The 57,671-nt window shown below is 62.2% G+C and carries 54 protein-coding genes and 1 pseudogene (2 of these 55 running past the window's edge); 19 read left to right on the forward strand and 36 right to left on the reverse strand.

Annotation, left to right across the window (positions count from 1 at the left end):
* The 4 genes from CH251_RS12910 to CH251_RS12925 all read right to left on the reverse strand — a co-directional run.
* On the reverse strand, positions 1-48 hold the 5' portion of the coding sequence (locus CH251_RS12910; protein WP_256979040.1) for an NADPH-dependent F420 reductase. The gene continues 858 nt to the left of window position 1, outside the view; 48 of the gene's 906 nt are visible here — the first part of the coding sequence; it begins with the start codon at positions 46-48; its stop codon lies off the left edge, out of view.
* Positions 11-1,351 carry an NtaA/DmoA family FMN-dependent monooxygenase gene (locus tag CH251_RS12915; protein ID WP_032391815.1) on the reverse strand — a complete coding sequence of 447 codons (1,341 nt, stop codon included), beginning with the start codon at positions 1,349-1,351 and terminating at the stop codon, positions 11-13. Before CH251_RS12915 ends, CH251_RS12910 begins: the two co-directional genes overlap by 38 nt.
* The gene (locus CH251_RS12920) at positions 1,348-2,961 is read right to left on the reverse strand and encodes a DHA2 family efflux MFS transporter permease subunit (RefSeq protein ID WP_080735656.1); all 1,614 of its coding nucleotides are present in this window, start codon (positions 2,959-2,961) and stop codon (positions 1,348-1,350) included. Before CH251_RS12920 ends, CH251_RS12915 begins: the two co-directional genes overlap by 4 nt.
* Before the next feature lie 85 nt (positions 2,962-3,046).
* Positions 3,047-3,871, reverse strand: coding sequence for an NADPH-dependent F420 reductase (locus CH251_RS12925; RefSeq protein ID WP_371828543.1), 825 nt, complete (start codon positions 3,869-3,871; stop codon positions 3,047-3,049).
* Between CH251_RS12925 and CH251_RS12930 the strand changes: the two genes are divergently transcribed.
* On the forward strand, positions 3,858-4,289 hold the full coding sequence (locus tag CH251_RS12930) for a MerR family DNA-binding transcriptional regulator (RefSeq protein WP_230598277.1): 432 nt from the start codon (positions 3,858-3,860) through the stop codon (positions 4,287-4,289). The two genes, CH251_RS12925 and CH251_RS12930, sit on opposite strands and share 14 nt — an antisense overlap.
* Positions 4,290-4,582: 293 nt before the next feature.
* Here the strand turns inward: CH251_RS12930 and CH251_RS12935 are convergent, their stop codons facing one another.
* From CH251_RS12935 to CH251_RS12945, 3 genes are read right to left on the reverse strand one after another with little or no spacing between them, the layout of a single operon-like run.
* Complete coding sequence (locus CH251_RS12935) at positions 4,583-5,341, reverse strand: SDR family NAD(P)-dependent oxidoreductase (protein WP_032391817.1); 759 nt, start codon at positions 5,339-5,341, stop codon at positions 4,583-4,585.
* Positions 5,338-6,147: an enoyl-CoA hydratase/isomerase family protein gene (locus tag CH251_RS12940; RefSeq protein WP_230598280.1), complete on the reverse strand. Its 810-nt coding sequence runs from the start codon at positions 6,145-6,147 to the stop codon at positions 5,338-5,340. Before CH251_RS12940 ends, CH251_RS12935 begins: the two co-directional genes overlap by 4 nt.
* Entirely contained in the window at positions 6,144-7,754 is a 1,611-nt protein-coding gene (locus CH251_RS12945; RefSeq protein WP_032391818.1) for an AMP-binding protein, read from the reverse strand. Before CH251_RS12945 ends, CH251_RS12940 begins: the two co-directional genes overlap by 4 nt.
* A gap of 122 nt (positions 7,755-7,876) precedes the next feature.
* Here CH251_RS12945 and CH251_RS12950 point away from each other — a divergent pair, with 122 nt between their 5' ends.
* The 5 genes from CH251_RS12950 to CH251_RS12970 all read left to right on the forward strand — a co-directional run bounded on the left by CH251_RS12950 (position 7,877) and on the right by CH251_RS12970 (position 12,911).
* On the forward strand, positions 7,877-8,497 hold the full coding sequence (locus CH251_RS12950; protein ID WP_032391819.1) for a TetR/AcrR family transcriptional regulator: 621 nt from the start codon (positions 7,877-7,879) through the stop codon (positions 8,495-8,497).
* Positions 8,498-8,745: 248 nt separating this feature from the next.
* Positions 8,746-10,395, forward strand: coding sequence for a CocE/NonD family hydrolase (locus tag CH251_RS12955; RefSeq protein ID WP_256979041.1), 1,650 nt, complete (start codon positions 8,746-8,748; stop codon positions 10,393-10,395).
* Positions 10,396-10,863: 468 nt separating this feature from the next.
* Positions 10,864-11,367, forward strand: coding sequence for a PaaI family thioesterase (locus CH251_RS12960; protein ID WP_032391820.1), 504 nt, complete (start codon positions 10,864-10,866; stop codon positions 11,365-11,367).
* A 3-nt stretch (positions 11,368-11,370) separates the two neighbouring features.
* Positions 11,371-11,943 carry a helix-turn-helix domain-containing protein gene (locus CH251_RS12965; RefSeq protein WP_032391821.1) on the forward strand — a complete coding sequence of 191 codons (573 nt, stop codon included), beginning with the start codon at positions 11,371-11,373 and terminating at the stop codon, positions 11,941-11,943.
* A 17-nt stretch (positions 11,944-11,960) separates the two neighbouring features.
* A complete protein-coding gene (locus CH251_RS12970; RefSeq protein ID WP_032391822.1) occupies positions 11,961-12,911 on the forward strand; it encodes an aldo/keto reductase in 951 nt (316 codons plus the stop codon).
* Between the two features lie 137 nt (positions 12,912-13,048).
* Here the strand turns inward: CH251_RS12970 and CH251_RS12975 are convergent.
* Positions 13,049-13,740, reverse strand: a pseudogene (locus CH251_RS12975) (Crp/Fnr family transcriptional regulator).
* Between the two features lie 784 nt (positions 13,741-14,524).
* Here CH251_RS12975 and CH251_RS12980 point away from each other — a divergent pair.
* The 3 genes from CH251_RS12980 to CH251_RS12990 are packed head-to-tail and all read left to right on the forward strand — an operon-like array spanning position 14,525 to position 17,920.
* Entirely contained in the window at positions 14,525-15,616 is a 1,092-nt protein-coding gene (locus CH251_RS12980) for an ABC-three component system protein (RefSeq protein WP_052053429.1), read from the forward strand.
* A complete protein-coding gene (locus CH251_RS12985; RefSeq protein WP_032391931.1) occupies positions 15,613-16,086 on the forward strand; it encodes an ABC-three component system middle component 2 in 474 nt (157 codons plus the stop codon). The genes CH251_RS12980 and CH251_RS12985 overlap by 4 nt, the downstream gene beginning before the upstream one ends.
* A gap of 1 nt (position 16,087) precedes the next feature.
* Complete coding sequence (locus CH251_RS12990; protein ID WP_032391823.1) at positions 16,088-17,920, forward strand: hypothetical protein; 1,833 nt, start codon at positions 16,088-16,090, stop codon at positions 17,918-17,920.
* Positions 17,921-18,374: 454 nt separating this feature from the next.
* On the opposite strand, the gene CH251_RS12995 is transcribed toward CH251_RS12990, so the two are convergent.
* The 11 genes from CH251_RS12995 to CH251_RS13045 all read right to left on the reverse strand — a co-directional run bounded on the left by CH251_RS12995 (position 18,375) and on the right by CH251_RS13045 (position 29,798).
* Positions 18,375-19,697 carry a hypothetical protein gene (locus tag CH251_RS12995; protein ID WP_032391824.1) on the reverse strand — a complete coding sequence of 441 codons (1,323 nt, stop codon included), beginning with the start codon at positions 19,695-19,697 and terminating at the stop codon, positions 18,375-18,377.
* 111 nt (positions 19,698-19,808) lie between these two features.
* A complete protein-coding gene (locus CH251_RS13000) occupies positions 19,809-20,006 on the reverse strand; it encodes a hypothetical protein (RefSeq protein WP_032391825.1) in 198 nt (65 codons plus the stop codon).
* Positions 20,007-20,395: 389 nt separating this feature from the next.
* Positions 20,396-21,589, reverse strand: coding sequence for a hypothetical protein (locus tag CH251_RS13005; RefSeq protein ID WP_143537842.1), 1,194 nt, complete (start codon positions 21,587-21,589; stop codon positions 20,396-20,398).
* Between the two features lie 19 nt (positions 21,590-21,608).
* Positions 21,609-22,199 (reverse strand): 3-isopropylmalate dehydratase small subunit, encoded by a 591-nt coding sequence (gene leuD, locus CH251_RS13010; protein WP_032391826.1) that lies wholly within the window; start codon positions 22,197-22,199, stop codon positions 21,609-21,611.
* A 124-nt stretch (positions 22,200-22,323) separates the two neighbouring features.
* A complete protein-coding gene (locus CH251_RS13015; protein WP_032391827.1) occupies positions 22,324-22,689 on the reverse strand; it encodes a hypothetical protein in 366 nt (121 codons plus the stop codon).
* Positions 22,686-23,546 (reverse strand): extradiol ring-cleavage dioxygenase, encoded by an 861-nt coding sequence (locus tag CH251_RS13020; protein WP_032391828.1) that lies wholly within the window; start codon positions 23,544-23,546, stop codon positions 22,686-22,688. Before CH251_RS13020 ends, CH251_RS13015 begins: the two co-directional genes overlap by 4 nt.
* Before the next feature lie 48 nt (positions 23,547-23,594).
* Positions 23,595-24,431, reverse strand: coding sequence for a citryl-CoA lyase (locus CH251_RS13025; protein ID WP_032391829.1), 837 nt, complete (start codon positions 24,429-24,431; stop codon positions 23,595-23,597).
* A complete protein-coding gene (locus tag CH251_RS13030) occupies positions 24,428-25,630 on the reverse strand; it encodes a CaiB/BaiF CoA-transferase family protein (RefSeq protein WP_032391830.1) in 1,203 nt (400 codons plus the stop codon). Before CH251_RS13030 ends, CH251_RS13025 begins: the two co-directional genes overlap by 4 nt.
* Positions 25,631-25,679: 49 nt before the next feature.
* On the reverse strand, positions 25,680-27,047 hold the full coding sequence (locus CH251_RS13035; RefSeq protein WP_032391831.1) for an amidohydrolase family protein: 1,368 nt from the start codon (positions 27,045-27,047) through the stop codon (positions 25,680-25,682).
* On the reverse strand, positions 27,044-28,174 hold the full coding sequence (locus CH251_RS13040) for a S9 family peptidase (RefSeq protein ID WP_052053432.1): 1,131 nt from the start codon (positions 28,172-28,174) through the stop codon (positions 27,044-27,046). Before CH251_RS13040 ends, CH251_RS13035 begins: the two co-directional genes overlap by 4 nt.
* Position 28,175: 1 nt before the next feature.
* Positions 28,176-29,798 (reverse strand): bifunctional 3-(3-hydroxy-phenyl)propionate/3-hydroxycinnamic acid hydroxylase, encoded by a 1,623-nt coding sequence (locus CH251_RS13045; RefSeq protein WP_032391832.1) that lies wholly within the window; start codon positions 29,796-29,798, stop codon positions 28,176-28,178.
* 368 nt (positions 29,799-30,166) lie between these two features.
* Here CH251_RS13045 and CH251_RS13050 point away from each other — a divergent pair, with 368 nt between their 5' ends.
* The 3 genes from CH251_RS13050 (at position 30,167) to CH251_RS13060 (ending at position 31,706) form a co-directional block, all read left to right on the forward strand.
* Positions 30,167-30,997 (forward strand): IclR family transcriptional regulator C-terminal domain-containing protein, encoded by an 831-nt coding sequence (locus CH251_RS13050; RefSeq protein WP_032391833.1) that lies wholly within the window; start codon positions 30,167-30,169, stop codon positions 30,995-30,997.
* A gap of 146 nt (positions 30,998-31,143) precedes the next feature.
* The gene (locus CH251_RS13055) at positions 31,144-31,392 is read left to right on the forward strand and encodes a type IV toxin-antitoxin system AbiEi family antitoxin (protein ID WP_230598307.1); all 249 of its coding nucleotides are present in this window, start codon (positions 31,144-31,146) and stop codon (positions 31,390-31,392) included.
* Between the two features lie 128 nt (positions 31,393-31,520).
* The gene (locus CH251_RS13060) at positions 31,521-31,706 is read left to right on the forward strand and encodes a hypothetical protein (RefSeq protein ID WP_032391834.1); all 186 of its coding nucleotides are present in this window, start codon (positions 31,521-31,523) and stop codon (positions 31,704-31,706) included.
* A 421-nt stretch (positions 31,707-32,127) separates the two neighbouring features.
* On the opposite strand, the gene CH251_RS27230 is transcribed toward CH251_RS13060, so the two are convergent.
* From CH251_RS27230 to CH251_RS13070, 3 genes are all read right to left on the reverse strand, one after another.
* On the reverse strand, positions 32,128-32,421 hold the full coding sequence (locus CH251_RS27230; protein WP_143537844.1) for a hypothetical protein: 294 nt from the start codon (positions 32,419-32,421) through the stop codon (positions 32,128-32,130).
* 178 nt (positions 32,422-32,599) lie between these two features.
* Entirely contained in the window at positions 32,600-36,154 is a 3,555-nt protein-coding gene (locus tag CH251_RS13065) for a DEAD/DEAH box helicase (RefSeq protein WP_080735658.1), read from the reverse strand.
* 318 nt (positions 36,155-36,472) lie between these two features.
* The gene (locus tag CH251_RS13070) at positions 36,473-37,669 is read right to left on the reverse strand and encodes a DUF4209 domain-containing protein (RefSeq protein ID WP_143537845.1); all 1,197 of its coding nucleotides are present in this window, start codon (positions 37,667-37,669) and stop codon (positions 36,473-36,475) included.
* A gap of 453 nt (positions 37,670-38,122) precedes the next feature.
* Between CH251_RS13070 and CH251_RS27500 the strand changes: the two genes are divergently transcribed.
* Both CH251_RS27500 and CH251_RS13075 read left to right on the forward strand, forming a co-directional pair.
* Positions 38,123-38,284: a hypothetical protein gene (locus CH251_RS27500; protein ID WP_155290900.1), complete on the forward strand. Its 162-nt coding sequence runs from the start codon at positions 38,123-38,125 to the stop codon at positions 38,282-38,284.
* 669 nt (positions 38,285-38,953) lie between these two features.
* Entirely contained in the window at positions 38,954-39,553 is a 600-nt protein-coding gene (locus CH251_RS13075; protein ID WP_306436821.1) for a type IV toxin-antitoxin system AbiEi family antitoxin, read from the forward strand.
* Positions 39,554-39,883: 330 nt separating this feature from the next.
* Here CH251_RS13075 and CH251_RS13080 read toward each other — a convergent pair whose 3' ends face one another.
* The 4 genes from CH251_RS13080 to CH251_RS27505 form a co-directional block, all read right to left on the reverse strand.
* Positions 39,884-40,210 carry a helix-turn-helix transcriptional regulator gene (locus CH251_RS13080; protein WP_032391935.1) on the reverse strand — a complete coding sequence of 109 codons (327 nt, stop codon included), beginning with the start codon at positions 40,208-40,210 and terminating at the stop codon, positions 39,884-39,886.
* A 304-nt stretch (positions 40,211-40,514) separates the two neighbouring features.
* Positions 40,515-42,137 carry a cholesterol oxidase substrate-binding domain-containing protein gene (locus CH251_RS13085; RefSeq protein ID WP_052053435.1) on the reverse strand — a complete coding sequence of 541 codons (1,623 nt, stop codon included), beginning with the start codon at positions 42,135-42,137 and terminating at the stop codon, positions 40,515-40,517.
* 71 nt (positions 42,138-42,208) lie between these two features.
* The gene (locus CH251_RS13090) at positions 42,209-42,649 is read right to left on the reverse strand and encodes a hypothetical protein (protein WP_032376229.1); all 441 of its coding nucleotides are present in this window, start codon (positions 42,647-42,649) and stop codon (positions 42,209-42,211) included.
* A gap of 841 nt (positions 42,650-43,490) precedes the next feature.
* On the reverse strand, positions 43,491-43,934 hold the full coding sequence (locus CH251_RS27505) for a hypothetical protein (RefSeq protein ID WP_032391838.1): 444 nt from the start codon (positions 43,932-43,934) through the stop codon (positions 43,491-43,493).
* Between the two features lie 276 nt (positions 43,935-44,210).
* Between CH251_RS27505 and CH251_RS13100 the strand changes: the two genes are divergently transcribed.
* Entirely contained in the window at positions 44,211-44,702 is a 492-nt protein-coding gene (locus CH251_RS13100; RefSeq protein WP_032376232.1) for an ImmA/IrrE family metallo-endopeptidase, read from the forward strand.
* 1 nt (position 44,703) lies between these two features.
* The gene (locus tag CH251_RS13105) at positions 44,704-45,621 is read left to right on the forward strand and encodes a hypothetical protein (RefSeq protein WP_052053436.1); all 918 of its coding nucleotides are present in this window, start codon (positions 44,704-44,706) and stop codon (positions 45,619-45,621) included.
* Positions 45,622-45,644: 23 nt separating this feature from the next.
* Here the strand turns inward: CH251_RS13105 and CH251_RS13110 are convergent, their stop codons facing one another.
* The 3 genes from CH251_RS13110 to CH251_RS13120 form a co-directional block, all read right to left on the reverse strand.
* On the reverse strand, positions 45,645-46,070 hold the full coding sequence (locus CH251_RS13110) for a helix-turn-helix domain-containing protein (RefSeq protein WP_032376233.1): 426 nt from the start codon (positions 46,068-46,070) through the stop codon (positions 45,645-45,647).
* A 183-nt stretch (positions 46,071-46,253) separates the two neighbouring features.
* Positions 46,254-46,475: a hypothetical protein gene (locus CH251_RS13115; RefSeq protein ID WP_032376234.1), complete on the reverse strand. Its 222-nt coding sequence runs from the start codon at positions 46,473-46,475 to the stop codon at positions 46,254-46,256.
* A 27-nt stretch (positions 46,476-46,502) separates the two neighbouring features.
* On the reverse strand, positions 46,503-47,468 hold the full coding sequence (locus CH251_RS13120; RefSeq protein WP_052053437.1) for a GGDEF domain-containing protein: 966 nt from the start codon (positions 47,466-47,468) through the stop codon (positions 46,503-46,505).
* A gap of 624 nt (positions 47,469-48,092) precedes the next feature.
* On the opposite strand from CH251_RS13120, the gene CH251_RS13125 reads away from it, so the two are divergent.
* Both CH251_RS13125 and CH251_RS13130 read left to right on the forward strand, forming a co-directional pair.
* Positions 48,093-48,308, forward strand: coding sequence for a DUF3263 domain-containing protein (locus CH251_RS13125; RefSeq protein WP_032376235.1), 216 nt, complete (start codon positions 48,093-48,095; stop codon positions 48,306-48,308).
* 189 nt (positions 48,309-48,497) lie between these two features.
* Positions 48,498-48,740, forward strand: a complete 243-nt coding sequence (locus CH251_RS13130) for a hypothetical protein (protein WP_032376236.1) — start codon at positions 48,498-48,500, stop codon at positions 48,738-48,740.
* Between the two features lie 1,130 nt (positions 48,741-49,870).
* Here CH251_RS13130 and CH251_RS13135 read toward each other — a convergent pair.
* On the reverse strand, positions 49,871-50,851 hold the full coding sequence (locus CH251_RS13135; RefSeq protein ID WP_094613509.1) for a DUF368 domain-containing protein: 981 nt from the start codon (positions 50,849-50,851) through the stop codon (positions 49,871-49,873).
* A 273-nt stretch (positions 50,852-51,124) separates the two neighbouring features.
* Positions 51,125-52,039, reverse strand: a complete 915-nt coding sequence (locus CH251_RS13145; RefSeq protein WP_094613511.1) for an aldo/keto reductase — start codon at positions 52,037-52,039, stop codon at positions 51,125-51,127.
* Between the two features lie 166 nt (positions 52,040-52,205).
* Here CH251_RS13145 and cynS point away from each other — a divergent pair, with 166 nt between their 5' ends.
* Positions 52,206-52,658, forward strand: a complete 453-nt coding sequence (gene cynS, locus CH251_RS13150; RefSeq protein ID WP_373454947.1) for a cyanase — start codon at positions 52,206-52,208, stop codon at positions 52,656-52,658.
* Between the two features lie 14 nt (positions 52,659-52,672).
* Here the strand turns inward: cynS and CH251_RS13155 are convergent, their stop codons facing one another.
* From CH251_RS13155 to clpB, 5 genes are all read right to left on the reverse strand, one after another.
* Positions 52,673-53,950, reverse strand: a complete 1,278-nt coding sequence (locus CH251_RS13155) for a triacylglycerol lipase (protein WP_143537847.1) — start codon at positions 53,948-53,950, stop codon at positions 52,673-52,675.
* A 62-nt stretch (positions 53,951-54,012) separates the two neighbouring features.
* Positions 54,013-55,713, reverse strand: coding sequence for an FAD-dependent oxidoreductase (locus tag CH251_RS13160; protein WP_094613514.1), 1,701 nt, complete (start codon positions 55,711-55,713; stop codon positions 54,013-54,015).
* The gene (locus tag CH251_RS13165) at positions 55,691-55,957 is read right to left on the reverse strand and encodes a ubiquitin carboxyl-terminal hydrolase 14 (protein ID WP_094613515.1); all 267 of its coding nucleotides are present in this window, start codon (positions 55,955-55,957) and stop codon (positions 55,691-55,693) included. The genes CH251_RS13160 and CH251_RS13165 overlap by 23 nt, the downstream gene beginning before the upstream one ends.
* Complete coding sequence (trxA, locus tag CH251_RS13170; protein WP_094613516.1) at positions 55,954-56,406, reverse strand: thioredoxin; 453 nt, start codon at positions 56,404-56,406, stop codon at positions 55,954-55,956. Before trxA ends, CH251_RS13165 begins: the two co-directional genes overlap by 4 nt.
* A gap of 14 nt (positions 56,407-56,420) precedes the next feature.
* Positions 56,421-57,671, reverse strand: partial view of an ATP-dependent chaperone ClpB gene (gene clpB / locus CH251_RS13175; RefSeq protein WP_094613517.1) — the 3' end only. The gene runs 1,383 nt beyond the window's last position; 1,251 of the gene's 2,634 nt are visible here — the last part of the coding sequence; its start codon lies off the right edge, out of view — the gene reads right to left on this strand; its stop codon occupies positions 56,421-56,423.

A 57,671-nucleotide genomic window follows, 5' to 3' on the forward strand; every position in this document is an offset into this window, starting at 1 on the left:
GGCGAATCGATCAGTCCTCGGCTCCAGTGATGCGCGGGTCGAGCCCATATTGCTCTGGGACGCAGAGGTTCTCGCGCAGGGTGGAGCCCGCGTAGTCGGTGGGATAGATACCGCGTTCCTGGAGGATCGGTACCACTTCGTCGACAAAGTCGTCGATGCCGTCCTCGTAGATGTCGGGTGTCATCCAGAAGCCGTCGGCAGCTCCCGCCTCGAACCATTCCTGCAGGTGGTCCGCGTGAAGCTTGCCCGGACCCACGACGGTGGGGTGAAAGTCGATGACGCCATGAGCGATGACGTCGCGCGGGGACCACCCCTGTCGCGCCACAGCAAGAGCATTGGCCGAGCGTGGGTCCCTCGGTGACGCGTGTGCGGAGGCCAGCTGCTGCGGTGTGAGTGGCTCGTCGAAACGATCCGGATGGATCTCGATCCCGAGCATCGGGCCGAGGTGTGGCAGGCGGGCGTCGATGACGTCGCCCGAATACTTCAGACGACGGTCGAGGCCCTCGCGCACGGTCGGCGCGACGGTGGTCATGATGCCAGGGATGTACTTGACCTCGTCGGGGTCGCGGCCGGCGTCGCGTGCCGCGTTCCGAACGAGCTCTCGTTGCGCGCGGGCCTCCTCGATGGTCCACACCTCGGCGATGAAACCGCTGGCGTAGCGGCCTGCGATCGAGAGAAGGTGCGGGCTGGGTCCACCGGAGGTGAAGACGACAGGCTGGCCCTGTTCCGATGGTGGAATCCCCAGGGGGCCACGGGAGGCGACGTACTGGCCCTGCATGTTGATGGGCTGCAGTTTGGCCGGGTCGATGAAGCGGTTCGCTGCCTGGTCTTTGATCCATGCGTCTTTCTGCCAGCTGCCCCACAGTCCCTGGACGATCTGAATTACCTCGTGTGCTCGCTGATAACGCTCGCCGCGGTCGGCGATCTGCCGTCCGTAGTTCGCGGCGACGATAGGACTACTGGTGGTCACCGCGTTCCAACCAGCACGTCCGTGGCTGAGCACGTCCAGGGCCTTGAACTGACGTGCGGTGTTGAACGGTTCCTGAAACGTCGTCGATCCGGTCGCGACGAAGCCGATGTTCGTCGTCCCGCGGGCGACGGCGGTCAGTTCGATCAGCGGGTCCATGAGGTTGCTGATCGGGTTTTGCTCGACGTCGCCGCGGACGGCGGGGAAGTCGGGGGTGAACAGGAACGCGAACTTGCCGCGCTCGGCGGCCCTCGCATGACGGACGGTGGCGTCGACGTCGGTGTAGATCGCCGGGTCCACGTGCGGAGCGCGCCACGCGCCGTGCAGGCCGCCGTAGCCGTCGATCATCCCCATCCCGAGGATCAGTTTCTTGTTCGCGGTCATCGTGTTGCTGCCTCGCAGACTGCAGTGTCGGTGGGTGACGAGCCGTCGGCTGTGTCGATGTCGGCCGGGGTGGCACACGTCGATGCGACGGGGACCGTCTCGTCGGCGGTTGCGTCACCGGTGTCCGTGTCCTCGGTGGTCGAACTGGGCGTCTTTCGGATGAAGAACGCGCCCACCAACACGACCAGACCCAGCCACCACGCGGCCATGACGGCGGTGTGTCCGGCGGACTCGGCTTGGTCGGTACTGAGCACACCGGCATTCTGTGCACCGGACCCAATGGTGTACGCCGAGACGAAGATTGCCCCGAAGGCGGCACCGGCGAGTTGTTGGACGGTGGCGAACGCCGCCGAGCCGTGCGGGAAGAGCTCGGTCGAAAGCGCCCCCATCGCACTGGTGGTGAGCGGCGCCCACATCGCGGCCTGGGTACTGGTGAACACCAGCCACGCAAATACCAACGACATCACGCTCGTGCTCTCGTCGACCTGGCTGAGGAACCACAGTGCGCCCAACCAGGCGATCGCGGCCGGGATCACCAGCGGGCGCGCTCCGACGCGGTCGTACATCCTTCCGCTCAGGAAAGCCATGATCGGGATCGCTACCCCACCCGGGATCAGGAAAAGGCCGAGTTGCAGGGTACCCAGGCCGGTGACGGTGGTCAGTATCAGCGGGAGCACGATGAGTAGGCCGATCCCGTTGCCTGCGACGAAGACCATCAACAGCAGCGAGATGGTGAACGACTTGCGGAGGAAAATCCGCATGTCCAGGAACGCGCTGTCGCGTTTCTGCAGTGGGATTTGCCGTATGACGAACGCCGTGACGCCGACCAGCCCCACGGCGATCGGTAGGTACGGCGAAATCGGGGCGTGTCCGCCGGAGGCTTCGCCGAGCAGGGACAGTCCGTAGACGAGGCCACCGAATCCGACGGCGGACAGTGCGAGCGACCATGGGTCCAGGGTCACCGGCTCCGGGGTGGTGATGTTACGTAGCTTCCATGCGCCCAGGGCCAGTGCAACGATCGCGATCGGCAGCATCAGGATGAACAGCCAGCGCCAGGTCAAAACTGAGAGAACGAAACCGGCCAGCGCCGGCCCGAGCGCGGGTGCCACGGCGGGGACGGCGGTGGTGAGCGCCATCATTCTGCCGCGCCGACCGACGGGGACCAGGCGCATCGTGGTGGTCATCAATAGTGGCAGGAAGACGGCGGTGCCGGATGCTTGAACGATTCGGCCTGCCACCAGGACGCCGAACGTCGGAGCGATCGCGGCGAGCGTCGTTCCGACGATGAACAGCGACAACGCGACCAGGAAAATCGTCCGTAGGTGGAATCGCCGCATCACGAAACTACTGGCTGGAATCAGCACGGCCATGGTGAGCAGGAAGCCGGTGGTGACCCACTGCCCCGTGCCCGGGGTGACCCCGAAGTCTTCGATCAGCGTGGGCAGGGCGACGCCGAGGAGCATTTCGTTGAGGAAGACGATGAACGTCGACGCCATCAGGACGCCGATGACGAGGGCAACGCCAGGTGGGAGCCGGTCTGCGGGGTGGTTCGTCGATGTCGCAGCTGTGACGTTCGGTGCGGGAGGGGTGTCCATAAGCGTGCTCGTCATTTCTCGAGGTGAGGAAACGGGTCCGTCGCCGACGGTGCGTCGGACGGAGCGGACTGCGTCGATAAGTTAGTAAAGAGTGGGGGTGTCAGCTGTAGCAGGCGCGGTTGATGGCGACGAGGAATTTCCCGTCGATGGTGCCGCCTTCGTCGATGTATTCGCCGATGCTTCTCATCACGAGGTCGCGGCGCTGCGGGACGCGAGCCTTCTCGGCTGCGGCGAGCCAGCGGGGCATGGCCAACTTCGTGCGATCCGTGCAGTAGACGGGGGCTCCTGGCTGCTGACGCCAGGAGTCTGCGAGGACTCCGGCATCGACAGCGTCGAAACCGGTTTCCTCGACGAGCGACATCGCCAGCGCTCGATGGGTGCCTGAGTCCGCGGCGACTGGGATGGCCACACGGTTCGGGTCGCCGGCCTCGGTGGCCTTGTTGTCGAAGGACTGCGAGGTGATCGCGTTCCACACTTTCGCCACCGGACGACCGAAAAGCTGGGAGAGCCATACGCTTTCGACTTGTCCGTCGTCGAAGGCGGGCATTGCGCCGTCCCGCATGGGGTAGTAGTTGGACGTGTCGATAACCACAGCATCTTCAGGCGCCGTCCTCACGAAGGCGGCGATATCGGCGTTGCGGTTCATCGGCACCGACACGATGAGCACCTCGACATCTCGCACGGCCTCGGCGGCGGTCACGGCGCGCGCCCCGGTAGTCAGAGCCGCAGCCGAGATCGTCTCGGGGCCGCGCGAATTCGCGATGGCTACCTCGTGTCCCCGGCGGGCGAGCCGCCGGGCGATGGTCGAGCCGATCGAGCCCGCTCCGATGATGCCGATCTTCATGAAGTCCTCCTGGTGCCTCCGGTTTCCTCTATCATCAACCTTGCCATTAGTGTGAAGGTCAAATCGTGTGAGGGGAGTCACTGTGCGGATCGGTGAATTGGCGGAAAAGACCGGGGTCGCGGCGCGGATGCTCCGTTACTACGAGGAGCAGGGTCTCATCAGCCCACGCCGTCTCGACAACGGGTACCGGGTGTACGACGACTACCTGATCGACCGGGTCAAGAAGATCCGTGGTCTGGTCGATACCGGGATCCCTACACGGATCGTGGCCAACATCTTGCCGTGCCTCGGTAAGCCGCAAGAGCTCGTGGTGGAAAACGCCGACCCCGCGCTGTATGCGTTACTGGTCGACGAGCGTGACCGGATGAACGACAAGATCGACTTTCTTACTCATAACCGCGACTCCATCACCAGTTACCTCGACGCGATGGCGCGGGCTGCGCCTCAGATCCTGTCGACGGCACGGGACGGGCAACGGTCGACTGAGCAGGCATCCTGACGGATGACGCCGTGACTTCACCGAGGGCACCTAGTCGGGTCGATGCTGTGCGGACCCGCACACTTACGGAGATGACGGTGTCGTCGGGGTCGGTAGTTTTCACTCGGACTTCGCGGCCGGTGGAGTCGACGATTGGCGACGGTCCTGTTCTCTCCTACAGATAGTTTTCGCCGCATGCCATCAGTGCGATTTACGATCGTCAACAAGCCCTCGCTCGTCGTTGGCGGGTCTATCCATACCGCGGAGATCGAACCCAAGTGTCGCTACATCGTACCGAACGTCTGCGACAGGGCTCAGCGGATGGAGGATCCGATGCCGAGTCCGCCGTCGACGTCGAGGACGATGCCGCTGACGTAGCCGGCAGCGGGGGAGCAGAGGTAGGCGGCGGCTTCGGCGATGTCCTCGGGGTTTCCTGTCTTGCGTTGGGGCACTTTGGAGATGAGCTTGTCGCGTGCGGGGGCATTCATCGATGCGAGCATCGGTGTTTCGATCAGGCCGGGTGCGATGGCGTTGGCGGTGATTCCGTGCCGGGCGGTTTCGAGTGCGATGGTGCGGGTGAGTCCGACGATGCCGGCCTTGGCGGCGACGTAGTTGGCTTGTCCGTAGTTGCCGCGCCAGCTCATCGACGAGAAGGAGACGATGCGCCCGTATTGGCGAGAGCGCATGTGTGGCAACACTGCTCGGGTGCAGTAGAACGAACCGGTCAACGATGCATTGAGGACGGTGTGCCAGTCGACATCGTCGATGTCGTCGATCTTGTTGTCGCGGATGATGCCTGCGTTGTTGACGAGTACGTCGATCCGCTCCTGCTCTCCCGCTACGATATTCACCCATTCGTTCACGCTGGCGGAGTCGGTGACGTCGACTCGCCGGGCGGTGCAGACGGTGCCGTACTGCCTCTGGATGGACTCTGCCAGCGTAGTGGCCGCATCGATGTTGACGTCACCGATGGCAACGGTTGCGCCTTCGGCAGCGAAGCGGGTGGCCATAGCGGCACCGAGGCCCTGAGCTCCGCCGGTGACGAGCACGACCTGGTCGTTGTATCGGTTCATGTGCGGCCTTTGTTCTCGAGTGTGGATGCGGATGTAGCTTTGTCGTTGAGGAATGCGCGGAGGCTGGACGGCACGTCGTTCGATTCCCAGTGGCCGTCGAAGGCTGTGAGTTCTGCTTCCAGGCCATCGGTGGCGTTCATGGTGGTGAGCTCGAACAGCAGTGTCTTCAATCGTGATTGAGCTGGGCCGCTGACCACAGCGAGTTGCTCGGCCACCGTAAGAGCTGCCGTCGCAAGGTCAGTGGGGTTGGCAATGGTGTGAATCCACCCGGCCTGCGCGAGGCGGTCGGGTGTGACCAGCTCACCGGTGAGGGAAAGCCACCGAGCCATCGCGTCGCCGACCTTGCGGGGTAGCCGCACACTCGACCCGCCTGCCGGTACGAGGTTGTTGCGAATGTGTCCGTCGCCGATGAGCGCGTCTTCTGCTGCGACGACGACATCACATCCCAGTGCCAATTCCAGACCTCCTGCCACGGCATGACCGTGTACTGCCGCGACGATCGGGAGCGGGCTCGTCTCGAATCGGGTGATCATTGCCGAGACACGGCGGAGAAACGAAATGGGACTACCGAGTTCGTCCTGGAGAGCGAGGAAGTACTGCAGGTCGGCACCTGCGCAAAAGCTTCGTCCGCTACCCGCCAGAAGGACACAGCGAGTTTCTTCGTCGTTTTCGGCGCCAGTCAATGCGATCTCGAGTGCGTCGACGAGAGTGTTGTCCAACGCATTTCGTCGGTGCGGTCGGTTCATCGTCAGCGTGCGCACGGGCCCGTTCTGCGTCACGAGAACGACCGGCGCATCGGTAATCACGATGCATCCGTATCGAGAGCCCGCCGCTGACGCCGAAGTTCTGCACGTTGAATTTTGCCGCTGGGCGTCTTGGGGAGACGATCTACGAGGTGGACGCGGCGGGGGTAGGCGTGTGCGGCGTAGTGCGTCTTCACCCAGGTCTGGAATTCGGCGATGACAGCGTCGGTGCCCGAAACTCCCTCGGCAAGGACGATGTAGGCCTCGACGACTTCACCTCGGACTTCGTCTGGCGCGGCGATGACCGCGCATTCGGTGACGTTCGGGTGACGCAGCAGGGTCGATTCGACGTCGAAAGGTCCGATGCGGTAGCCGGCCATGATGATGACGTCGTCGTCTCGGGACGAAAAACGAACGATACCGTTGGAGTCGATGCCGGCGGTGTCGCCGGTGGTGAAATAGATTCCGCCGCAACAGAATCGGTCACTCGGTGCCGTGGCACCGGCGTAACCGGTGAAGGTCATGAACGCACTGTCGGGGACGACGACGGCGAGCCTGCCCATGGTGCCCGGGGTTGCGGGTTCGTCGGTGTCGGCCTCGAGTACGGTCACGGTCCATCCGGGTAGGGCGGGTCCCATTGTGCCGTCGGTGATCTCGCGTTGCAGCTGAGGGTGGTGGGGGTAGCCGATGGGCATACCCAACTCGGTCTGACCGTAGTGGTCGTGTACCCGCAACCCGAGGGTCGAGGAGGCCCATTCGTTGACTTCGGGCGTGAGCGGTTCACCGGCACTGGACAACCGCTGCAGGGCGAGACCATCCGGTGGTGTGACCCCGGAAGCACGCAGGCCGCGGTATACGGTCGGGGCGGCGGCGAAGTCGGTGATCTTCAGATCGGCAAGGGTCGACCACGTGGACGCGGGAGAGAAGCCGCCCTGCAGAAGAACCGTTGGGATGCCTGCTGCGAGTGGTGCGACGACCGCGGTGTAGAGACCGTAGGCCCAGCCCGGGTCGGCACCGCACCAGAAGGAGCTGTCGGTGTCCGCACCGAGCCCGAACTCGAGATAGCTGACCCAGCCGGCTGCGTAGCGCACGGGATGGACGACGCCCTTGGGGGTTCCGGTAGTGCCGGAGGTGAACATATGCACCAACGGGGCGTCGCCCCCGACCGGGGTCGAGAAGACGGGTGAACTGGGCAGTAGATCGAGATGCGCGCGGATTCCGTCGGGACCGTCGTCGAGAACGACTGCGGTCCAGGGACCTTCGGGGACTTTGTGTCGTTGATCTCGGTCGGTGAAGACCAGTGCCGCGGATGCTTCCGAGATCCTGGACCCGACAGCAGCTTCGGCGAATGCGGTGAACAGTGGCACGTACACCGCGCCGACCCGCCAGATCCCCAGGATCACGCTGACCAGGTCGATGCTCTTACCCATCACGGTCGCGACACGATCGCCGGGGCCGATGCCCTGCTCACGGAGGTAGGACGCCACGCGCATCGACGATGCGGTCAGATCACCGTACGAATACATCACGTTCCCGTGCTCTTCCGTCACGATCGTCAGCGCGGTGCGGTCCTGGGAATGCCTGTCGCAGAGAAGATGTGCGATGTCTGCAGCGGGATCGGCATAGGTATCGAGGATCTCGCTGATGCGCAGATCGACGTCGAGTGGCATGACAACCTCCTGGGTACTAATGGCTATCTGCGCGTACCCAGCAAAGTACCCGACGGATAGCGAATTGACAACGACACGATTCGGCTGATGCCCGAGGCGAAGGCCTGTGGGACACTTCGGTCATGCCTGCCACCCCTGCTTCGCGCAGTGCCGCGACGGCTCGCACGCCGCGACGTCGGAGAGTGGACGTTGCGCGGCGCGAACTTCTCGTGCAGCAGATCGAGGACATTTTCCTGTCCGAGGGGTTCATGTCGGTCACGATGGCGGAGCTCACCGAGCGGTTGCACTGCTCGAAGGCGACCCTGTACAGCGTGGCGACCACCAAAGAGCAGCTCGTGGTTCTGGCCACGAAAAAGTTCTTCGGATCCTCGGCCGAGGCCATCGAGATCGCCGTGGCGGCGCAGGATGATCCGAGGGAACAGATTACGACGTACCTCGGGGGCGTGGCGGATGCGATGCGCCGCAACTCGCGCGCGTTCTACGCCGACATGATCGGTTTCGAGCCGACGGCAGAGATCTATCGGCGCAACACCGAGAAAGCCGCGGAGCGGGTGCGTGAGCTGATCGACGGCGGTATTGCCGACGGCGTGTTCTCCGCGCGCGACGGCGTCTTCGCCTCTCAGTTGGTTGCTTTGGCCATCGAGGGTGTGCAGTCGGGGGTTCTCCTCGATCGAACCGGCCTGTCCGCCGCCGACGCCTTCGCTGAACTCGGCCATCTGCTCCTCAATGGACTCCTACGCTGACGGCAGAAGTTCGCGTCGAGAACGGGTCCAGAATTCTTACAGTCGAAAAGGTCCACGCGACCCCTCGAGAGGGTACGTTTCATATCGTCTGAGTACCCGATAGAGTTTCGCGACGCGGTGCGACGACAGAACGGTCCGGACAGTACGTTTTTCGGATCGAACCCACTGGGTGGTGTCCGCCACCGTTGACTGCAATGGTCGAGACTGCGAAAGAGGATCGAATGAGCCCAGCGACAATAGAATTCGACGTGTCTGTCCCCATGCGAGACGGTGTCGTCTTGCGGGCCGACATCTACCGCCCCGCCGGCGACGGGCCATGGCCCGTGCTGCTCCAGCGCACCCCGTACGACAAGCAGATGCCGTTACTGGTTTCGAGTTTGCTCGATACGCTCAAAGCGGTACAACGCGGCTATATCGTCATCCACCAAGACACTCGGGGCCGTTACAAGTCGGACGGGGAGTGGCTTCCCTGGGCGTTCGAGCGTACAGATGGATACGACACCGTCGAATGGGCCGCGACGATCCCCGGCAGCAACGGCCGGGTGGGAATGTTCGGCGCCAGCTACACAGGCAACACACAGTGGGCCGCTGCCGTCGCCAATCCGCCGCATCTCGCCGTGATTGCACCGCAGTTGACATGGAGCGAACCCACTGACGGCATCTTCTATCGAGGTGGCGCACTCGAAATTGGACTCAACCTGTACTGGTCGCTGGCGCAGTCTCTTTCGCACTATCCCAAGTCCAGCACAAGCGTCGACGATCTTCTTGCCAAGGTCGGCACCACAATCTATGACCTGGACCACCTCGCCGACGAGACCTACTGGGAACTTCCCTCCGGCGCTTCTCCTGCCCTCGCGCGAACGGGCCTGCCGGACATCGGAACCCAACGCGGTCTCCGTGATGAAGCCAGCATCGACGAAGCACGCGTCGCCGGGCGCCACGGGGACGTGACTGTGCCGTCGTTGAACGTTTCCGGATGGTTCGATGTCTTCCAGCAAGGGTCTCTGGACAACTTCGTCGACGCCAGACAGCAGGGTCTGACCAGTAGGTTGATCGTCGGCCCGTGGGCACATACCAGCCACTTGAGTACCGTCCCAGGACATCTCGGCGACGTCTACTACGGCCTCGGGTCCCTCCCACCCAGCCCCGACGGAACTATGACCGGGATCGAGCTCGACTGGTTCGACCATTTCCTCGCCGACAAGCCCGCAGATGTCGCACACGAATCCGGTGTCGATATTTTTGTCATGGGAATCAACGAATGGCGCCACGAGGAAACATGGCCCCTGGACAGAGCCCGTGCCACCGCGTTCTATCTTCACCCCGATGGAGGGTTGTCGGTGTCGGCACCCACCGTTCTCGAGTCCGCGTCGACCTACACCTACGATCCCGCAGACCCGGTGACCACCACCGGCGGTCCGCTTGTCATGGCTGGCTCCTACCCTGCGGGTGCCTTCGATCAAGCGAAGGTCGAGGCACGTGACGACGTCCTCGTCTACACCTCCGAACCACTCACCGAAGATCTCGAAATCACCGGACGAGTCGCGGCTTCGATCTTTGCGTCCACCGACGGCCCGTCGACCGACTGGGTGGTGCGTCTCTGCGACGTCGACGAAGACGGGCGCTCACTCAACATCGTCGACGGCATCACCCGCGTCACTACCGAAAACGGCCGAGTCAACGAACACGAAATAGACCTCTGGTCTACAAGCATTGTCATTCGAACCGGACACCGACTCCGCGTCCAGGTCACCTCGAGCAACTTTCCCCGCTGGGACCGGAACCTCAACACCGGCGAGGACCCCACCACCGGTACAACGACTCGAGTCGCCCACCAAATCGTCCACCACGACACCACACGTCCTTCACGCCTCATCTTGCCCGTCATTCCAGCCTGACCGCAAAGCCACCGACGGGGATCGCTGCACGCTCATGCACCCGTCGCGGACATTTGGGAACTCGACGAGTCGATCGCGACGCGCCGTGAAGGCTTGTACGCAAGGGGATTTGAAAAACCGAAACTCGGTGGCGGAGTCCGTTTGCGTGTCGGCTTCGACGTGCGGGTCTGTACGGATGCCGCCGCTCTTGCCGGGTGGTGCATCCGATCCTGCGGGTCTGCAGCAGCGGACTCTCACCGTTGCACGCAACCGCCGTGTCGGCACGGCGGAGTCTGTCGGGATCGCCACTGGACCGGGGAATGGCTTTTCGTCATGAGCGAAACGGCTCGTGCAGATCTGGATCCAAGAATGGGCAGGACGGCAGCAGCCATCGGCTGAATGCCACTATGCAATCTGCTCAATGCAGCGCATACTGACTATCGTTTTGATAGTTACGCACTGGCGTGTTGCCACTTCTGAAGGACGGACATGACAACCGAAATAGAACAACGCTCGCAGACTTTCACCTGGACGCCTCCGAAATCGGTTCTGCGAGAGGCATCGCAGATGAGCGGGCTCGAGGTGATGAGGGCTCTGGCGGCGGGTGAGTTGCCACCGCCACCGATCGCGGTTCTGATGCAGTTCGATCCCGTTGAGGTCGAGGACGGCACCGTGGTGTTCGAGTGCACTCCGTCCGAGGCGCACTACAACCCCATCGGCACTGTGCACGGCGGTCTCGCGTGCACTCTGCTCGATACAGTGATTGCCTGCGCGGCGCACACCACGCTGCCTGCCGGAACCGGGTACACATCGATCGACCTGAACGTCAGCTATCTCAGAGGCATACTCGATTCGAGTGGGCCGTTGATCGCCACTGGAACCGTCGTCAAACGAGGATCCCGAGTCATCTTCGCAGAAGGTTCCATAGTCGACAAGGACGGTAATGTCGTAGCCACCGGGACGAGTTCCCTGCTGGTCATACCCCCTGGGTGACACATGCCGAGCAGCAGTTTCGACAGCATGGGTTGCCCTATCGCCGGCGCGCTCGAACAGGTCGGTGAATGGTGGACTCTGCTGATCCTGCGTGATGCGCTCGATGGGTTCAGTCGTTTCGACGAGTTCGAGCGCAATCTCGGTATCGCGCCGAACATGTTGACGCGCAGGCTCAAATCGTTGGTCGACGCTGGATTGCTGGAACGTCGGCAATACAGCGACCGTCCGCCTCGCTTCGAGTACGTACCGACTGCCCGTGGCCGAGAACTCACCCCGGTGATCATCGCGCTCTATGCCTGGGGCAACAAGCACGTCGACGACGATGATCGTGCGGTCGTATTGGTGGACGAGGCGGGGGAGACCATCGACCCGGTATTCGTGGACCGTCGAACTGGTCGCACTCTGGCAGAGAGCAAGGCGCAGTTCGTATCCGGGCCGAAAGCGTCCGAGTTCTTGCGGAAACGACTCGACACCACTCAGCGTGCGCAACGTCGGTCCCGCAGCCGCGACGTGGCCGTTGCACTCGAACCCGCCGACAGGCTCGAATCGAGACCGATGACACCGCCGACGTCCTGACAGAAAGAGACCGAGTCATGACCACGACCGACCTCACATCCATGCTCCGACGGCAACTGCGCCCAGCGTTGTTGGGAACGGGCAACTTCGGCGGCATTGCCGGAACTGTTGCTCCCGGTGTCGGCCTGGACGCTGCGCGCGCGACCACGATCATGGATCACGCGGTCGAGGTCGGCATCACGGTGTTCGACACCGCGGACATCTACGCCCAGGGCGCAAGCGAACGAATTGTCGGTGAGTGGGTGCGTGCGCACCCGGACGCGGATGTACTGATCCAAACGAAGGCCGGTAACACTGCCACCGGCCCAAACCTGTCACCCGAGCACGTCGTGGGACGCTTGCAGCGCAGTATCGATACGCTCGGCCGCGTCGACCTGTTTCTCTCCCACCGTGTCGATCCGGATACACCGTGGAAGGACTCGTTGCCGGTATTCAGCCGGGCCGTGGAGGACGGCACGATTCGCGCCTACGGCGTCTCCAACGTCACCGCTACCGATCTGACCGAGGTTTTGCACACCGCGGACAAATTAAGCCTCGTTCGGCCGGCTCTGGTGCAGAACGAATACTCCTGGCTCACCCGACGCGACGATCCCGAACTGCTCCCTATCGTGGAGGCCGAAGGCCTGCTCTACACGCCGTACTCACCGTTGGCGAACGGGCTTCTCGCCGGCCGGTACAGCAACGGTGAGCGTCCCGGTCACGGTGACCGTGCGAGTATCGCGTCGGGCACCGCGCACCTTCTCGACGACCCCCGCGCACAGTTTCGTCTGCGCGCGTTCGATGACGTGGCTGCCCAGTACGGACTCGAACCGGCCTCACTCGCGTTGGCATGGGTCATGCACCAACCCCAGATCGCCGCCCCGATCATTTCCGTCAGCCGCGACGAGCAGTGGTCCGCGGCATGGGCTGCCAATCAATTCGTCTGGACACCGGAAGTCGACCTTGCCCTGAACCAAATCCCTGAATGAGGACGAATTCTCAGGCAGTGGATGTGGCTGGACGGACTCGATCTGGGCGGTGTGGCCCGTGATAGTAGACATTGACCCCGCGTAGATCAGGGTTTCCACTTCTGGGCCAGTGAGTCCAGGTTGTGGCCGGCCGTTGTTCAGCGCGCCCTTCCAGTGAGCCGGTGCGGGTCGGAGATGAGCACGCTTTTGCCTTCGACGCGCAGCCAGCCACGGTGCGTGAAGTCGGCGAGCGCTTTGTTCACGGTTTCGCGTGAGGCACCCACTAGTTGGGCGATCTTTTCTTGTGTCAGGTCGTGCGTGACGCGTACCGCGCCGGCCTCGGGATGCCGAAGCGTTGTGCGAGCTCAAGCAGCGTCTTAACGACTCGGCCGAGGACGTCGGTGGAGATGAGGTCGGCGAGGTTGTTGTTGGTGCGGCGCAGGCGTCGAGCCAGTACGCGTAGCAGCTGGTAAGCGATGTCAGGCCGCCGATTCATCCACGACTCGAGAGCGTCGCGGTCCATGCTTGCGGCATAGACCGCGGTGACCGTGATGGCGGTGGAGGTACGGGGGCCCGGATCGAAAATCGTCAGCTCACCGAACATGTCCGAAGGGCCCATGATGGCCAGCAGGTTCTCGCGGCCGTCCGGGGATCGGCGGCCGAGCTTGATCTTGCCGGAGACGATGATGTAGAGCCGGTCGCCCGGATCGCCTTCGGTGAACACCACGTGCCCGCGAGGGAAATCGACAGGCGCAAATTGCCCGGTCAACGCTGCAACTGCTGAAGGCTCGATACCTTTAAATATGCCTGCCCGTAGAAGGGGCGACCCACAGGCAGGGGCGACCCTCAGGAGCCAAGTCGGGTGACTGGTTTGCTTCAACCCCAACGTCTGTAGAACACGCGGTCACGCAGTCGCGTCTCCGGCCACGTCTAGGCGGATGTTAACCATCGCAACGACGCGGACTGAGTTGGATCTATGTTTTCCGTCCCCCGACAATCTAACCACCCGTGGTTTGTGTTTCGCCTCAGGCCGACTGCTTCGCTTCGCATAGTCATCACTCTCTTGCCAAGCACCGGCCATGTCCTGGACACCGGGCCTCGTTCATTCATTCGGATTAATCTGTCGGCACGCGTATCGATACCGAGTTGGGCGCGGTGTTGGTGACTACGACCGAGCAAACGGTGTGAGATCTGGTGAAGCGCCCGGGGCTCGGTGATGCCGAGGGTGAGGTATAGCCGGCGGCGGAGCAGTTGTATCGGCGGTGCGATCCAGAGGTGTTGGCCGAGATCGCCGGGGCTCTAAAGATGCGAACGACGTTGGTGCGGTTGCAGGATCGGTTGGCGGAGCGCGGCTAGATCTCGGCGACTTTGGGACCGGTCGTTTGCAAGTTCCCCTAGTGCGGATTCAGATGAGACGGCACTTCAACTTGTCGAAGTTGACGGCGACGCGGACCTGTAGGCCTCTGCCACGACGTGATTGTCCGACTTGTGCGGGCTGCCTGTTGTGAAGTCCGACCACTATAGTCAGGCCGTGGTGGAATTTCGGCGATGTTCTGCAGCGTTGCGCTCGTAGCTTGGTCAGACCATGAATAGAGTGTCGAACCAACGCTAGGCAAATTTAGGAGGAGGCATGTATGACGACTGGTATGGCCGGCGTCGATCTCTCTCACCTTCCCAGGCCCGCTGTCGGCAAGGCGTCGACACACGGAGGTCCTCCGGTTCCACCTGCACAACGGATCTATTTTTACTCAAGCGGTGACTGGGAGGACTTTATTGCCGAGTGGGCGCGTGGCCTGGAAGATAGCTATGTTCAGATTAAACGGCTTGGTGGCACCGGAGATCAAGGGATCGACGTGGCAGCTTTCAAGACAGAGTTTGGTCTTGAGGGGGCATGGGATTGCTTCCAGGGTAAGCATTACGCTCGAGAGCTGAGGCCTGCTGACGCTTACCCGGAAATGCTCAAAGTGTTTCTCCACGTCGACGCGCAGGACTATGTCATGCCGGATAGCTATCAGTTCCTCGCGCCGAAAGGTTGTGGCGGGACACTTAACCGACTACTTAGCAAACCAACTAAGCTACGCGCACAATTCATTGCGGCATTGGACGCAGCGGGAACTTTGACAAAGGAAATAGACGCCGATGTGCTGCTCCGCATCCGACTCCTCTCGGCGGAGACAGACTTCTCCATGTTTAGGTCGATAGAGCTGCTTGATGCCTTGGAGACACATTCAAGAACGAAATACCATCATGGGCGGTTTGGTGGACCGGTGCTAACTCGATCTGAGGTTGCCCAGCCCCCGAGCAAGCTCGGCTTGCACGAGACCAACTATGTAGTTGAGTTACGTAACGTCTATGCTGAAGCGTGCGCAGACGACCTCAGCGACGGAAATCTACTTGCTGAGCATCCGAAGTTCGGTGACCATTTCAAGCGCCAACGTCTTAGCTTCTATTCTGCGGAGGCGCTACGCATGGACGTGCGCGATTCCGTACCGGATGGAACGTTTGAATCATTGCAGGGCGATGTGCATGCCGGAGTTATTGAGATTGTGGACGCTGAGCATAGTTCTGCAATGTTCCGACTGACAGCGGCACTAAACCAAGCAACGTTGCTCGACCTCAGCGCGCATGCCCTGGTGTCTGTGGCCCGACCGGAGGATCGCAAGGGCATATGCCACCAGCTTGCGAATGACTCTCGCTTGGAGTGGGCGCGGGGGGCAAGGTCGTGAAGCCACTCAACAGTCCGGTTGAGGTCGGTTTGCGCGTCCTGATGGTCTTGACAGAGGCGTTTCCCGAGCATCTGGATATGGATCAGTTGTTATTGCTGGACCACAGTTTGCTCCATAGCGCAGACTTTGGGGGACCGGAAAGTCTGCACCCGCCGGTACCTGTACGCGCAGGCGAGCTGGGCGTAAAACGCCACCTGATCGAAACTGGCCTCGAGGTGATGATTCGTGCTCACTTGATACACGGCGGTGTAAGCGAGCGAGGCATCGAATTCTGGGCCAGCGAGGCAGCAGACGGATTCACAAAATTGCTGCAGACGGAGTATGCGTTGCAGTTGAGAGTGCGGGCATCATGGGTTGTGGGTAACTTCGGGTCTTTAGACGAGCCCACCCTGCGTGCGGCGATGAGTTCAGTGACAAAGCATTGGTCACAGGAATTTGCTCAAGTTATCGACCAGGAAAGGCTGCGCTGAGATGTCGCAGATCAGACTCACCCATCTGACCTTCATCGGCGCAACGGTGGAGCCCGCACGGGTGGTGTTCGGGCCTGCGGTGACGTTGGTCCGTGGGCCTTCCGATACAGGGAAGTCCTTCATAGTTGATGCCTTGGATTTTATGATGGGTGCTAACGCGTTAAAGGAAATACCAGAGCGGCAAAATTATTCTACGGTGTTGCTTGGCGTTCAAATGCCTGATGAGCGTCTTGTGACTCTGACTCGATCGGTGGACGGTGGAAACTTCGGCCTCTACAGGTCAGACATCCGAAGTGGCCCGCTCGCCCCGCCAGATGAGACTTTGACTCCAAAGCATAATGTCGCGTCCGAGACCAACATCTCGCGATTCTTCCTTGCGTGCATAGGACTTGATGGGCGCCGGGTTCGAAAAAATCTACGCAATGCGACTGACAGTCTGAGCTTTCGGAACGTGGTCAACTTATGTGTGGTCGATGAGACACAGATGCAGGCTGACACACCGCCGGCTTTGACGGGAAACTACGTCACGAGGACCAAGGAGGTATCGGTTCTCAAGATGTTCTTACAGGATTCTGACGATTCTGATCTGGTGGAAGTCGAGTCGAAATCTGACGTAGCGAAGGTGAGTGCAGCAAAAATTGAGGTGATAGACCGCATGCTGGCGAACCTAGAAGCGGCGCTAGCCGACGCGCCGGAGGCCACAATATTGCGGGACCAGCTCGCCCGGTTGAACTCGACAATTGAGCAGCAGAGCGCATCCATCGGCGGTCTACTTGAGAGACGCGCGACGGTTAATAGTGAACTCCGATCACAACAGGATCAGTTTTCTAAGCTTGAAGTCGAGTGGGGCGACACATTCGCGCTGCAGAATCGATTTTTCTTATTGCACCGAAAGTATTTGTCGGACCTCGCGCGTCTAGATACTGTGCGGGAGGCGGGAAACTTGCTGGGCTATTTCGCGGTCGGAACCTGTGTATTTTGTGGCGCGGAGGCCGAGGACCAACACTACAACACTGATTGTAACGGGGAAGCAACAAATTTTGGTTCAGCGATCGATGAACAGTCACGTCGTACCCGCGCGTTGTCAGATGATCTGCAATCGACCATCGACGACCTCGTAGTACGTCGAAAAGAACTTAAGGAACTTGCTCGCCTGTCGTCAGCGGAGCAATCGAGATTGAGGTCTCGGTTAGCAGATGACGAGCGCACCTTGGCCGTTGATAATTCGGCGCTGAACGAGTACATCCGTAAGCGAAGCGACGTCGAGCGCTCGTTGGGATTGTATGATCAAATTGAATCTCTCGAAAAGATGAAGCTCGTTGTCCTCGATGAATCGACTGCGGAAACAGCCGCTGTGTCAACATCAGTCAGCCTGCGGGCTCAGCGCGAATTTTCGCGCGAATTGGTAGATCGTCTCAAGTCATGGGGCTACCCAAAACCCACCGAGGTTCGTTACGACGCATCCGTGCAGGACATTATTGCTGGTGATCAGATGCGATCAGCCCACGGCAAGGGAGTTCGCGCAATTTTGCATGGTGCCTTCACTCTTGCGCTTGCGCAGTATTGTTCCGATCGAGTAATCGCGCATCCGGGATTTGTTGTACTCGACAGTCCGCTCGTAACCTACCGACCTCCAGATCAGCCCCAGGTAGATGTAGGAGAGCCGCCGCGTGACGTCGTAGCCGCATTTTATCGAGACCTGCAGCATAATTCCACGGGACAGGTCATCGTCATGGAGAATACGGATCCACCTGAAGCGCTTGACGATCAGACAATGGACATAGTGTTTACTGCCTCCGAAACTGGACGGTATGGATTCTTCCCAGTGCCCTAGACAGGTTTTTAGGTCTGGGCCACATTTCAGCATTTACTATTTCTGGCGTGTGCGGATTCTTTGTCGGATTCGAAGCTACTCAAAGGCTTTGTTTGAGATCGATGTGAGTCTCCGCGCTTCGTTCCCGCGTCCATTGTTGTGTTGAGTTTATGGCTGCTCGCTTGATTAAAAACAGGGAGTGAGGGGGAGTTCGCGACAGTCGTCGGCAAGCGATCTTTCGATCATGGCTCAGTAGTGCCGCGGTGTGTCAACGGTGCTCAGACGCCACCACTTCTGTTTGGCCACGCCATTAGATCGCATTGCTCTATGAGGTCGGCGAGGGACGCCAGTCGAATCTGCTTGATGGGTTCCGGTGGGCATCGGTGAGTGCCACCCTATTTCGCCCGCATTCAACATAGTCCCCTAATGTGCGACTTTTGGTAGGTAACGCGATAAGGTGTCTGGATTGCAGGGGTCAGTCTTCGAGCTCAAAAGTCTGCGACTCTACGGTAAGGCCAGAAATGAGGTCGACCTCTCGAATAGCTTTATTGATATTGTGTCTGACGACAATCAAATAGATCAGAGTCAAGACGCATACAATCGAGGCTGTAAGCCATGTAAGGGCGATTACACGACCGCTCATATTGACGAAAATCGGCACTGTTGCCATCGTGGTGAAGAAGGCGGACATGCCGACGACGAATCTAGGAACGGCCAGCAAGCTGGCGCGCACCTCATGTTCCCCTGGCTGCGCGAAATAAGCTGAGACCAAAGAAGGTATAATTAGAAGCAACGCCACAGTTGAACCCGATGTAGCGGTAGCAATATTGTTGAGTCGGCCGTCCGATGCATGCAGGATTACTCCGAGAGTGAGGATGAGCATGGCTGAAGCGACGGAGATGAAAGATGGTATTAGAAATGAGCGCGTGGTCGGCCTTAGCTCTAGGTAAAGATTATAAACGTCAGAGGATTCAGAATTGAGGTACAGTGTCGCGGCAGAGCGAGTGGTCATCTGATGTATGGAGTTCGACGGGCGAAGAGTGCCCGACGCTTCCTCTGTACCCGATAGCCCTTGTGTGACAATTGGTTCGGTCGCAAATGTGCCCTCAGGGGCATTCAGTCGAATATGTTCTCGCTGGGCTAGTCCGCTATTAGTTGCGGTGTATTGAATCAATACACCATCAATGGCAAGTCTTTCCTTGATCGATCTCTGCCCCAGTACGGGCTCGCTGTCAGTGATACTTGTTTTTAGTATAAAATCCGTATCTAGTGAACCGGAAGTAACAAAGACGATAGGCATGAATTGTAAGGTAAAGGTCGCCATAAACTGTCGGAATTTTGGATCACCGAACGCTCGGTCCCACGTCTCGACCTGGAGGGCACTGCTCGACTGTCCTGTCTGGATTCCCCAGAGCTTCTTCAGGCTATCATTATTAATTCCACTACTGACTGCTTGCACGATGTCGTCGGTGGGGAACGAATGTGCAATGTTATACACTTTGTCAATAGCAGTACTGGAGAACTCCATCGGATCAATACCGCTCTTCTCCGCGCATGCAAGAATGAGTGCCTGTGCAGCAACAGAGTCGCGCGAGCTCGTTACGAGCGGAATCGCGGCTCCGTTCCCATCTCGGATACTGAAGTCGACCAAGAGTCCTTTTGGCATCAGTTCCAGGGGGATGAAAATTCCGTTTGCGATCGAGATTTGGTGCTTGCGTGCCCGGCGGAGAAGCTCCGGACCTGAAATAGTCATCGAGACGGATCTGCGGGCTCGCTGCAGATCCACGAAATCGATCACCGTTACTCGTCTCTGAACCCAAGACGGATCCTCGACCAGGTCTAGAAAGTACCGGCCAAGTCTGGCTAAATCTGCCCAGTTTTGGGAGCCTTCAGGCAGCTGCATACACGACTACTGAGTGGTGTGGGCTGGCTTGAGGTGTCTAGACATTTTCTCGGAGACCACGCCCCCTCCGCCGGTCTTGATGACAATGGAGCCCTTCGACCCGTCCTTAGCCACACGCTCAATGAGCCGCTTCTGGGCGTCGCTGTGCTTGCCGCCGGCAATGAACTTCAATTTGCCGGTCTTGGCTCGAGCAAGCTTGCTCATGCGTGTGCTGTCGATTCGCTTGTGGGCATGGGTCGGGACCGCTCTCGTTCTCTTCGCGTGGCGTCAGTTTGGCTGTGTCGGCGCTCTGAGCTGGGGCGTCCGTTGCAAGCGATGCTACGTGCTCGACCTTTGAGACCTTCCACTCGCCAGCTCCTTGCCACCGTAGAAAAGATGATTCAGGCTACCAGGGATGTTAAACGAGTGTTTGCCGAGGGTGCCGACGACACTCCGGGGGCCGGTCTGGCTCTGCCAAGAGTGTCAGGGAGGGAGGCCCTGGCAGATCGGACCTCGGTACGCCCCTCTCGCCAGTCTGCGGCTCCATCGTGTGGCGATGCGGGCTACCCGGAGGGTGCCTCGCGGCTCGAACTTAGTGTGGGTTCGTTAGTCACTCAAAACATTGGCCGTTGCAATGGAGTCGCAGGAGCCCATTGATGCGGTGGTGCACTATGTGTCAGACAGCGGAGAGTCGCCGACCTCCGCCATTTCGCTGAATCCCCGCCCCAGTGCGGGGACGTTGATGTTTCCCGGACAACGAAAGCGCTTGCTGCGTCTATGTTTTGGGTCAGCATGGCCGGTACGGCTACTTCGGTGTAAAAGGTGAGCGGCGTCGGGCGCTGCGCCATGCGGGCCGAGCGTTCGGCCATGGCCGCGTCGTGGTGAGAGCGCTGGAAGCCTGCCAACCCGGTTCCACGGGCACCGACTGCTACGCGAATGTCTCGGGTGGAGGGTCGATGGTCGACGAGGGGGAGGGTGATCGGAAAGCGGCGGCGCCCGCCCCAGGCCCAGACGTTGGCGGCACCGACGGGAAGCACGAGCCGCTGCGTGGCGCCGGCTGCAGTGAGCGCGTCGTGGGCGGCAGCGTGCAGGTCGGTCGTGTCGGCGCGGCGGCGCGCCGGCTCGAACCACAGGGTCAGCGCGATGTGCTCGACGCTGACGTCGTAATCCAGTGCCGCGGTGGCGGCGGCTGCGTCGTCGAGTTCGCCGGCGAGGATCGCGCGCACCGCTTCGGCGCGGGTGGCCGCGGCGCTGGCCATCCATCGGTCGCGTTCGGCGACGTACTCGGTGGCCATGGCCCCAGAGAATTCGTCGATGTAGTCGAAGAGCAGCTCGGAGATGCGTTGCATCTGCGGCACGCGCTGCTCAGCGTCGACGTAGCGGGTGCAGGCGGCCATGAAGGCGCGCGAGAGGGCTGCATGACCGAGGCGGACACCGCGCAGCACTCGGTCGAGGGCGACTCCGCGGCGGACGAATTCACGGTCCCCGCGCAGCGCTTCGTCGGTGATGGCCGGCATGGCATCGTCGAGCTCGGCGATCCGCAACAGAGCGCGGATGGCTGACGATTCGGTCCCCATCCGCAGTGTGTCGAGTTGTTCGGTACCGCCGCCGATCTCGGGGATCTCCTCGACGATGGTGGTCGCCATCGCCGAACCCACCTCGCAGGCCCACGCGACCGGACCGCTGCCGATGCGTTCTGCGGCATCGGCGATGGTGGCCGCGGTACTGGCCGGCGCGGGGGTCTGCGGGTCGATGGGCACCAGGTTGCGCAGCCACCCCGACCCGGCCACGTCGGGTGCGCCGGTCACCACGGCCCCAGCTCGATGTTCATGCGGTGGTTCGGGGCATTCTGGAAGGTCGGCGACGCTCGAAGTCGGCGATGTCGGCGTCGTACTGGAGCGTCGAGGCGATGTCGTCGAGCCCGTCGAGAAGCTTTCTGCGGGTGGTGGGATCGATGCCGAACGGCACGGTCAGGGTACCGGCGGTGATGGTGCAGGTGTGCAGGTCGACGGTCATGTTCTCACCGGGGTGCGAGTCGATGTGTTTCCACAGCAGTTCGACGTCGGGTTGGGCGACCTCGGCGGCGAGCAGGCCGGCTTCGCCGGCGTTGGATCGGAAGATGTCGGCGAACCGCGATGATACGGCGACGCGAAAGCCGAAGTCCCACAACGCCCATACTGCGTGTTCGCGGGAGGATCCGATCCCGAAATCGGGTCCGGTCACCAAAATCTGTCCGGTGTCGAACGGCGGACGGTTCAGAATGAAGTCCGGGTCGGCCCGCCAGCTGGCGAACAGTGCGTCGTCGTAGCCGGTGCGAGTGACGCGCCTCATGTATTCCGAGGGGCAGATCTGGTCGGTGTCGACTCCGCTACGCCGCAGGGGCGCAGCGATTCCGGTGACGGTGGTGAAGGCCTGCATGGGTTGGTGCACCTCCGGTGCTGCGCGGAGTTGGGTTGCCGGGACCGGGGTGGCACGCGCGTACGGTCACCCCGGGCCCGGCTGTTCTACTCGGCCGGTCGGTCGGCCAGTAGAAGATCTGCACTCAGGTCGCGACCGAGGGATACGGCTTGCCGAGCCAGTGCTGGAGCTGAGCGCCGAATTCGCGTTGGAAGGACAGTGGGCCCTTCTCGAGTGCCCAGGTTTCGTCGTAGATCGCGATGAACAGCGTGAGGTTGAGGAAGAAGTGTGCGCCCATCTCGAACAGTGCCACGTAGTCGTGGTTGATCAGAGCCTCGCGCTCTTCGTCGGTGAGCGCATAGACGGTGGTGCGTTCACTGTCGGAGAGCTTGGGCCCGATTTCCTCCTCCCAGCGGCCGACGAACTCTTTCGGGTCCTTGGCGTAGGCGTCGAGGTAGTCGGGGTCGCGGTCGACGGTGAACAGGAACTTGTCGACGTAGTACTTGCTCATGCCGGATCTCCGTTCGGGTACCAGGTGAAGTAGGCCTCCATCGTGTGATAGAGATCGAAATTGTCTACGTACGCGGCCTTTTCGGGTCCGGCGATGCCCATCATCAAGATCAGGTCCATGAAACCGTGGGTGGCGTTTCCGTGACCTGCGAGGGTCTCGAGGGTGACGTTGTCGAGGATGGCCTCGATGTTGCCTTCGGAGAGCCAGCGGATGGCGTTGGCGTCGAATTCGGGATCGGGTCCGTGTTCACCGAATTGACGTGGTCCGCCGAGTTCGAGGGACAGATGCCCACTGCCGATGGCCGCGATCCGCTGATCGGAGGGGTACTCGTCGATGACCTCGCGGATCGCGCGGCCGAGATCCCAGAACCGTTTCGGCGACGGGAGCGGCGGGGCGAAGATGTTGGTGTAGATCGGCACCACCGGTAGGTCGGCCTCGGGGCGAGTGGTGATGATCGGGCAGATGATCGAGTGATCGATCTTGAGTTCGTTGCTGAACGAGAAGTCGAACCCGCGGTCCATCAGCCCTTGGAGCAGGAAACCGGAGAGCTCTTCGTGGCCCTCCAGAACATATTTGGGGATGCCGAATTCGCGTTCTTCGTTGTAGAAGGTGGCGTCGTAGCGCGGCGCTTTCCCGATGAGGAAGGTCGGGTAGTTGTCGAGGAAGAACTGGTGGAAGTGGTCGGCTCCGACCATCACCAGGATGTCCGGCTTCGCCGCGGTCAGTGTCTCGCGGTAGGCCTCGACCTTTCGCTTCCACTCCGCCGCGAACGGGGGCTGTTCCTCCACCGGGCCGGTGGTGGCTTTGTAATAGAACGGGTGATGGGTAGTGCCGAGCACTGCCGCCAGTGTCGCCATGAAAAGAGTCTCCTCGGTGAAGGTAGCGGATGGGCTGTAGTGAAGCTTTTACGTTGCGGAGGAATCGGTGTCGGCGGGATCGACGTAGTACGCACCGCGGTCGACGTTCATGTAGATGTCGTTGGCGATGGGGTTGCGTCGTTCCTCGGTGAGTTGTCCGATCAGGCCGGCGCATCGGGCGAGCAGCGCGAAACCGCGCAGCATCTCGGTCGGCAGGCCCAGGTCCGCCAGCGCGGCCCCGCACACACCGGCTCCGTTGAGCGGCAGGTGTCGTCCGACGCCGCGCTCGGACATCCGGCCGATGGCCTCGAACAACTGCAGGTGCGGTCCGCGCAGGCCCTCTTCGGTGGCGATGGAAATCAGCACCGGCGTGCGTGGATCGCCGCCCTTGTGGTTGGGGTGCCCCAGGCCGGGGACGTGCTTTCCTGATTTACGTTGCCGGGCAATGGCATCGAGAGCCATCTGATCCCAACCCTCGTCGCTGTCCGGCAGAGTTCCACCGCCGGCGGCGTGCGCTGCCAGTGCATCGGCCAGGAACTGTCCGCAGTCTTCGGTGACGCCGAGGAATCGCGATCCTCCGCCGAGCAGCCCGGCCGCGAGCGCTCCCTGCAATGAGTCGGGGGCGCTGAGATAGGTCACGCGGGCGGCGATGGCGGTCGGGGTGAACCCGTGATCGGTCAGTGCAACCAGGACGGACTCGAAGACGCGGACCTCGCCGGGGGTGGGTCGGCGCATGGCGACCATCCAGAAGGCGAGTTCTCCGAAGCCGACCTTGCCCATGAGGTCGCCGGCCAGGTCCTGGCCGAGGAGCTTGATCTCGGTGGCCGACGATGTGCCCAGAGAGGTCGGGAAGTCCGTGCGCGGTGTGTAGTCGGCGTTGCTCATCGTTGTCCCTGTCCAGTGGTCGGCGGCGCGGTGGTGGTGGCCGCGGAGAGCCAGGCGCGGACCTCGTCGCTGTCCTGACCGAGTGTCGGCGGTGCGAGGTCGTAGCGGGGGGCGAAGCCGCTGAAGGTGATGGGGTTGCGCACCCCGGGGACGGTTGCTCCGGGTGGCCCGACCTGGACGACCGGTTCGAGGCCGAGTTTCTCGGCGTACTGCACCCCTTGGGCGATGGTGTTGATCGGGCCGTTCGGGACACCGACCTCGTTGAGCTTGTCGAACCAATGGGTCGCCGACTCGGTACGCAGGCGTTCGACCAGCAATGGCCGCAACTCTTCCCGGCGTTCGGTGCGGTCCTCGTTCTTGGCGAAACGGGGATCGTCGGCGAGCTCGGGAACGCCGAGCACGCCGACCAGTTTGCGGAACTGGGCGTCGTTGCCGGCGGTGATGATCAGGTCGTTGTCGGCGGTGGGGAGCGGTTCGTATGGGAACAGGCTGGGGTGCGCGTTACCCATCCGGTGCGGAGTGACCCCGCCGGCGACGTACGCGGAGGTCTGGTTGACCAGCCCGCTCATCGCCGATGCCAGCAACGAGGTTTCGATGTGCTGGCCTTCCCCGGTCGCGGACCGGTGCGCCAACGCGGCGAGGATGCCGATGGTCGAGTGCAGTCCGGCCATGACGTCGAAGACGCTGATGCCGGCGCGGTAGGCCGGGCCGTCCGGGTCGCCGGTCAGGCTCATCAGGCCCGACATCGCTTGCACGATCAGGTCGTAGCCGGGCAGCGATGCACCCTCCGCGGACCCGAAGCCGCTGATCGAGCAGTAGACGATCGCCTCGTTGCGCTCTTTCACCGTGTCGTAGTCCAGGCCGAATCGGCGCAGGCCACCGGGCTTGAAGTTCTCCACCACGACGTCGGCGCGACCGGTCAATGCGTGGGCGACGGTGAGGTCGTCGTCGTTCTTGAAGTCGAGGACGATCGACTTCTTGTTGCGGTTGATCGCGGCGTAGTACGTCGAGACGCCGTCCTCGCGCACGGGCGGAATCCACGAGCGGGTGTCGTCGCCGCCGGGGCTTTCGACCTTGATCACCTCGGCACCCATGTCGGCGAGCAGCATCGTCGCGTAGGGCCCGGCGAGGACGCGGGAGAGGTCCGCGACGACGATGCCGTTCAGGGGTCGGGCGGGGGAGGTGCCTGTGGGAGCCACGAGGTCAGATCCTTTCCAGCAGAGTGTCAGTGGGTGCGGGGTGCACCGGTCAGCCTTCGACGAGGTCGAAGGAGAACAGCCGATCGCGGGAGGCTTCGGCGCGAGCACGGATGTCGGCGATGTCGCAGCCGACGAGCCTGCCGCCGTATTTGCGGACCTCGCCGGCGACGAAGACGGTGTCGATGTTTCCGGGATGTCCGGCTCCGACGATGCTGGCGGCGATATCGTTGGCGGGCAACAGGTTCGCGTCGTCGAGGCGGATCACGATCAGGTCGGCGTCCTTGCCGGGGGTGATCGATCCGCTCTTGTGATCGAGTCCCGACGCACGTGCGCCTTCGATGGTGGCCATGGCGAGCAGGTCGGCCGGGGTGAACGCCGGGAGTGTGCCGTAGGTGTCGGGGTCGATGCTGATTCCGACGTTCTGTGCCGTCAACGCCGCGCGCATGACGTTGAACATGTCTCCGGCGACGGATGCTTCGGTGTCGATGCTCAGGCTGGGGCGGATACCGGCAGCGAGCAGGCGTCCGGTGGCGGGGGCACCGAGGCCGGGCAGGACTGCCTCGACCGCGGCGGAGACCGAGGCGTGTGCGCCGGAGTCGGCGAGCATCTTCAGTTCGTCGTCGTCGCTGGTGCAGCAGTGGATGAACAGCAGGTCCTCGGCGAGCAGGCCGGCGTCGCCGAGCGAGCCGATGCCCCGGAATTCCGGACCCCACGGGCCGTTCCCGACGTGCATCGAGGATCGGATTCCGAGCTCACGTGCCATCGCGAGGTCTTTGCTGGTCACATCGAGAGTGGACAGTTCCGGTCCGCGGAGCATGGCCTGCAGGGTGACCAGGGCGTCGTCGTCGGCGAGAACGTCGGAGCGGACGCGGCGGATGTCCTCGGGGTGGGTGGCTTCACCGCGCAGCATCCACTTGTTGGAATCGATCGAGGGCCAACCGAACGCGAAGACGCCGCGGATACCGGAATCGCGCAGTGCGGCGATGGCGGCATCGGTGTGCTGGGTGCTGTTCTGGATGTGCGACTCGTCGCGCAGGGTGGTGATGCCGGCGTCGAGCGCACCGAGTGCGCCGGTGAGGTTGCCGATGTAGACATCGTCGGGCGTGAATTCCGGGCCCCAGGTGAGCTGAATATGCTGGCGGTACTTCGGGAAGTCCCATCCGGTGCCGACCTGGCGGATCGCCCCTTGCCAGGTGTGACGGTGGGTGTCGACGAAGCCGGGCAGTACGGCCCGATCGGTGCCGTCGATGACGGTGGCCCCGGCGGCGTCGAGATCGGTGCCGACCTCGACGATCTTGCCGCCGTCGATGAGAACGTCACCGACGAAGTCGCCGAGAGCATCGTCCTGGGTGAGCAGATGCGCGCCGCGAATGAGGATGCGGCCCTCGGGGATTGCTGAACTGGTGGGGGTGGTCATCGGTGATCTCCTTCTGCACTGAGTCGGTCGGTGACACCGAGGCGGTCGGCGAACCAGTCGCCGAGCCGGGTGTGCTTGTCGTGGGAGTGGTTGTAGATGCAGTGATCCCCGTCGGGGAACTCGCTGAACGTCTTGTCCGACGATGCTGCGCCGTCGTGGAGAGCCCGGGCGTTCTCGATCAGGAAGATCTGATCGGGTGTGCCGTGCATGACGTGCAGAGGGCAGGTCAAGCCCGAGAGGGTCTCGTCGGTGAGCACGAAGGCGTTCATCGTCTCGACGGCCTTGTCGGGGTCGTCGATCCCCAGCAGCGCTTGCACTTTGGTCACGAAACGCTTGTAGCGATCGAGGATTTCCGCCGGGCGGACGGTGCCGCCGTTGACCGCGCAGGCCGCGATGCGGGAGTCGCTGGCCGCGACGAGCGCTGCGAGGTAGCCGCCCATGCTGTTGCCCCAGATCCCGATTCTGTCGCTGAGACGGTCATCGGTCTGCAGATGATCGATCAGGGCCGAAAACGCTTCGGGGACATCGGCATCGAGATACAGGCCCTGCAGGATCCGACTCTCGCCCTGGCCTGGTCCGTCGACGAGGAACACCGCGATCCCGCGGGCGAGCAGATACGTTGCGCCCACGTGGTATTCCTCGCGCCATCCGTCGAACCCGCCCATGACGATCACCACCGGGGGAGTGTCGATACCGGCGGGCCGCAGCAGCCATCCGCACAACCGTGCACCGCGGTAGGGGACCTCGACGTGTTCGACCGGCGGATCGGCCAGTTCGCCTGCTGCGCCGTAGTATTCGATGAGTTTGCGATACATCGGTTTCTTGTGCGGATCGGAGTCGGGCAGGGGCACCTGCCCGACTCGGTAGCAGGCACTGGCTCGGAGGTAGTCACTGCGAGCGGTGACCAGATGTCCCTCGGACTTCGATGCGGCCGCCGAGGCTGCGATGCGCTCGCCCAGTTGTGCGCCGGCATCGGCCCACGGGATACCGGAGTCGGCGAGTGCGTAGAGCTCGGTGACGTCGGCGTAGTCCAGGCCGTTGCCGATCAGTCGCTGCAACGGCATCGCCCGCTTGCGGGCAGCGACTTCCGCTGCCCACGGCGGTGTGGTGTCGGTGGTCTCTGCCACGTCAGACACCTGCCGTGGCCGCGTCGACGGCGCGATCGGGCTGCGCTTCGTCGGGCTGGGGGACCCGGGCGGGGGTGGGGAAGCGGCCGGCGAGACCGTCGGCGAGCGAGTCGAGCAGTGCTCCTGTCTGGGAGGCCTGTTCGGCGGATCCGAAGAGCCAGAAGTCCGGTCGGATCAGCACCGTGGTGGCACCGAGGCCGCTCAGCCACTGCAGGTAGGTGCCATCGACGTCGACGATCTTCGCGCCAGATCCGGGTGCCCCGACATGGGCGGTGATGATGCCGATGCGGTCGATGAGGTCACGTTGCTGCTCGGACAGTGACGTCAGAGCGTCGGCGTCGGTGGTCAGCAGAACCCAGCCGGTTCCGACGAGATTGTCGAACAGGCCCTTCGTGCCGTCGACCTCGACCATGCCCTGCACGCCGACCGTGCTGGCGGTGGGATCGTTCGGACGCACGAACGACGTCGGGCCGGGGATCTCGGGCATCGGAGGAATCAGCGACGGGTCGGCCATCGCAGCTTTGAGGCCCTGATCTCGCATGGCCGCGATCTCGGGGTCGGTGATCACGCACGGCAGTCCGATTTCGCGGGAGAGATTCATCCACGCGACGAAAATGGGCTTGCGGTCGGCGGTGTAGCTGTCGAGGATCTGCGGCGATGCCTGATCACGCAGCACCAGGTTCAGCCTCCACGCGAGCGAGGATGCATCGCGGATGCCGTTGCACATTCCCTCACCGGCGAAAGGCCACAACACATGGGCGGAGTCTCCGGCGAGGAACACTCGACCATCCTGCCAATGCTCGGCGACCACTTCCCGGAAGTTGTAGACCGGACGGCGCAGGATCTCGACATCGTCGGGGCCCACCCAGGGCTTCAACAGCTCCCATACCCGCTCTTCGGTGAAGTCCTCCGGCTTCTCGCCGGGCAACAGTGTCCACTCCCACCGGTGGTGGTGAGCACCGAGCTGGAACAGACATCCCGGCCGCTCAGGGTCGGCGAACTGACCGTTGTCGAACTCGAAGTTGAGCTTGTGCTTCTCGCGGCAGTCGACGACGAGCTGGTTGTAGTCGCAGTTGCCGACCCAGGTCTTGATCCCTAGGCGCTCGCGGATGGAGCTGTTAGCGCCGTCCGCGGCGATGAGGTACTTCGCCCGCACCTGAGTCTGCTCGCCGCTCTTGCGGTGCTCGAGGGTGATGGTCACCCCGTCGTCGTCCTGCTCGAAGCCCACGGCCTTGGTGCCCATGGTGATGTCGACGTTGCCGGTTTCGGTGACTGCCCGGTGCATCGCGAGCTCGAGGTAGTTCTGGTAGAAGATCCAATGGCCACGGTGACCGTGGGGGCCGACCTGCGACCAGTCCATGCGCAGCAGCAGCTCGCCGTCGAAAGCCTTGGTGCGCATGTCGTACATGTCCCACGGCACCGCGTCGGACTTGAATTCTTCGTCGATGCCGATCTTCTGCAGCGTGCGGACGATCTCGTCGTCCATGTGGCCGGCGCGGGAGAGGCCGTACAGGGTCTCGTAGGCCTCGAACGCGGCAACGGAATGCCCTGCCTGCCCGAGCTGGGCACTGAGCATCTGCCCGACGGGTCCGAAACCGATGACTACAACGTCGTAGTTCTTCATCGCTGGTGGGTCCTTTCGAGTACTTCTGTCTGCCGCCGGTGGGGCGGGGTGCATCTGTGCGGTGTTCCGGTCTGGCCTCGACCGTCGGCGCGGCCGCAGGCTGTTCGCGGCCGGACAACCCGGTGAGCTACTCGATCGGACCCTTGCGCTTTGTTTCAGCAGCTCAAGCCTTTATCGTCCGTCTAGCGGACAGTGGTCCGTTCGTGTAGGTTCAAGAATGCCTTCCAAGATTCGATGTGTCAAGCGTCATACGCGTGTAGGAGCGTTGTGCAGCGCACAGCCGTATCGGCATCCGCGCGACGAACTTCATCGGCGACCGGCTACAACTGAAGGTGCTGCACCAACGACATGAGAGAAGAGGCAGTTCAGTGGCTGAACGCGGACAGGGACCGGACTTCATCGAAGCGCTGGCCCGAGGGCTGCACGTGCTCCGGATCTTCTCGGCCGATAAGCCGGTGATGTCGTTGACCGAGGTCGCCGCTGGTGCCGAGCTGGCACGGCCGACAGCCCGGCGGATACTGCTCACGCTCGAGGAGCTCGGCTACGTCAGATCCGGCCACGCCGGCTACACCCTGACCCCGCGGGTGCTCGAACTCGGAATGGCGTACATCGGTGCCCTCAACCTCTGGGACATGGCCAGACCCCACCTCGAAGAATTGGTGGCCTTCACCGGCGAATCGTCTTCGATGGCTCAGCTCGACGGCTCCGACATCGTGTATGTCGCCCGCGTGGCGGTGCCCAAGCTCATCTCGCTTCGAGTCGACATCGGAACCCGATTTCCCGCGATGGTGACCTCCCAAGGGCGGGCCCTTCTCTCGGCGATGGACCGGGGTTCGGTACACGAGCGCCTGTCCGAGCCAACCCGCTCAGGGCTCGCTGCGAAAGTGTTCACGACCGAGCAGATCGACGAGATACTCGACGAAACAGCGCAGCGCGGTTGGGCGCTGGCCGATCAGGATCTGGCACCGGGCGTCCGCTCGATCGCGGTACCGGTACACGACGGCCGTGGAGTCGCACGCGCAGCCATGAACATCACCGTCCACGCCGCAGAAACCAGCGTCGGCACTCTCGAGGAGACCTACCTACCGAAGCTTCTGTCTGCTGCCGCCCAGACATCAGCCGACTGGAGCGCATGGCAGAACCGCCCGATCGAACCCGCGCCCCGCGGCACGTCGATCGACCCACAATCGCGTCCCTGAGGTTGCATGGCCTCCTTGCGGATTCAGCGAACTTCGGCGAAGTCTGTCGACGCCAGCCTCGATGTCCGGCCCGGATGGATGCCTGGCTTGGAGCTGCGGCGGCTGGTATCGCGGTCTCTGCCTATGGTCGCGATGATGCCGTCGTGATGGGTGTCAGTGCGGCCCGGTTGCACGGGGCGATTCCGCGGGCGTTAGCGACTGCTGTGGTGGCTGTCCCGACGCGCCACGATCCGATTCGGTTGGCGGATCGTGAGGCGGTGATTCGGTTCGTCGTTCGCGACATGGCACGTCTGGATGCGGAGCGCATCGATACCGAGTTGGGTGCGGTGCTGGTGACTACTGCGAAGCAGACGGTGTTTGATCTGGCGATGTGTCCGGGGCTCGGTGACGCCTAGGGTGAGGCGCGGCCCGCTGTGGAGCAGTTGAATCGGAAGTGCGACCGAGGCGTTTTGGCGGAGATCGCTGGGGCTCAGAAGATGACAACGACTGTATTGCGGCTGCAGGCTCGGTTGGGGCAAAAGTAGTGAATCTCGACGAGCTAGCCTCGGTGGCAACGCAATTCGGTGTCACGCGTGCACAGGTCGACCGGGGTCATCTCATCTCTCACCTGCTTGACTATCTGGGTGCGCACTTCGCGGATCAGGTTGTATTCATCGGCAACTGCTTCCCTATCATCCTGTCAGCGATGATGATGACGATGATGAGTTGAATGGGTGCAGGACTCGAATATCACTTCTAGTCGGCGAGGAAAGTCTCTAGGGCCCTTTGGTGATCTTGTGGTTTCAGTGTAACGCGCGGTAAACGGTTCTGAACTCTTCAAGCTCTGCGACCCGTACAGCAACTTCGACCCAAGTCTCTTCGAGGTCGTTGTCTGTCAGCGTTCGCAGTGTTCGCGCTGCGTCGACGGATTTTGGAGACTCGACACCCCGAGGAGTTGCGGACAAGATGCAAGATGTGATTGTTGCAAGGCTCTTAAATGCCGAGTATTCGGCAAGATCTGCCGCCCACCAATTTAATGGTCGGTCATTTTCTATGGCTTTCCTGAGCTGCTGAAACGCCTGCCGTGTCGCAGCTAAGGCGCTGACCTCATCGGCGGTCAGAGACCGCTCGGCGGACACCTTCACCAGTAATTACTCGATGTTTCCATCAATCTGCGCGGCGCGGTTTTGGCATTGCCAAACAAGATCGTTGTTCTTCTGGCCTCTTAGCGACCCTGAATGCAACGAGTCCCATGACTTCCACGTCGAGAAGAAATCACCGTACAAACGGTGAAACTCGTTAACGGCTTGTAAATCAAACTCGCGTAGCTTCTTGATTCTGTCCCACCTATCTGTGATTCGGGCCGTCACAAACCATCCTGCGATCAAGGTTAGGCAAGCCGTTGCAGGAGCGACGATGAAAGGCGCGATCGCAGTGATGGTCACACCAGCACTGTATAGGTCGCGAAACCCTGGTTGCCGGTGTGGCGGGTCTGTCGCAGGCATCCGGCTGCATCGACAGCGCGACTTGGAACTGACCTGTTTCGATGTAGGCCGCCCGCTAAGTTCGTGCTGTCGCCATTGGGACTGAATAGGGGAGCCCGGTCCGCAAACTCCGGCGGTTCTAACCGGTCTCCCAGCTCCAGCCCGGCAACGTCTCCAGTTTGGCTGATCGCTCGGCTTTGATGTTCTCCCGCCCACGCCACTGCTCCCGGACCCACGCGCCTAGTTTGACGCCCTTTTCCACGTGGTCATCCGGGGGCTTGATGTGACCTTCACGCGCTACGTATTGCTCGAGCATCTCGAATTTTTGGTTCCAGATGTGATCGCTTTTTGTGCCCCAGAACCAACCGGGTATGGCTTCCAACTGAGCTTGTCTGTCAGAGTCGAGTCTTGTGTGTTCGCGTCGACGGAGCCTGGCCCATTGACCGATCTTCAGACCGTCCTCGACGAAGTCGACAGGAACGCTCGTATGGCCTTCCCTTCGTGCGTAAGACCGCAGCAGCTCGAGGTGTTGCGTCCATGAGTCGTCGAGGGTGTTCCAGCTCCAGCCAGGAACGGCCTCCAAGCGCTGGCGTCGGTCCTCGGTCATCTTGGCCCAATTGCCCCGTTGCTCTCCGACCCAACCGCCCAGATTGACCCCGTCGGCAATGTGGCCGCGCGAGACCCGCGTGTGTCCGTGCTGTTCCGCGTAAGAGACCAGCGCGGCGTACGCACGATCCCAAGCATCCGTGTACGGGTCCCACGACCATCCTGGAACCGCTTCCAGGTGCTCCCGACGTTCCTGAACAATGCTGGCGCGGTTATTCCTTTGTGCTAGAACCCAACCGCCGAGTTGCACGCCGTCTTCCTTGAATCCCTGCGGTACTAGCGCATGGCCCTCCCGCCGTTGATACTGCCTGAGCAGTTCGAGCTTCTGCTGCCACATCGCGGCTCGCGAATCCCACACCCAACCGGGCAGCGATTGTAGGCGATCTAGATCGCTCGCAGACAGATTTCTCTGATTGCCTCGTTGGACGGTGACCCACTTACCGAGCCGAAAGCCGTTCTCCACGTGCGTGTTAGGAACGCGAGCATGGCCTTCTCGCGCGACGAAGGCCGTAAGAAATTTGTAGCCGCGGTCCCACTTCTCGGCCTGTGGTGCCCACGACCATCCCGGCAGTGCCTCGAGGAGTCGGACCCGCTCCGACGATAAGTCGTCGCGGTTGGTGCGCTGCGCGGCCACCCACTGCCCCAGTCTGACACCGTCCTCCACCAGCCGCGGCGACGGCTGAGCGCGGCCCATTCGTGCGGCAAACGCCTTCAGTGCTTGGTAGTTCCGCGCCCAGGTGTCCTCGCGGGTATCCCACACCCAACCAGCGAGCGCTTCGAGTTCCCGTGTCCTTTCCTCTGACAACCGACCACGCTTGTGCAGACCACGCTGAGTCGCGACCCAGCTCCGGAGGTTCGAGTCGCCGACCGCGTAGGGAAATGGAACGTCGGCGTGACCATGTTCGGCTACGAACTGCTCCATGAGTTGGATCCACGTACTCCATTGATCTGCCAGTACGTCCCATGCCCACCCGGGAAGTCGATCCAGCGCGGACCGCCTGTCATCGCTGAGGGTCTTGTTGGTCAGCGCGATCCTTTGGACGCTTGCCCATTGCCCGAGTGCGTATCCGTCGACGACGTAGTCGACGGCCACTCTTGAGGTGCCCTTGTCTGCGGCGTATTGCTCCAGCATCCCGTACCAGAAATGCCAGGGGGCACTAGTCTTCTCGATCAAACGAACATCGAACGCGTCGACGAATGCCTTCCCGACGGTGTGCGCCACGTCCAGGTGGATCTTGTCCGGAATGCGTGCGCGCCCACCTGTGCGGCCGAGTTCACGGCGCATTTCGTCGATCTGCTGCGCCATCTGTTCGTCGTGAGAGCGCAGAGCAATAACGACACGCCAGACAGACTTGAACGATGAATCTTTGAGCGCGGTTTCGGGATCTGCGGCGGTGTCGATGAATACGGGAATGACAATGGTTCCGACGGTTTTGTTCTCGGCCAGCCGAATTGCCCGCCCGACGGCCTGAACGATGTCTACCTCCGAGCCCCTCGGGTCGATAAAGGCGATGCCGTCGAGGGTGGGGACGTCGACACCCTCGCCGAGACACCGCGCGTTCGTCAGCAAGCCGCGCTCGTCGTCATCGAGGTGACGAAGACGTTGAAGGCGGACGTGTCGCTCACCGGAAGACATTTCACCGGAAGCGAACCCGGTCCACAATGCTCCCGGCGGCCGCTGCTCTTCAGGCATCCATTCGAGGATCTCGGGCATTTCGGCGGCAAATCGCCTGGCGCGGAGCACACGGGAGTGGAAGCTGATCACGCGGCGAAGGTCGTATTTTCGCATCGCTTTCGCAAGTCCGATCTGGCTGGCCAGGGTTCGCGCGTCGGTGCTCTGTTCCTCTCGCCGGACCAGAACGCCGTTGGTCGCCCACTCACGAAATGTCGAGTTGTCGACCCCGACGACAGTGACTTGGTAATCAGTGAGTAGTCCGCGTCGAATGGCTTCTCCGTAACTCAGACGGTGGAACACCTCCCCGAATTTCGTGGCGTCGTCCATCGACGCGACTTCCATCTCCGAGCCACGCGCCGCCGTCAGCACCCGTCCGGTGTAGTAGCGCGGTGTCGCCGTCATGAACAGCCGCCGGCGGGCTGCGATGGCGTTCGAGTCGAGAATCGTTGCGAATACGGTCGATTCGTCGCCCGCGACACGGTGACTCTCGTCCGCGATGGCCAGGTCGAAATGCGGGACTTGTCCGAGGGTGAATGCTTTCGCGATCTGCGGCGAGGACTGATACGTCGAAAACACCACACGTGGTCCACTGCGTTGAAGGAACTCGGCGATCTCGGCGGGGTCGTTCTGGACTGGGAGGCACAGTTCGCTGGTGGACGTCAAGGCTGCGTCGTCCTGGGTGACGGTTTCATCGGAGCAGACTGGTAGCGCCTCGAACGGTTCGGTCGCGTTCGTCCTCCATACCGCCATCGTCTGCTTCAGCAGGGACAAGGACGGCAACAGAACCAATGTTCGCTGCGCGTGAAGTTCTTGCTTGATGAACAGAGACGTGAGTGTCTTTCCTGTACCGCACGCCATGACGAGCTGACCACGATCGGCGTTCTGGAAGCCGTCCACGACGTTGTCGACCGCTTCGGTCTGGTGATCGCGCGGTAGGGCCGGCTGCGGTGATGGGATGGGATGTAGGAGGTCCGGGGACTCCGCCCAGTCGATGTCGGCAGTTTGGAGGTCGGCAAGGCCGATCAAGCCAACCGGTTTCTCCTGGGGCTCGATAGTTCTCCGCGCGACGTGGTGTATCCGGTCAGTGGTTGCGATGAGGAGGCGATAGTGGAACCGCCTCCTGGACGACTCGGACAGGAACTTGTCGACGTCGTTCTTTGTGACGGCGCGATCTGAGGCATATGCCTTCGCCTGTACCGCCCAGAGTTTTCCTTCGTTGTCTTCGACCACGAGGTCGATACCGGAGTCGCTGCCCCATCTGTGCTCCCAGTCGTCCCAGAGCCAGACATTGCGAACGGTTTGTCGGTAGTACGCGTCGTTCTCGAGGTACCACTTGCAGATGCGTTCGAACTGCCTGCCCCGGATGTGGTTGTCCTTGGAGAGGTTGCCGTACAGGGTGGCGAATGTGCCCATCCTGGAGACGTTAACCGTCCTTGCCGACAGGCTCGTTTCCTTCACGGGTTTGACCCGAAGCTAGAGCTCGCGATCAGGCGCGCACCTGCGCCTATACGAACCCACTTTGGCGCACGTGAGCAAGTCCGGTGGGCGTGACAGCTTTGTAGGTGTGTCGCAGGAATCGCAGCGAACAGTGGACGGCCGCAAGTACGAGCGCCCGCGCCATGAAAGCCAATGCCGAAGTAGTATTTTACGACTAAGCCGCGCTCCGCGGCATCGTCTCCGCACGCATGCACGCATGCACGCACGGATCGTGATCGATCGCGACCGGAGTCGTCATTCATGTGTCGGTTGCGTTTTATTCGCGGCCAGGACCACGATTCGCAGGGCGATGTGGATGAGTACCGCGGCGACACCGGAGTCGACGTTTTTCACGTAGCCGTGTGCGAGAAGGTTTCGGGTATTCCAGCCGGCTGGGTGATTGCATATGGCGTTGAACATCCGACGATCGTCTTCGGGGACGTCGTACTCGGTGCAGAAAAGGTTCAACATGACTCCCAGGCCGACGTATTGGCCTGGCGACTGTCCCTGTTGCAGTCGATATATGCCTTGGTCGGCGGCAAGTACTGCAGTGCGGAGCATTGACTCGATCACTGGGGTTGTGGTGTACGCGGCCGCTTCCGGGTCGCCCGACCAGAAGCGAAACAGTGCGCGGCACAACCGAGTCGAGGTGTCGCTGGTCATCGCGGGACCAATGTTGAGCACATGGTGCAGGTTCTCGGCCGGCGGCGTGCCGAAGCGGTGGACGATCTCATGGAGCGCGGCGGCGAAGATTGGTGCCCAATGACCGAGGAGCTGGGTTTCCCACTTCACCATGTCCATGTCGAGACGTTCCGCGTCGGTCGTTGGGGCCCAGAGTGGCAAACCCTCTGGAGTCTGCAGTTGAGTCGAGAATAGGGCGGTCAGAGGAGCGAGGGCGTATTGCTCTCGGACGCGGCGCTCGGTGGTGGCGATGGGTCCAGTGACTGTGGTGAACGATGCGAACGCCGACAGCGCCTCCGACCAGTTTGCTGAGGGTTCGTCGGGCGCATCTCCGGCTTCGGCGGTCGGTCTCGTCGATGTGTCGGTGCCGAGAACTGCGTCGACGCACGAGTCCCACTCTTCCTGGAACTGACGCGACGATGCGGTGAGGTGCATCATTTCCAGGTCGAGCTCTCGGACCTGTTGGAGGCGGACGGTGGCTTCGTTGCGAAGCGCTGGGTCATTTGAGCGCTCTGCCAGTTCGACCGCCTGGTGGAGGCGGGTGGCTTTCATGATGTTGTTGGTTTCGCTGTCCGCCCGGTCGAGGAAGGTGTGGACTCGGCGTCGCCAGATTTCGGCGCGCTCCGAAGGTGACGTGGCGGATTCGAGGGCGAGGTTGAGGATGCGGTCTCGTTGAGTCGGGTCGGGCCACTTCTTCTCGGCTGTGGCCAACAAGCGCGTAGTGGTTCCCGGACTGCCTTCTCCAGTGAGCGTGATCAGCGCGCCGACCACGGACCCGAACGGTGGATCGTCCTGTCCGAGGAGCCGCTCGACGAGGACGCAGAGCTGGTCGATGGACGTACTCAATGTTGTGTCGTCGTTGATAGCCCGACTGAGCCGGATAGCAGCCCGGCAATCCGCAACGGCGTCGTAGTTGCGCGCTTCTAGTGCGGACGCGTCGATGTAGGCGGCGATTGCGGCACGCGCGTGGTTGAGTCTGTCCCCGCTGCCGACCTGGAAGAGCAAGTGGTGAAGTCGTGCTCGGGTCGGGGCGTGCTGGACGAGTCCTGCGAGACCTCTCCACGTGGCAACGATGGTTGAGTCCACTGACCTGGTGTCGGGTGGGTTGGTGCTGTCGGGTCCGCGGAACTCGGGGAGCAATCGAACGCGTTCGCTTCCCGACGACCTATCGAAATCAAGTTGGTACCGCAGCGACCACCATGCAGCGCGGTGCTCCAAGGTGAGGTGGTTGCCGCTGTCGGTGTCATCGCTCTCATCGTCGACCATACGGTGGTCGACGAAGACATCACGAGCAGCGGCGTATCGGCGGTACTCAGAATCGTGTTCCGCCACGCTATCGAGGGCGTCCGCCGCTTGATGAAGCTTCTCGTCGTCGGGTTTGGATGACTCCTCTGATTCAGCATTCAGCTGGTTAACTTTTCGATCCTCGCCAGGATCGGGCGGGTGGGGATCTGTGACCATGACAGACAGTGTGCAGGCGGGGCCCGACAAAATCTTCGACGCAATGCCGTGCTGACGAATCGCCATCGGTAGTTGCGTGCGGGGTGCGGTCGCTGATGCCTTGCTCTTCGGTGTCACGAGCGTGTCACATGTCGGGACTTACGACGGTGGATTCGGGTGGTGCTGGTTGGACGATTGACGCAGGTCAGAGTATCTGTGATGGTTCCATGCGGACGTATCTGGTTGTCTCGCAACATACTTGTAAGCGAGCGGTCAACGGTTCAATCCCGTTAGGAGGCTCTTTCGGACGGCTCTGACCAGCGAAAACGGTTGGGGTCGTCGTTTTTTGGCCTATCTCGGCCGGTCGTTTCTTGGGTGAGCCCGGTTCGTCCACCTGGGTTTATGTGTCGTTTGTGACCTGGGGATTTGCCGGTTCGGCGGCTCGATCCGGCGTTCGGTGTCACAGAATGTCACAACTCGTTGCTAACTCATCGGTGAGCATTCGTGTGGATGTAGGTGGATGCGTACGGACTGGGCGGGAGGTTGCCGGACCGGATTGCAGTGTCGGTTTTGTAGGCCTGGAGCATACGTATTCGACACTTGATGGAGGTGTCTGTGACGACAAGCGATGTTCGACGCCGTCAGGCCGGGTTAGCTCCGGAGTTCGCTCCGCTTCCGATGCGGACGGTGCGAGCCGCCTCGGCGGCCGATGTCTACGCACACCCGCGCGCTGAGCTTTCGAGGCTGACGGACTTGGGTCTGATGCATCGGGTGGCGACGGGCTTCTTCGTGGCGGTGCCAGACGATCGGGTTGGGACCGAGTGGATGCCTGGATTCGAGGCTGCGGCGACAGGTATCGCGGTTGCGGCCTACAGCGCCGACGATGCCGTCGTGATGGGTGTCAGCGCGGTCCGGTCGCATGGCGTGATTCCGCGGGCGTTGGCGACGGCTGTGGTGGCTGTGCCGACGCGCCACGATCCGATTCGGTTGGCGGATCGGCAGGCGGTGGTTCGGTTCGTCGTGCGCGACACGGCACGTCTGGATGCGGAGCGCATCGATACCGAGTTGGGAGCGGTGCTGGTGACTACTGCGGAGCAGGCGGTGTTGGATCTGGTGAAGCGCCCTAGGCTCGGTGACGTCGAGGGATGCGGTGTGGCCTGCAGTGCTGCAGTTGTACAGACGTTGCGACGCAGATGTTCTGGGGGAGATCGCTGAGGCTCAGAAGATGCGAATGACGTTGATGCGGTTGCGCGATCGGTTGGGGAGCAGCGGTGAACCCCGATGAATTGGCTTCGTTCTCTGGGCAATTCGATTGGCGAAGCACTCGAAGTCCATGTTCGCGAACGACAGGTTGTTCTCGCACTCGACATCTCGGTGGGGATGATGCGAAAGATACTGCCGTGCAGTTGTTCCGGATAGTAGGTCCCGGTGTAGGCGACGATGGGCGTCTTCGGCCCGATCACGAACTCCGAACTACGGTGCGCAGGCTTTGCTGAACTTCTACGGAACTGTGCTGATGCTCCACATTCGATCGTGGTGACTCAATCAGGAATCGGCCATGCTGCGCCGAATGTCGAGAATGTTGTTGATGTCGACGACGTTGGCTTCCTGCAACAGGGGATTTGCGCAGCTGTCACCACGCACGGGGGGTGCAGCGAAGTCGACAGGAGAACACCCGAAGATGTCGCACAGTGCGGTCAACACTTTCAGGGACACGAGCATCGGACGCTGCGCGACGAGTCTGCGCACCTGAGGTTCGCTCAGATGGACTCCGCGGTCGGCCAGATGCGGTAGCAAGTCGGTGCTGTCTCGCATTCCGTGGGCATCCATGAAGTCGGCCAAGCACGAGTTCTGTGCGCCTGTCTGGATCATCGCTGCCTTTCGTTGGGGTGTTGTGGTCGCTGGCACCGTGTCGTCGAGCACGAGGAAGCGGACTGCACGATGATCAGGTCCGGGGAGGGAAACGATCATCGTGCAGCCCGATCTCTCGGATTACGAACCGATCAGAAGAACAGACCCTTGATCGCGTAGGGAATGACACCGATCACGAGGGCTCCGAGGCCGCCAGCGAGAGTCAGGGTGGTGGTGAGGGGATTGAACATGTTCTTCTCCTTGTGAAGTCGCCCATCGCGGATCGATGGGACGTGATGTGGCGCTCGGGTCCGGACGTTCGAGTTCAGAGACCCAACCGGCGGGTGAGCGACGTGGTGAACAGGTTGTGCGGGTCGAGATCGGCCAAGGTTTTGGCCGCAGTCGACCACTGCGGATACACGTCAGGGATCTCGTGGCGAAGCGCGTTGGGGTCGGTCCAGGCACCTCCGTCTCCGTGGCCCCACCGCTTCGCCCATTCGGGTCTAACAATTCCGAGTTCGGCTGGAAAAGACCGAAAGAAGCGCTGCTCGAGATCGGCGTAGAAGTCCGCCTGCCCAGGGGTACCCGGCAAAGTCAGCGTGTCGAGCCACACCGCTGTATCGAAGTCGGTGCGTCCGGGCACGGGCGTAGCGGGGGACAGGGCGGGAGCTTTGTCGTCTGGGTATCTAGAATCCAACCCGGTAACCCTGATTTCCACACAGCTGTTGATTGGGTATTCGCCGCGTGCGGCGTACTCGTCGAGCATCGTGCTGATCACTTCGGTGAACTCGTGAACAACATGCTGGACATTGTCTCGACGGGTGATCACCGCATGGCTGGCCGCTGTGACGCGTAGCGTTGTGGGTCTGACGAAGTGAATGAAATCTTTTGCTGGACCCCACATGTCGCGAGCACCCGTCAGGGTCAGGCCTGCATCGGTAGCAGCGATGACGGCGTTCCCGAATGCCGGTGCGAGTTCGGTATGGCCTTCGATGATCCGGCCGAGTATCTGCGGAATCGGATCGGGCAGGTTGTCGGCGAAGGGAAAATTGAATGGGCCTGTGGTCTGGCGTGATTCGGCCGGCCGAGTGGAAGAGATGGACCACTGTTGAATCCATGGTCGATCGGTGAAGGTGTACCAGATGATCCCGACTCGACCTGCGTCGTCGAGCATCGCGGCCAGCGACCGCGGGCCTGCTGCGTTGGGTGCTGCGAACAGTTCCCGAGTCGGGATGTCCGTGAAGGTCCGACACCGCAGGTTGTGTGTCGGCACTGTGGACAGACGCACTCGGGTGACCAACGCGCGTCCCAAGTGCACCAGCAAAGAGGAACATTCGGGATCGGAACGGGTGAAGCTCTTTTCGGCGTATGTGCCGGTGCGACTGTCGAATACGACGGCCGAGACAGTTTCGACGAGGTCGCTTATCGAACCGAACGGCAACGACCGGTTACCTTGTTCGGCGGTGGAAGCGACGGCGCTGCCGTGCCCACCCACCGCGAGGACTCCTCCGACGGTCACGTCTCCCGGAGCCGGTGCGGAAAGCACTGCGCGACCGTGTATATGGAGATAGGCGAGTAGGTCCTGCATGGAGGCGCCGGCCTCGACGTCGACAACGGTGTCGTCCACCATCGCCATCGATTTCAAGGCCGTCATGTCCAGAAGAAGCACTCGCGCCGACGAGGGCGTACCCGAATCGACGACCAACGGTGACCAATTGTGCCGGAAACCATGTGGGCGAACCGTATACGAGTTGATCCGAGCCCACTCAGCTACCTTCACTGCAGCGTCGGCCGAGTTTATAGCTACTGTCCACAGGTCCTCGGTGAGGATGACACCGTCCCAATTGCGAAACTGCGCCTTGCGCAGGGACAGTCCTGCGGGGAAGCCGGGAAGCACGGTCTCTGCCCGTACCGGCGCGGAGAAGCCGGCGAACAGTAGACCCGTCACGGCAGCGGTGCCAGTGAGAAAAGACCGGCGATCGAAAGTGCTATCGGTCGCTCGGCGCGAGTGCTTCGGGCTCATTTCCGGGTGGAGGAGCAGAAGGTGATGATGTCCTTCACCGTCGCGGGCTGGTGGAAGGCAACATCGTTGACGGCGTACACGGGTGCTTGCAGGACGTCGACGAACAATCCCTCGAGCACCTGATACGGGGAGGCGGAGAACGTGAGGATGGACGTGGCGAGAGCCGTGTTGCGCTTGATCGTGGCCTTGATGTCGTTCCCGTGGTCTCTGAAATTCGTGTTCAACCAACTGAAGGTTGCGGTCGGTCCGCTGCACACCGGAATCAGTGCCAGAGCTTCGTCATGGCTCGGTGCCCAGACGCCGTTTCCGGTCGGCGCGGCCTGCGTCGTGGGTCCGGTCGTTGTCGCAGGTGCTGCCGAAGCGAGCGGCGACGCAATAGTTGCTGCTGTGATTGCCACGGCGGCGGCACCGATGACGGTTTTGATCGAACGCTTCATGTGAGCTCCTGAATCGAAGAGATTGAAACCAACCCGGGAAACCGGCTTGGTCCCTGTATTCAGACACAATGGCTAACTTTCAGCAACCTCAGGAGACGGTCGATATTTGCTCCATTTCACGGACCGCACCCCTTCGGTCTCTACCGGGAACCGGTAAAGCGGCAGCATCAGAGGCGAATCCCCGCTTGTCTCGCGGTGCGGTCCCGTTCTGCAGTGTCTTACGTCTCAGTGCCCATCGGTGCTAGAAAGTAACTAGCTTCCGGAGGGGTGCGACTTGCCGGGTGTGACAAGCCCTCGAGCTGGGTTGTGGTCTGTCGCACATTAGAGGGGCCTCTGAGGGGCTGATTCGTGTGGAACAATTGCTACTGAACATGTAAGTCTGCGGCGCGGGCGCTTGCGATCGGGCCCGATCGACCCACGGCGTTTGCGCGAATCGAGCCTCCGATGCTCGCTCGTTGCGCGTTCTGGTTCGATGTGTCGACAGCCTGCGCCACGTGCAGTGGGCCTACTGCACGTCACCGAATCATGTTGCAGCGCAGTGCTGCTGATTCGGATTCCTGCCGGGAGAAGGAATTTCGGGCGCGTTGGTGTTTGGAATCACAGCACTGACGAGTAACGCGACATTTTCGAGCAGCGACACATTTTGTATTGCCGGATGTCACATCTCGGTTCAATTACCACCAATTTTATGGAGGGGTCATGTACTGCGTAAACGAGATCGGCACGTGGTCCACCTCCGCATGGGGTCGGTGCTTGCCATGACCTCGGTGGGACGAAAAGTTGGCCTGGCGATGTGCTGTGCGGCCCTGACCTCGGGTGTCTTCGCCATAGCTGTGGCAGGTCAGACGTCGGCGGCGAGCACCATCGAAATATGCATCGGACGGCCAGGAGCATGTGGGGGCTCAGCACCGACGACGACCACTGTGGAGCCGACGACGACCACTGTCGAGCCGACCACGACCACTGTCGAGCCGACCACGGCGACCACTGTGGAGCCGACGACGACCACTGTGGAGCCGACGACGACCACTGTGGAGCCGACGACGACCACTGTCGAGCCGACCACGGCGACCACTGTGGAGCCGGCCACGGCGACCGGCACCTCGGAGCCGGCATCGGACGACCCGCGGAAGACCGCCGACGTCGAGCCACCGCTTGTCGATGGTGAGCCGCGTCTTGCTCCCCCCGACTCGGTGCCCGCGGTCGTCGAGCCGACGATGCCCTCGCCTGATCCGCGGTCCGCGGAGACTTCGACCTCCGACGTTGCCGCTACGAACTCACCCATGCCTCGTGCGCCGGGACCCCGTCTCCTATCGACCGAAACCACTACTTCTCCGTCTCCGAGGCCGGGATCGATCGACGGCGGCGGCGGACCCGATGACGGGGATCAGGATGCCGAGTTGTATTCCGCGTCGAGCGATCTCGATTCGGTAGCTCCTCTGTCGGTCGTCGGTGGTGTCGCAGGGCTCACCTTGGCGGGGGCAGGGGCAGGCGTTATCACCCTTCGCGGTGCTCGTGCCACCGAGGCGCGACGGTCGGCCGCACGTTCAGAGTTCTTCCCATGATCCGATCGCACCGCCGCGTGTCTGCCGCAGTCGATGTCGTGTTCGATATTGCTGCTGCCACGACCGAATTCGACCTGGAGGATATCGTCGCCGCCGTCGCCGAAGAGCGAGGCCGGTCGATCGAAGTCGAGATGGCCGCGTTGCCTCCAGGTGTGTGTGGACAACGACGTGCATACCCCGACCATGACGTCATAGTTCTGGCCCCGGATTTACCGAACTACGAACGGACGCTGGCACACGAGCTCGGACACATCGTGTTTCGGCACGAGGGCACGCCGGTAGAGCGGTCGTTGCATGTCGTCAGTGAGGAACTGATCGCCTTCATGCTCAGCGAGCGCAGCTTGGCGTCCACGGTCGTGGACGGGGCGGACGAGTTGGCCGAATGGGAGGCCGAGACTTTTGCCGGTCAACTGCTGCAGCGCCTGCGGCGTATGAATACCCGCGGTACACCGCTGTCGGTACTGCGTTTCGATCAGGCCCTGGGGTGACATGGACTGGCTAGCAGCGTTGTTGGTGTGGATCGCAGTCGGTGCGCGCATCGGCCGAGCTGTGGTGCGAAGCGCCAGTACCGTGCGCGTGTCCATCGTGCTCGCCGTCGGCTTCCTCGCGTTGGCACAGACGCTGCTCGTCGATGACGTTGCGCGGCTTCTGGAGCCGTATGTCGATGTGCCGATCGTGATCGGTCTGTGTTGGATCGGCGTCGCCGCAGCGTCCGCGGCTATCACCCTGACTACTCGGCCGACGCTTGATGCGGTACAACGGCGTCGGGCGATCGCAGCGGTCGTGTGCACGGGGGTGGCTGCCGGTATCGCCTCCGTCGCGTTTCCCACTGTCGCGTGGACCTTCGTCCTTCTCACGCTGCCCCTGATCATCGTCACAGGTGTCGGAATGGTCGACCGAACGCCGTTGGGCCGTGCTGTCGCTCTGTTCTGTATCGGCTTCTGTGCACCGGGCTTCGTCGCCGTATCTGTCGTCTTCGGATCCACCCCCCGACACTCCATTCTCACTGCAGGTGCGTTGCTGATGGCTGCGGCCGCGGTGTGGGTTCTCGCGACGAGCTGGGTTCGCGCGCGGATCCTTTTGTGGCGCATCAACAACCTTCATCGCACCCTCACGCGTAGGTTCCCGGAAGTACTGGGTGAAAAACGGTCGGGGGCACCAACGGTGTTACGCGCATCGGACCACGTCTCGGAGATCATGGACGCGTTGTACCTTCAGGTCGGTGCCGGGCAATTCGACGATGGAGTCGCGGCGCCAGCAGATTCCGGTGCCCGCGCCGGGCGTGTAGCCCAGACGGTTCGGGATCCGCTTTCGGACCCAATCATGGGCGGCCACTGGATCGCCGTGCCGAGCGGCGTTTCACTTGCTCGGTGGGTGACGATGATCGCCTTCGAATTCGGGCGCTGACACAGAATTCGTCGAACGAGAAATCAGGCGGAGCCGTCCGGCGGAACTGCGGGCAATCCCTCGCTTGCTCTCAGCTTCTCCGCCATTGCGGCCAACAGGTTCTGTGATTCCTCGGACAGGTCGAACGCCCGTTGGGACAGTCGTCGTAAGCCGTAGCCCTGAAGTTGCGAGAGCACTTCGAGATCACGATCCACCGTTGCCTCGTAGACGGGATCGAAGAAGTAGTCGGGCTTGACTTTGAAGAAGCGCGCAAGCGCGGCGACGGTCTCGTTCGAGGGATTGGTTCGATGACCGGATCTCAATTGGGAGATGTAGGGCTTCGAGATCGAGTGACCTGCAGCCGCTAGGGCTTCGGCAACATCGGCATTGGTGTACGGCTTACGTCCCGCAGGATGTACCGATCCGAACAGTTTGTTCAGACGTTCTGCGAAAGACCCCTGCGTCGGCACTGCCCAAGCCCTCCTCGGTGGTGGTGTGAGCCTCGGGATAACCGACCGATAGCTCCGAGTCACGATGTTACCTTTTCGAGACCGACAGTTCGCGCCTCGCGGGGCGGAAGTCACTCTCCTACCCCGGATTGTCCTGCCGTGGAGGGCAGAGTGATGCTATTGCCGACTCGGATGTCTCCACCGTCAGCCGTCGCGACAGACCGACCGCACCAGACGTCGTCGCTCCTCGGCAGAGAGGGTCGGACTATCGGGCAGCGTGAGCGCCAGGCGCAGCCGGCGACGGAACTCGTGCGCGGAAATTCCGAATGTCTCCTTTATCGTCTCTTCATCCGCACCGCCGAGTCGGTCCCAGCGAAGTGCGAAATTCAAGAACGTTTCTGTTGCTCGAATGTTCACCACGTCCATCGATTCATCGTTCCCACACTCGGTACTTCAGATGGTGATCGGGGGATCAGCGGTGGCACAGGTTTCGCCGGTGTCACCGGCCAGGTCCGGGAAGTTGCGTCGAAAGCGTTTGTTGCAGTAAAGCTCTGAATCAGCAGTCGAGATCAAAGTTCCGAACGGGTCCGTATCGGGCTCGGCCGTAGCCACTCCGTAGGACACTTCGACGTGCTGGCCACCGACCAGCGAGGATGCGAGTGCCTCTGCTTCGGAGCGACTGCGACCGGTTGTCAGGACGGCAAATTCGTCACCGCCCAAGCGAACCAAGACGTCCGAAGGTGCCAGCGAGGCCATCCATGACCGTGCCAGCTCGACGAGGATGCGATCGCCTTCCGCATGCCCGTGGCAGTCGTTGACCGCCTTGAAGTCGTCGACATCGAGCGCGATGACGACCAGATTCTCGCCGCGCTTCCTGCTGTGCGCGAGAAGATGGGTGGCGGCATGAGCCGCACCTGCTCGATTGAGCGCACCGGTCAAAGGGTCGCGCAATGCCCCATCGATCAGAGTCGCTCCCATCGCGCCGAAGACTTCGGCAGCCACGGACACACTCACGAGATAGAAACCGATCCATACCAGCGGTGAGGGTGTGGGGGAGAGGACCGCCGACGTTATAGCCATCGTGGCCAGCGCGCAGACGAGAAGTCGGGCAGTTCGGGCCTGGTAGAAGACGCGAATGTAGATGGCCAGGAACAGGATCGACACAAGGCCCCACATCTGCAGCATTGCAAGTCCTTGCGCGACGAGGGTGCACGGCGGCAGCGAGACTGCACACAAAAGCGCGATCGAATGACGGGCATCGCTGGCGTTCGGTACAGCCAGCGATGCCAACCCGAAGACTGCGACCAGTAGGGCCGCAAAGAACCACCAGAAGGTGCCCTCGGTGGCATGTCGACCGTCGCCTGCAAACCCCACCGACGTGAGTCCGACACCGTTCGCGACGGTCAACAAAGCGAGCACCGACAGCAGTATCCACCGCCCACCCTCCCGAAAATGAACTGTGGGTCGTAGCGTGCTGGGCACTTGTCTCACTCCCCGCATATCGGTGCAGCTATGATTTCGTTACTGTCGATGAGTGCCGATTTCTCTACTAAAACAGCACTTGACGAGCGTAAAGATCAGTCTTTGTTCCAATCTTGGGGCTTGGTACGTACCCTGAGGCTCACTCAGCAACATTGTAGCTAATAAAGTTGGTCGCAGGCGGTCGGAGAGTCTGGAGTTTCAGGTCCCCGATTCGCGGACTGCCGTGATCGTTCTCGGCTCGAGTGGAACGGGACTGTGTACAGGCCGCAGTTTGGACCGTCCGTTGCTTTGCTGCATGGTTGCTGATGGTGGAGTCGGGTCGATGTATGTGTGACGGATGTCCGCGAGAATGGTGGAGCGGCGGCAGAACCATCGAGTGTCGGGATTGTCCATAGCATTGACAGTGTTTGGATGCGAGCGCTATTCGTGCTTCCGATTGGTCTCGGTGTGACGTGAAGCAGGGGTCTTCGTTTGCAGGGGTAGTTGGACGGCAGGATTAGTTTCAATGATAGCTTGATGTTAGCTGTATGTGCCAATATCCCTCGATCGAAGGTCGACCCGATGATGCCACGACAAACCGAGGACGCCGTTGTCCTGGATTTCGCCCGCAAGTGGGAGCCTTACGGTGGCGCGGACGCCTCGGAGATTCTGCTGTGCTTCGGCCTGTCCGTCGACGAGTTCCGAGCACGCTTGCACCGCATCTTGACTCGTAAGTCCGCATTCGACCTGGAACCCGATCTGCACAGACGTCTCCTCAGGTACGCGGCTACCCGGTGAGTGATCCGCGGCGATTGTGACCGTCGCGTGTGTGCAGGTCTCGTCGTCTGTGCCTCGCGTTGCCCGAAAGGGTCCTTCGCCGGCGAGGCATTGCCACACAATGTGATTCGGTCCAGCAGTTGCGTCGCGAAGCGCGGCATCGAGATGCGCTCCGTGGCGGTGCGAAAGTGGATCTGCTTGAATACCCACATGTCTGATACGCGAGGTAACACAAAGGTTGAGGTCAATGTCGGTGACATCGTCCAGGTGCGTCGCGACAAGGTCCTCGTCAGCGGGACCATCGTCGAGGACTACGCGGAATTTTCGGGCCTCGGAAAGGGGCTCGGCCGTACTTGGGCGCATCCGCATCGTTGGGCGATCGCGCTCGCGTCCGGTGTGCTGGTGTTCGTTGATGACGGTGATCTCGAGGTCGGGGAGGCCGAGAGCGACTGACGCAGGGTCGGCACTGGGGGTGCCGAGGGATGCCCCGTTGCTGGCCTCGATTTTGGGATGCTAAATATTTGCTACGAAATTCGAAGCATGTGAGTTGGTACTCGGGTGCCAACTACTCTGGTGGCTACGATGGGCGAGGGCGGCTACTGATAATGCAGGCTACAGGCAATGCAATGAGGGTTCCCTGATGCGTGTCTCTTGCTCTGCCGAAGGATATTCGAGTGCAGATGCACCGGGTGTGAGACTCGAGCCCTCGGGGGTGAGCTCCTCCGCACCCGGTGCAGCCGACGCCGTCTGCGTGGTCGACGCCAGCGTGAATAATGATAGCTGAAAAATAGCTGTATCGAAATTCGATGGGAGTGGTCGTCGCCGTCGCCGTAGCCGTCGTCGTGCAGGGAGGGCTGGTCGTACTCGGAGGTCGTCTGGCAGCAGGGAAGGGGCGCCGCGGGTGGTGTGATCCATCCGATCGAGAAGTCGGACCTGACCCCTGTGAATCTGCCGTACAAATGAAAGGACCGACACCGTGACCGTGCCGATATGCCCAGCCGCCCGCTTCGCGGCTAGACCTCCCCGCTCGTCATCGAAGCGATTGCATAGGTCCGCTCGGTCCTAGGCGGTCCCGCTGGGCGGGTCGGGGTGTATGGACTGCGTAAGACTGTGCACTCGGGTTGTCTTCCAGGCTGATCGTGGGTGTTTCGTGGCTCGCCAGCGGTGGTCCGGGCGTCGGAGGGCGCTCCAAGTTGGTGCGTGTTCGGGAGGATTTACTATCGTCCCCCGGACTTTCGGAGCAGGTCTCGGTGTCACGAGCGTGTCACATGCCGGTACTGACGCCGGTGGATTCGGATGGTCCCGCCTGGACGATCGACGCAGGTCAGAGCCTCTGTGGTGGTTCCATGTGGACGTATCTGGTTGTCTCGCAACATACTTGTAAGCGAGCGGTCAACGGTTCAATCCCGTTAGGAGGCTCCACTGCTCCGATCCCGCTGCTGGGGTCGGAGTTTTTCTTGTCTGTGCGGGCCGGTGTGGAGGGTTCGCGCGCAAGTACGCCCCTCGTGGGAATTCACGGAGCCTGCAGGCGGTGCGGATTCCGACGAGGTGCGTGGATGGCCGGCAACGCCTGCCGGTTTCGGTCAGGGCGTACGCGTGGTTGCCAGTCGATGCTGAACGATGGCGACGACAGCCACGATCGCAACTCCGACGGCGAACAATCCCAAGGCAGCGGGCCATTCGTTGCCGACGGCCAGCAGCTCTCTGTTCTCGCCCTGCCACGGCCACAGTGCACGCAACGAACCCAACAGCAGGCCGGCAGCGGCGACCATCGCCAGATCGTGGTAGTTCGCCAGCAACCACTCGAGCACCCGAACGAAGCTGACCAACCCCACCAGAGCGCCCAGAGCGAACACGGCCAGGTAGGTCAGGTTCCGCTCGTCGACGGCCGTGAGCGTCGGCGCATACAGGCCGATGACCAGCAGAAAGAACGACCCCGATACTCCTGGCAACACGAGCGCACATATTGCGATCGTCGCGGCGAAGAACACCAGAATCAACGACGGATTCGACGCCTCGACCCCGGGTAGCGACGTGAGAACGACGACCCCGACAGCGAGAACGACGAACAGAACCACGGCGGACAGTCGGGACCGGGTGGTGGGGAAAGCTCCACGACTGATCTCCATGAACGGGATCGCCACAGACATCGCGATCATGCCCATGAACAGTGCCTTGGAGTAGACGGGCTGATCCGTGACGAAATCCGCCATGATCCCCGCCACCGAGAACACCATCAACAGCATGCCGACGCCGACCGTGACGAGCAGCCACCAATCGACCTGACGGATCTCGGCGCGCACGTCGGACCGTGTCAGCACGGCCTTGGGGATGTCCGTCAGATGCTTCGCCGACGCGATGGCCCTGGTGTAGATGCCGGTGACGAGGGCGACCGTGCCGCCGGAGACCCCGGGAACCGTTTCCGCCAGACCGATCAGGCCGCCGCGAACGACGTTGGTCGCCAATTCCGTCGCCGGCGGCCGCCCCCTGACAACCTCATCGAGTCCGGGTCGATCCTGCTCCTTGTCACCATGGTCGGAGGGCGTCTGCCGGTTCGTCGTCATGCCCGAATCGTCCCAAACGCCGCAATGCCGCTCGACACCGGCTCGACAAGCTCGGGTGTGATCGCACCCGCGAGCGAGCGTTCGACGGTTCGATCCGCCCTACCCTTACCGCCGCCACGAATCAGCTCCCCGTTCTTGTGAACCCGACGCCGATCGGAGTCGGGTATCCGAAACGGAGGAGCCGATCCGAGGTGGTCGGTCACAGAGACGGCCTCCGCGAACATCGGCGTGGATCCGAGTCCGCAGCGGAAGATCAGCGCGTGCCTGAACCGGTCACGTCCAGGCCAGTCGAGAGCGGTTGTCCCAGTACCTCTCTGGCGATTCTGCAAGTCCCGGATCGCTCGCTGCGATCAGTTCGCGGTCGATCGAGAGAGCTGCGACGTTCTGCTCGAGTTGCGCCGCGGTGGCCGCGCCGGAGAGCACGACATCGGCCCAGGGTTGGGCGAGTGCACTTGCCAGCGCCAGTGCGTCGCGGCCGATTCCGGCGGTGTCCGCGACGCGGGCGAGTGCAGACTCTTCGGCCACGAGTCGGCCGTTGGCCATGGCCTCTTTGACGACGACGAACCAGCCGGCTTCGTGTGCGCGTGCCAGGGCCGGGCCGACCGACGGCTCGAGGGGGTTCCACGTCGACTGCACCGAGCTGAACACCCCGATCTCCAGTGCAGCAGCCGCCACGTCGGCTTGATGTGGCCCGCTCGTGCTGATGCCGATTCGGGTACCACCCTCGGCTATGGCACGTAGGTCGTCGAGCAGGGCAGTATCACTCAGGGCCGGACTGTCCGGGGTGACGCTGTGGACCAGGTAGTGGTCCGGTGCACCGCCGAGGTCGCGCAGAGTCTGCGGCCACTGCTCGGCCAAACGGGCAACCGAGTGCTCCTTAACCTCGTGCACCTCGGCACCCCGCTGGAAATCGGCGACGTACGCGTATCCCCACTTGGAGCCGATCACCAGCTCGTCTCGCCGAGAAGGGTGTCGCGACAACCAGCTGCCGAGGAAGCGCTCGGCAAAGCCGTAGGAGCGCGCGACGTCGAAGTGTCTGATTCCGCTGTCCCATGCGGCGTCGAGTACTGCGTGGCACAGCTGCTCGAGGGCTGCCGGATCGAATCGCCCGTCGACGGCGTCGGAGTGCCCGACTGTCAGGTACTCGGGGCGTCCGAGTGCGGCAAGGCCGAGACCGAGTTGCGTCATGTCGTCAGTACTTTCGTTGTGCCGTGGCGGAAACAACCACCATATCTGCGACCGGACCGTGCTCGCGAGATCGATACCAGATGTTGCGAGACAGGATCATCGAGCTGAGACTGGGAAGTCGAGGTCCAATCGGATTGCGCTTGTAGCACGCGGACAAAGGAGAAAGCTGTTGACCGATTTTGCAGGTAAGCCCTTGATCAGCGAGATTAGACTTGCACGAGCTCGAGCCGGATTGAGTTGGGCCGCTTTGGCCGAGACCATCGACATGCCGGTGGCATGGACGGTGTCGGCACTCTACGGACAGCATCCTCTCAGTCACGCCCAGGCCGAACTGCTCGCCGAAAAACTGGGCATGCCCGACGGTTCGTTGTTCGAGCTGACCCTGGCTCCCTATCGCGGGTCACTGGACATCTCCTCGGACCCCACGGTCTACCGGTTTCACGAGGCGCTGCAGGTGTACGGCCCTGCGCTCAAAGAACTGATCGCCGAGGAATTCGGCGACGGCATCATGAGCGCCATCAACTTCACGATGAACATCGAACGACGCCCGCACGACGACGGAGATCGGGTCGTGGTGACGTTCGACGGGAAGTTCCTCGACTATCGATGGACCGAGTAGGCCGAAATCGACAGTCAGGGGGCCGATTCGGAAGATGGGCCGACCAGTGCGCGTCGCATCCATCCGTACACCCTCTCGTCGTTGAGCAAGGTGAAGTGATGTGCGCTCTTGATCGCCAGCCCGTCGTCCGGGCGAAGTCCTATGTCGCGCAGTTTGTTCCGTCCGCCGGCACTGTCGGTGCGAACCAGGCCGTCGCCCACGAAAATTCCGATTGGGTGTCGCGGGTTTCCTGTGATGACGGCGGACGCGTGATGATGCCGCACCCCGTCCGGAACCGAGATGTCCGCGGCTACTCCGACGTCGAATCCGTCGGCGTAGCTCGCATGTCCCTCGTCTGCGGTGATCGATCCGTGAATCAGGTCGCGGACTCCGGCGCTTCGACGCGCCAACAGGTTCGCGAACGGACGGGTCTCGGGCGCGAGTGCCAGCGCTGCCGTGGCGACGTGAACGCCGCGCGCAAGCGGCGCACCCAGATGTGGTGTCCCCAGGGTGAATACGTCCGTCAACAGCTCCACCCATCGGCGGCCGTTCTCCGCAGCGTGGTGTGCGGCGCTGCGCGAGACCAGCCCGCCCATGGAATGACCGACCAGGGTGATGCGGTGAACCCGTACTGGCCAGGCCGGCACGAGCTGTTCCAGCAGGTCCGACAGGTCGGCACCGTTGGTGGCAATTCGACGGCCGGTGTTGTAGCGCAGAAAGATCGAGGTTGTTCCGGCTTCGGAGTCCAGGCGCTCCCCGTACGTGGGTCGCCCACCGAGCCGCCATGCCGATTCGGTCTCGACGAGCCCGTGCAGGAACACCACGAGATGCGCTCCCGCGTCGGGAAACGCCGTGGCCAGAGCGCGGTACTTCGGAACTACCGGGCGTCCGTCGACACGTATCGACATCGGGTAGGCGAGGACTCGGGAACTGCGCTCCATGTCGTCACCGATGAGACCGTGCAGGACAGCGATGGTCTGAGCGCCGCGGGTGGTGTGCGACGGTGACGGCCGCGCATCGTCCTCGGTGATCTCGTCGCCGGTCATTTCGGAACTGCCGGTCAGCGCACCGACTGTCTTGGCTGCGCCGGAGCAGGCGGCGACGATGCTCGCGTAGGTGCCGGCGGCGATCGCGTCGTGCATCAGCTGTGTCGGCAAGACAGCCGGCCCTACGCCGAGTTTCACGGCGGCAAATGTGCGTCGTGCAATAGCCGAGTGAACTGCGCGAACACCACCGGCGGCCGACGCCAACTCGCGAAGCGTGATTTCTGCGAGTTCACCCAACTCCTGTGTGCGCTGAGTTTTCTTCCCCACTCGATTCAGTGTACGTGTGTCCACTGGATCCGTCAGGGCTGCGATGACTGCGGTTTCCCACGTCACCGTCGCTCGAAATACTCGTGGACCTGGCGTACCGACATCGCTCCTTCACCGACTGCGGATGCGACTCGCTTCACCGAGCCGCTGCGGACGTCGCCCGCCGCGAACAGGCCGGGTCGGCTCGTTTCGAGCGTCCCGCACAGCGCTGCTCCGATCTGCAGGGCGCCGTCTCCGCGAGCGAGAGCTGCGTCCGTACCGGTGACGACGAACCCGTGTTCGTCGAGTGCGATGGCGTCGGCAAGCCACCCCGTGTAAGGCGTCGCTCCGATGAACACGAACAGGGCGTGCGCCCTGATCGTGTCCTGTTCGCCCGTGCGGTTGTTCTCGACCACGACTTCGTCGAGGTATTTCTTGCCGCGGACCGCGCGAACCTCGGTGTGGCGATGCACGGTCACATGCGGGTGGTGTTCGATCTGGTCGACCAGGTAACGGGACATGCTCTTTCCGAGATCGTCATTGCGGATGAGCAAGTGGACGTCCGAAACATGTTCGGCGAGAAACACTGTCGCCTGGCCTGCGGAGTTGCCGCCGCCGACGATGGCCACCGGGTAGGTCCCGCACATGCGGGCTTCCTGATGAGTGGCGGCGTAGTACACACTCGTGCCTTCCAGTTCCGCGATACCGGGAACGGTCAACTTGCGGTACCGCGCGCCGGTGGCGAGCACGATGGACCGGCCGCGAACCGTGCCGCCGTCAGAGAGCCGGAGCACGTGGTATCCGGCTTCGGACGTCAATCCGGTCACCTCTGCCGAGACCAGGATGCGGGCACCGAACTTGTCGGCCTGGATCACGGCCCGCTCGGCCAATTCGGAGCCGGAGATTCCGGCCGGGAATCCCAGATAGTTCTCGATTCGGGAGGAGGTGCTGGCCTGTCCCCCTGCGGCGATCGTCTCCAGTGTCACCGTGTTCAACCCGTCCGAGGCTCCGTATACGGATGCGGCCAGTCCGGCCGGTCCTGCACCCACGACGACCAGATCGAACACGTCCTGGGCCGCGTTCGGCACGGAAAGTCCGACGATGCGTGCGAGCTCTGTGTTCGTCGGATTGCGCAGTACCTTCTCGCCGTGCCAGATGACGACGGGAACGTCTTCGGGGGCGATGTCCAGGCTGCGCAACAGCTGCTCCGCCCGCTCGTCCCGCTCGAGATCGATCCATCTGTGGGGCAATCGATTTCGCATTGCGAACTCTCGAAGCCGCAACGTGTCCGGTGAATAGCAGGACCCGATGATCCGGAACCCCGAGCCGAGCCCGATCAGCAGGTGCCGACGCAGGAGGTAGGCCCGCAGGATCAGATCGCTCAGCACTGGATCGTGGGCAACCAGTTCGCGCACCCGCTCGGCGGGAGTGACGAGCAGCTCGCCGTCTTCGATCGCTTCGGCGGTGTAGAACGCCACCTGGCCTTCGAGCAGTCCGAGCTCGCCCAAGAAGCGGCCGGGTCCGTGCACGCGCAGTATCCGACGTTCACCGTCCCGGTCACCCTCGTCGAGAACGGCGACCTTGCCGGACAGAACGACGAAGAAGTCGTTGCTGGGCGCACCCTCGCGTATCAGCACCTCTCCGGTACGAACCGATCGACGCGTGCCACCGACCTCGAGCACTGCGACCTGATCGTCCGTCAGCCGCGGGAACGCGCCGTGCTCGTCCGTGGTCTCGTCGACGACCGCTGGTCCGGCGTCCTCAGACGAAATTTCGGTCGACATAACACCACCTCCAATCTTCTCCGGGTTCCATCGACCGAACGATCGGATGGCCGACGACATGTGCGTGCGCGCTCGCGTGTTTTCCCGGCGAGGAGTCGCAACACCCGACGTGTCCGCACGTCAGACACAGCCTCAGGTGCACCCACGGGGTGCCGAGACGGAGGCATTCTTCGCAGCCCTGCGGGGTTCTGGGCACCACGGACCGGATTGCGTTCACGTGCGGGTCCACATGCACGAACGTCATGATGTCGCCTCCTTGTCTGCATTCTTCGACAGCGCTCGATCGAGCCATGCGCGTAGCTGGGGTACCGGGGCTGCACCGGCCTGCCGAGCGAGGACCTCACCTCGATCCATCACCAGCAGGGTCGGCACGGCGCGGACGGTGAATCGTTCGGACGTCAGGGGCGCGGCATCCACGTCGACCTTGACCAGCTTGATCCGCCCTGCTCGTTCTCCGGCGAGCTGTTCGAGCGCCGGGCTGACCATGCGGCACGGTCCGCACCAGGTCGCCCAGAGATCGACGAGTACGGGCACCGACGATTGTTCGGCGACCGCTGCGAAGTCCTCGTCCCGTGCTGCGGCGATCCACGGCAGCGGCTCGTGGCAGTTCCCGCACCGGGGTGTCCCGTCCGCTGCGGCAGGCACCCTGTTGACCTTGCCGCAGTGCGCGCACTTCACCTTCTCCGATTCCATGGCGACATCTCCTCTCAGGCCGCCGCGACGGCGGGTTCCGCATACGCGACGACGAGTTCTCCGTCGACCACCGTGACGGCGATGGTGCCGCCGGGTTCGATGTCCCCTCGCAGTAGCGCGCGACCGATCCTGGTCTCGACCTCGTGGGCGATGTATCGACGCAGTGGCCGTGCACCGTAGACCGGGTCGAATCCGCGTTCGGCGACGAGCCTGCGCGCGTCCGGGGTGATGTCCAGGTCGATCCTGCGCTCCGACAACCGGTTCCGAAGATCGGCGAGCTGCAACCCGACGATGTGCTCGATCTGGGGCAGGGTGAGTGGGGTGAACAGCACGATGTCGTCGACCCGGTTCAGGAACTCGGGACGGAAATGCCCACGCAGTTCCGCGAAAACCCGCTCGCGGGCGTTCGGCTCGATCTCGCCGTCGGGTGTGACTCCTTCGAGGAGATGCTGGGAGCCGATGTTGGAGGTCATGATGATGACTGTGTTCCTGAAATCGACCTGCCTGCCTTGTGAATCGGTGATCCGGCCGTCGTCGAGCACCTGTAGCAGGGTATTGAAGACATCTGCGTGCGCCTTCTCGATCTCGTCGAAAAGCACTACGGAGTAGGGCTTTCGGCGCACCGCCTCGGTGAGCTGTCCGCCCTCGTCGTACCCCACGTATCCGGGAGGTGCCCCGATGAGCCGGCTCACCGTGTGCCGCTCCTGGTACTCGCTCATGTCCAGGCGCACCATGTTGTCTTCGCTGTCGAAGAGAGCACCGGCCAATGTTTTTGCGAGCTCGGTCTTTCCCACGCCCGTCGGGCCCAGAAAGATGAACGACCCGATCGGCCGACGTGGATCACGGATGCCGGACCTCGCCCGGATCACCGCGTCCGCGACCAGCTGCACCGCCTCGTCCTGACCGACGACCCTCTCGTGCAGAATCTCGTCGAGCTGCAACAACTTCTGTCGCTCGCCTTCCTGCAGCCGAGCGACCGGGATCGAAGTCCACGCAGCCACGATTTCCGCGATCTCGTCCTCGGTGACCACTTCGCGCAACAGCGGGCTCCGGCATTGTCTGGTGGCCAGTTGCTCCTCTGCCGACTCGAGCCTGCGTTCGAGCTCGACGATCTCGCCGTAGCGCAACTCGGCGGCCCGATTGAGGTCGTAGGCGCGCTCCGCCTCCTCGGCCTCGTGGCGCAGGCGCTCGAGCTCGCTCCGAAGCTCTTGCACCCGGCGGATCGCCTGTCGTTCCGCCTCCCACTGAGCGTGCCGGGCATCGGC

The sequence above is a fragment of the Rhodococcus sp. 06-462-5 genome (assembly GCF_002258315.1).
In the GTDB taxonomy this organism is placed as follows: Bacteria; Actinomycetota; Actinomycetes; order Mycobacteriales; family Mycobacteriaceae; genus Rhodococcoides.

Bases quoted from the DNA above. Each gene is read 5' to 3' on its own strand.
- CH251_RS12965 (WP_032391821.1), top strand. From the start codon at position 11,371: ATGCCGAGCAGCAGTTTCGACAGCATGGGTTGCCCTATCGCCGGCGCG.
- CH251_RS13100 (WP_032376232.1), top strand. From the start codon at position 44,211: ATGATCCGATCGCACCGCCGCGTGTCTGCCGCAGTCGATGTCGTGTTC.
- CH251_RS13055 (WP_230598307.1), top strand. From the start codon at position 31,144: ATGGGTGTCAGTGCGGCCCGGTTGCACGGGGCGATTCCGCGGGCGTTA.
- CH251_RS12915 (WP_032391815.1), bottom strand. From the start codon at position 1,351: ATGACCGCGAACAAGAAACTGATCCTCGGGATGGGGATGATCGACGGC.
- trxA (WP_094613516.1), bottom strand. From the start codon at position 56,406: ATGGAATCGGAGAAGGTGAAGTGCGCGCACTGCGGCAAGGTCAACAGG.
- CH251_RS13035 (WP_032391831.1), bottom strand. From the start codon at position 27,047: ATGACCACCCCCACCAGTTCAGCAATCCCCGAGGGCCGCATCCTCATT.
- CH251_RS27505 (WP_032391838.1), bottom strand. From the start codon at position 43,934: ATGGGTGAGTTCGTAGCGGCAACGTCGGAGGTCGAAGTCTCCGCGGAC.
- CH251_RS13130 (WP_032376236.1), top strand. From the start codon at position 48,498: ATGTCTGATACGCGAGGTAACACAAAGGTTGAGGTCAATGTCGGTGAC.
- CH251_RS13020 (WP_032391828.1), bottom strand. From the start codon at position 23,546: ATGGCGACACTGGCGGCAGTGCTCGGCACTACCCATCACCCGTTCTAT.
- CH251_RS12950 (WP_032391819.1), top strand. From the start codon at position 7,877: ATGCCTGCCACCCCTGCTTCGCGCAGTGCCGCGACGGCTCGCACGCCG.
- CH251_RS13080 (WP_032391935.1), bottom strand. From the start codon at position 40,210: ATGATCCAGACAGGCGCACAGAACTCGTGCTTGGCCGACTTCATGGAT.
- CH251_RS13160 (WP_094613514.1), bottom strand. From the start codon at position 55,713: ATGTCGACCGAAATTTCGTCTGAGGACGCCGGACCAGCGGTCGTCGAC.
- CH251_RS13090 (WP_032376229.1), bottom strand. From the start codon at position 42,649: ATGAAGCGTTCGATCAAAACCGTCATCGGTGCCGCCGCCGTGGCAATC.
- CH251_RS12935 (WP_032391817.1), bottom strand. From the start codon at position 5,341: ATGAACCGATACAACGACCAGGTCGTGCTCGTCACCGGCGGAGCTCAG.
- CH251_RS12970 (WP_032391822.1), top strand. From the start codon at position 11,961: ATGACCACGACCGACCTCACATCCATGCTCCGACGGCAACTGCGCCCA.
- CH251_RS13165 (WP_094613515.1), bottom strand. From the start codon at position 55,957: ATGACGTTCGTGCATGTGGACCCGCACGTGAACGCAATCCGGTCCGTG.
- CH251_RS13045 (WP_032391832.1), bottom strand. From the start codon at position 29,798: ATGAAGAACTACGACGTTGTAGTCATCGGTTTCGGACCCGTCGGGCAG.
- CH251_RS13125 (WP_032376235.1), top strand. From the start codon at position 48,093: ATGATGCCACGACAAACCGAGGACGCCGTTGTCCTGGATTTCGCCCGC.
- CH251_RS12920 (WP_080735656.1), bottom strand. From the start codon at position 2,961: ATGACGAGCACGCTTATGGACACCCCTCCCGCACCGAACGTCACAGCT.
- CH251_RS13025 (WP_032391829.1), bottom strand. From the start codon at position 24,431: ATGAGCAACGCCGACTACACACCGCGCACGGACTTCCCGACCTCTCTG.
- leuD (WP_032391826.1), bottom strand. From the start codon at position 22,199: ATGCAGGCCTTCACCACCGTCACCGGAATCGCTGCGCCCCTGCGGCGT.
- CH251_RS13145 (WP_094613511.1), bottom strand. From the start codon at position 52,039: ATGACGCAACTCGGTCTCGGCCTTGCCGCACTCGGACGCCCCGAGTAC.
- CH251_RS12980 (WP_052053429.1), top strand. From the start codon at position 14,525: ATGACGACTGGTATGGCCGGCGTCGATCTCTCTCACCTTCCCAGGCCC.
- CH251_RS12945 (WP_032391818.1), bottom strand. From the start codon at position 7,754: ATGCCACTCGACGTCGATCTGCGCATCAGCGAGATCCTCGATACCTAT.
- CH251_RS13065 (WP_080735658.1), bottom strand. From the start codon at position 36,154: ATGGGCACATTCGCCACCCTGTACGGCAACCTCTCCAAGGACAACCAC.
- CH251_RS13135 (WP_094613509.1), bottom strand. From the start codon at position 50,851: ATGACGACGAACCGGCAGACGCCCTCCGACCATGGTGACAAGGAGCAG.
- CH251_RS13115 (WP_032376234.1), bottom strand. From the start codon at position 46,475: ATGGACGTGGTGAACATTCGAGCAACAGAAACGTTCTTGAATTTCGCA.
- CH251_RS12990 (WP_032391823.1), top strand. From the start codon at position 16,088: ATGTCGCAGATCAGACTCACCCATCTGACCTTCATCGGCGCAACGGTG.
- CH251_RS13015 (WP_032391827.1), bottom strand. From the start codon at position 22,689: ATGAGCAAGTACTACGTCGACAAGTTCCTGTTCACCGTCGACCGCGAC.
- CH251_RS13000 (WP_032391825.1), bottom strand. From the start codon at position 20,006: ATGAGCAAGCTTGCTCGAGCCAAGACCGGCAAATTGAAGTTCATTGCC.
- CH251_RS13105 (WP_052053436.1), top strand. From the start codon at position 44,704: ATGGACTGGCTAGCAGCGTTGTTGGTGTGGATCGCAGTCGGTGCGCGC.
- CH251_RS12960 (WP_032391820.1), top strand. From the start codon at position 10,864: ATGACAACCGAAATAGAACAACGCTCGCAGACTTTCACCTGGACGCCT.